Source organism: Mesorhizobium sp. BHscii (assembly GCF_053848065.1).
This window is the reverse complement of record NZ_JBSPKW010000020.1, coordinates 1-57671: the sequence shown is the minus strand read 5'-3', so window position 1 is coordinate 57671 and position 57671 is coordinate 1. Positions and strand designations below refer to the sequence as shown.

The 57671-nt window shown below is 63.4% G+C and carries 51 protein-coding genes and 2 pseudogenes (1 of these 53 running past the window's edge); 28 read left to right on the top strand and 25 right to left on the bottom strand.

Annotation, left to right across the window (positions count from 1 at the left end):
* The 12 genes from ACWTU7_RS24045 to ACWTU7_RS23990 form a co-directional block, all read left to right on the top strand.
* A protein-coding gene (locus ACWTU7_RS24045) for a carbohydrate ABC transporter permease (protein ID WP_455840604.1) crosses the window boundary here: on the top strand, positions 1-875 show its 3' portion. The gene continues 85 nt to the left of window position 1, outside the view; the window shows 875 of its 960 coding nt (coding positions 86-960); its start codon lies off the left edge, out of view; it ends in the stop codon at positions 873-875.
* Positions 872-1963, top strand: a complete 1092-nt coding sequence (locus tag ACWTU7_RS24040) for an ABC transporter ATP-binding protein (RefSeq protein WP_455840605.1) — start codon at positions 872-874, stop codon at positions 1961-1963. The genes ACWTU7_RS24045 and ACWTU7_RS24040 overlap by 4 nt, the downstream gene beginning before the upstream one ends.
* Positions 1964-1967: 4 nt before the next feature.
* A complete protein-coding gene (locus ACWTU7_RS24035; protein ID WP_455840606.1) occupies positions 1968-3059 on the top strand; it encodes an ABC transporter ATP-binding protein in 1092 nt (363 codons plus the stop codon).
* Between the two features lie 35 nt (positions 3060-3094).
* On the top strand, positions 3095-4192 hold the full coding sequence (locus ACWTU7_RS24030; RefSeq protein WP_455840607.1) for a Gfo/Idh/MocA family protein: 1098 nt from the start codon (positions 3095-3097) through the stop codon (positions 4190-4192).
* Positions 4193-4218: 26 nt separating this feature from the next.
* Entirely contained in the window at positions 4219-5133 is a 915-nt protein-coding gene (locus tag ACWTU7_RS24025; RefSeq protein WP_455840608.1) for a sugar phosphate isomerase/epimerase family protein, read from the top strand.
* Between the two features lie 36 nt (positions 5134-5169).
* Positions 5170-6108, top strand: a complete 939-nt coding sequence (locus ACWTU7_RS24020; RefSeq protein ID WP_287087912.1) for a sugar ABC transporter substrate-binding protein — start codon at positions 5170-5172, stop codon at positions 6106-6108.
* A gap of 61 nt (positions 6109-6169) precedes the next feature.
* Positions 6170-7174 carry an ABC transporter permease gene (locus tag ACWTU7_RS24015; protein WP_240992770.1) on the top strand — a complete coding sequence of 335 codons (1005 nt, stop codon included), beginning with the start codon at positions 6170-6172 and terminating at the stop codon, positions 7172-7174.
* Complete coding sequence (locus ACWTU7_RS24010; protein ID WP_166488118.1) at positions 7171-7953, top strand: ATP-binding cassette domain-containing protein; 783 nt, start codon at positions 7171-7173, stop codon at positions 7951-7953. The genes ACWTU7_RS24015 and ACWTU7_RS24010 overlap by 4 nt, the downstream gene beginning before the upstream one ends.
* 16 nt (positions 7954-7969) lie before the next feature.
* Positions 7970-9154, top strand: coding sequence for an aldose 1-epimerase family protein (locus ACWTU7_RS24005; RefSeq protein WP_455840609.1), 1185 nt, complete (start codon positions 7970-7972; stop codon positions 9152-9154).
* 88 nt (positions 9155-9242) lie between these two features.
* The gene (locus tag ACWTU7_RS24000; protein ID WP_455840610.1) at positions 9243-10331 is read left to right on the top strand and encodes a fatty acid desaturase family protein; all 1089 of its coding nucleotides are present in this window, start codon (positions 9243-9245) and stop codon (positions 10329-10331) included.
* Between the two features lie 44 nt (positions 10332-10375).
* Positions 10376-10687, top strand: a complete 312-nt coding sequence (locus ACWTU7_RS23995; protein WP_287335829.1) for a MocE family 2Fe-2S type ferredoxin — start codon at positions 10376-10378, stop codon at positions 10685-10687.
* Between the two features lie 137 nt (positions 10688-10824).
* Positions 10825-11625, top strand: coding sequence for a 3-methyl-2-oxobutanoate hydroxymethyltransferase (locus ACWTU7_RS23990; protein WP_455840611.1), 801 nt, complete (start codon positions 10825-10827; stop codon positions 11623-11625).
* 59 nt (positions 11626-11684) lie between these two features.
* On the opposite strand, the gene ACWTU7_RS23985 is transcribed toward ACWTU7_RS23990, so the two are convergent.
* Both ACWTU7_RS23985 and ACWTU7_RS23980 read right to left on the bottom strand, forming a co-directional pair.
* Entirely contained in the window at positions 11685-13166 is a 1482-nt protein-coding gene (locus tag ACWTU7_RS23985) for an HAL/PAL/TAL family ammonia-lyase (protein ID WP_455840612.1), read from the bottom strand.
* Positions 13163-14164 (bottom strand): ornithine cyclodeaminase family protein, encoded by a 1002-nt coding sequence (locus ACWTU7_RS23980; RefSeq protein WP_455840613.1) that lies wholly within the window; start codon positions 14162-14164, stop codon positions 13163-13165. Before ACWTU7_RS23980 ends, ACWTU7_RS23985 begins: the two co-directional genes overlap by 4 nt.
* A gap of 247 nt (positions 14165-14411) precedes the next feature.
* Between ACWTU7_RS23980 and ACWTU7_RS23975 the strand changes: the two are divergent.
* Positions 14412-15050 (top strand): annotated as a pseudogene (locus tag ACWTU7_RS23975) (MFS transporter); the annotation flags it as partial.
* A 102-nt stretch (positions 15051-15152) separates the two neighbouring features.
* Here ACWTU7_RS23975 and ACWTU7_RS23970 read toward each other — a convergent pair.
* A complete protein-coding gene (locus tag ACWTU7_RS23970) occupies positions 15153-16010 on the bottom strand; it encodes a hypothetical protein (RefSeq protein WP_455840614.1) in 858 nt (285 codons plus the stop codon).
* Positions 16011-16114: 104 nt separating this feature from the next.
* Here ACWTU7_RS23970 and ACWTU7_RS23965 point away from each other — a divergent pair, with 104 nt between their 5' ends.
* Positions 16115-16360, top strand: a complete 246-nt coding sequence (locus tag ACWTU7_RS23965; protein ID WP_455846548.1) for a CFI-box-CTERM domain-containing protein — start codon at positions 16115-16117, stop codon at positions 16358-16360.
* A 7-nt stretch (positions 16361-16367) separates the two neighbouring features.
* On the opposite strand, the gene ACWTU7_RS23960 is transcribed toward ACWTU7_RS23965, so the two are convergent.
* The 12 genes from ACWTU7_RS23960 to ACWTU7_RS23905 all read right to left on the bottom strand — a co-directional run bounded on the left by ACWTU7_RS23960 (position 16368) and on the right by ACWTU7_RS23905 (position 26343).
* Positions 16368-17255: an amidohydrolase family protein gene (locus ACWTU7_RS23960; RefSeq protein WP_455840645.1), complete on the bottom strand. Its 888-nt coding sequence runs from the start codon at positions 17253-17255 to the stop codon at positions 16368-16370.
* Positions 17255-18331 (bottom strand): vWA domain-containing protein, encoded by a 1077-nt coding sequence (locus tag ACWTU7_RS23955; protein ID WP_455840646.1) that lies wholly within the window; start codon positions 18329-18331, stop codon positions 17255-17257. The genes ACWTU7_RS23960 and ACWTU7_RS23955 overlap by 1 nt, the downstream gene beginning before the upstream one ends.
* Before the next feature lie 53 nt (positions 18332-18384).
* Positions 18385-19266 carry an AAA family ATPase gene (locus ACWTU7_RS23950; RefSeq protein ID WP_455840615.1) on the bottom strand — a complete coding sequence of 294 codons (882 nt, stop codon included), beginning with the start codon at positions 19264-19266 and terminating at the stop codon, positions 18385-18387.
* Positions 19267-19275: 9 nt separating this feature from the next.
* A complete protein-coding gene (locus ACWTU7_RS23945) occupies positions 19276-20280 on the bottom strand; it encodes a xanthine dehydrogenase family protein molybdopterin-binding subunit (protein ID WP_455840616.1) in 1005 nt (334 codons plus the stop codon).
* Between the two features lies 1 nt (position 20281).
* Entirely contained in the window at positions 20282-21649 is a 1368-nt protein-coding gene (locus ACWTU7_RS23940) for a xanthine dehydrogenase family protein molybdopterin-binding subunit (protein WP_455840617.1), read from the bottom strand.
* A 14-nt stretch (positions 21650-21663) separates the two neighbouring features.
* On the bottom strand, positions 21664-22146 hold the full coding sequence (locus ACWTU7_RS23935; protein WP_455840618.1) for a (2Fe-2S)-binding protein: 483 nt from the start codon (positions 22144-22146) through the stop codon (positions 21664-21666).
* Positions 22147-22196: 50 nt separating this feature from the next.
* Complete coding sequence (locus ACWTU7_RS23930) at positions 22197-22988, bottom strand: FAD binding domain-containing protein (protein WP_455840619.1); 792 nt, start codon at positions 22986-22988, stop codon at positions 22197-22199.
* A 16-nt stretch (positions 22989-23004) separates the two neighbouring features.
* Positions 23005-23448: an SRPBCC family protein gene (locus ACWTU7_RS23925; protein WP_455840620.1), complete on the bottom strand. Its 444-nt coding sequence runs from the start codon at positions 23446-23448 to the stop codon at positions 23005-23007.
* A 115-nt stretch (positions 23449-23563) separates the two neighbouring features.
* Positions 23564-24259, bottom strand: coding sequence for a helix-turn-helix domain-containing protein (locus ACWTU7_RS23920; protein WP_455840621.1), 696 nt, complete (start codon positions 24257-24259; stop codon positions 23564-23566).
* Positions 24256-24390: a hypothetical protein gene (locus ACWTU7_RS23915; RefSeq protein WP_455840622.1), complete on the bottom strand. Its 135-nt coding sequence runs from the start codon at positions 24388-24390 to the stop codon at positions 24256-24258. The genes ACWTU7_RS23920 and ACWTU7_RS23915 overlap by 4 nt, the downstream gene beginning before the upstream one ends.
* Before the next feature lie 173 nt (positions 24391-24563).
* Positions 24564-25562, bottom strand: a complete 999-nt coding sequence (locus ACWTU7_RS23910) for an ABC transporter permease (RefSeq protein WP_029351638.1) — start codon at positions 25560-25562, stop codon at positions 24564-24566.
* A gap of 40 nt (positions 25563-25602) precedes the next feature.
* The gene (locus tag ACWTU7_RS23905) at positions 25603-26343 is read right to left on the bottom strand and encodes an ATP-binding cassette domain-containing protein (protein WP_029351636.1); all 741 of its coding nucleotides are present in this window, start codon (positions 26341-26343) and stop codon (positions 25603-25605) included.
* Positions 26344-26767: 424 nt separating this feature from the next.
* Here ACWTU7_RS23905 and ACWTU7_RS23900 point away from each other — a divergent pair, with 424 nt between their 5' ends.
* Entirely contained in the window at positions 26768-27757 is a 990-nt protein-coding gene (locus ACWTU7_RS23900) for a sugar-binding protein (protein ID WP_065006737.1), read from the top strand.
* Between the two features lie 134 nt (positions 27758-27891).
* Entirely contained in the window at positions 27892-28683 is a 792-nt protein-coding gene (locus ACWTU7_RS23895) for a FadR/GntR family transcriptional regulator (protein WP_455840623.1), read from the top strand.
* Positions 28684-28692: 9 nt separating this feature from the next.
* On the opposite strand, the gene ACWTU7_RS23890 is transcribed toward ACWTU7_RS23895, so the two are convergent.
* On the bottom strand, positions 28693-28980 hold the full coding sequence (locus ACWTU7_RS23890) for a DUF3175 domain-containing protein (RefSeq protein ID WP_029351626.1): 288 nt from the start codon (positions 28978-28980) through the stop codon (positions 28693-28695).
* Between the two features lie 177 nt (positions 28981-29157).
* Here ACWTU7_RS23890 and ACWTU7_RS23885 point away from each other — a divergent pair, with 177 nt between their 5' ends.
* From ACWTU7_RS23885 to ACWTU7_RS23840, 10 genes are all read left to right on the top strand, one after another.
* Entirely contained in the window at positions 29158-30390 is a 1233-nt protein-coding gene (locus ACWTU7_RS23885; protein WP_455840624.1) for an MFS transporter, read from the top strand.
* A 153-nt stretch (positions 30391-30543) separates the two neighbouring features.
* Complete coding sequence (locus ACWTU7_RS23880) at positions 30544-30867, top strand: ArsR/SmtB family transcription factor (protein WP_029351622.1); 324 nt, start codon at positions 30544-30546, stop codon at positions 30865-30867.
* Complete coding sequence (locus ACWTU7_RS23875) at positions 30864-31274, top strand: SRPBCC family protein (protein ID WP_065006745.1); 411 nt, start codon at positions 30864-30866, stop codon at positions 31272-31274. Before ACWTU7_RS23880 ends, ACWTU7_RS23875 begins: the two co-directional genes overlap by 4 nt.
* A gap of 121 nt (positions 31275-31395) precedes the next feature.
* The gene (locus tag ACWTU7_RS23870) at positions 31396-31617 is read left to right on the top strand and encodes a hypothetical protein (protein ID WP_029351618.1); all 222 of its coding nucleotides are present in this window, start codon (positions 31396-31398) and stop codon (positions 31615-31617) included.
* A gap of 234 nt (positions 31618-31851) precedes the next feature.
* Positions 31852-32880 carry an HTH-type transcriptional regulator GntR gene (gene gntR, locus ACWTU7_RS23865; RefSeq protein WP_455840625.1) on the top strand — a complete coding sequence of 343 codons (1029 nt, stop codon included), beginning with the start codon at positions 31852-31854 and terminating at the stop codon, positions 32878-32880.
* A 296-nt stretch (positions 32881-33176) separates the two neighbouring features.
* A complete protein-coding gene (locus ACWTU7_RS23860; protein WP_455840626.1) occupies positions 33177-34301 on the top strand; it encodes a sugar ABC transporter substrate-binding protein in 1125 nt (374 codons plus the stop codon).
* Between the two features lie 70 nt (positions 34302-34371).
* Entirely contained in the window at positions 34372-35919 is a 1548-nt protein-coding gene (locus tag ACWTU7_RS23855; protein ID WP_455840627.1) for a sugar ABC transporter ATP-binding protein, read from the top strand.
* Positions 35916-36896 (top strand): ABC transporter permease, encoded by a 981-nt coding sequence (locus tag ACWTU7_RS23850; RefSeq protein ID WP_455840628.1) that lies wholly within the window; start codon positions 35916-35918, stop codon positions 36894-36896. Before ACWTU7_RS23855 ends, ACWTU7_RS23850 begins: the two co-directional genes overlap by 4 nt.
* On the top strand, positions 36893-37879 hold the full coding sequence (locus tag ACWTU7_RS23845; protein WP_455840629.1) for an ABC transporter permease: 987 nt from the start codon (positions 36893-36895) through the stop codon (positions 37877-37879). Before ACWTU7_RS23850 ends, ACWTU7_RS23845 begins: the two co-directional genes overlap by 4 nt.
* Positions 37880-37887: 8 nt before the next feature.
* Positions 37888-38436 (top strand): gluconokinase, encoded by a 549-nt coding sequence (locus ACWTU7_RS23840; RefSeq protein ID WP_455840630.1) that lies wholly within the window; start codon positions 37888-37890, stop codon positions 38434-38436.
* A 39-nt stretch (positions 38437-38475) separates the two neighbouring features.
* On the opposite strand, the gene ACWTU7_RS23835 is transcribed toward ACWTU7_RS23840, so the two are convergent.
* From ACWTU7_RS23835 to ACWTU7_RS23795, 9 genes are all read right to left on the bottom strand, one after another.
* Positions 38476-38925: an RrF2 family transcriptional regulator gene (locus ACWTU7_RS23835; protein ID WP_029351604.1), complete on the bottom strand. Its 450-nt coding sequence runs from the start codon at positions 38923-38925 to the stop codon at positions 38476-38478.
* Between the two features lie 251 nt (positions 38926-39176).
* Positions 39177-40163: a sulfate ABC transporter substrate-binding protein gene (locus ACWTU7_RS23830; RefSeq protein ID WP_455840632.1), complete on the bottom strand. Its 987-nt coding sequence runs from the start codon at positions 40161-40163 to the stop codon at positions 39177-39179.
* Between the two features lie 200 nt (positions 40164-40363).
* Complete coding sequence (locus ACWTU7_RS23825; RefSeq protein WP_455840633.1) at positions 40364-41404, bottom strand: sulfate/molybdate ABC transporter ATP-binding protein; 1041 nt, start codon at positions 41402-41404, stop codon at positions 40364-40366.
* 80 nt (positions 41405-41484) lie between these two features.
* The gene (gene cysW / locus ACWTU7_RS23820) at positions 41485-42369 is read right to left on the bottom strand and encodes a sulfate ABC transporter permease subunit CysW (RefSeq protein WP_029351598.1); all 885 of its coding nucleotides are present in this window, start codon (positions 42367-42369) and stop codon (positions 41485-41487) included.
* Positions 42362-43213: a sulfate ABC transporter permease subunit CysT gene (gene cysT / locus ACWTU7_RS23815; RefSeq protein ID WP_455840634.1), complete on the bottom strand. Its 852-nt coding sequence runs from the start codon at positions 43211-43213 to the stop codon at positions 42362-42364. The genes cysW and cysT overlap by 8 nt, the downstream gene beginning before the upstream one ends.
* A gap of 32 nt (positions 43214-43245) precedes the next feature.
* Positions 43246-44274, bottom strand: a complete 1029-nt coding sequence (locus tag ACWTU7_RS23810) for a sulfate ABC transporter substrate-binding protein (RefSeq protein ID WP_455840635.1) — start codon at positions 44272-44274, stop codon at positions 43246-43248.
* Between the two features lie 235 nt (positions 44275-44509).
* Positions 44510-45238, bottom strand: a complete 729-nt coding sequence (locus ACWTU7_RS23805; RefSeq protein ID WP_455840647.1) for a M15 family metallopeptidase — start codon at positions 45236-45238, stop codon at positions 44510-44512.
* Position 45239: 1 nt separating this feature from the next.
* Positions 45240-47345, bottom strand: a complete 2106-nt coding sequence (pbpC, locus tag ACWTU7_RS23800; protein WP_455840636.1) for a penicillin-binding protein 1C — start codon at positions 47343-47345, stop codon at positions 45240-45242.
* A 195-nt stretch (positions 47346-47540) separates the two neighbouring features.
* Complete coding sequence (locus ACWTU7_RS23795) at positions 47541-53021, bottom strand: alpha-2-macroglobulin family protein (RefSeq protein ID WP_455840637.1); 5481 nt, start codon at positions 53019-53021, stop codon at positions 47541-47543.
* 277 nt (positions 53022-53298) lie between these two features.
* Here ACWTU7_RS23795 and ACWTU7_RS23790 point away from each other — a divergent pair, with 277 nt between their 5' ends.
* Both ACWTU7_RS23790 and ACWTU7_RS23785 read left to right on the top strand, forming a co-directional pair.
* Entirely contained in the window at positions 53299-55227 is a 1929-nt protein-coding gene (locus ACWTU7_RS23790) for an autotransporter assembly complex protein TamA (protein WP_455840638.1), read from the top strand.
* Positions 55227-57671, top strand: a pseudogene (locus ACWTU7_RS23785) (translocation/assembly module TamB domain-containing protein); the annotation flags it as partial. The gene ACWTU7_RS23790 and the pseudogene ACWTU7_RS23785, both read left to right, overlap by 1 nt.

Genomic DNA, 57671 nt, shown 5'->3' with positions numbered 1-57671 from the left:
TCGGCTTCCGGCTGACGCTGCCGGCGCAGATCCTGGTGCTGTTCATCGCCGTCTTCCCGCTGCTCATGCAGCTCTATATTAGCCTGACCGACTGGTCGCCGCTTTCCGGCCTCGGCTGGTGGAACGCCTGGTCGCTGTGGAACAATTTCGCCAACTACACCGACCTTTCCGCCGACGCGCGCTTCTGGAGCGCGCTAAAGCGCACGGCCATCGTCATGATCATCTGCGTGCCTGCGGAATTCCTGCTCGGCCTCGCGCTCGCCACGCTGTTTGCCGACGAGTTTCCGGGCAGGCGGGTATTCTATTCGATCCTGCTGATGCCGATGATGGTGGTGCCGGCGGTGGCCGGCTACATGTTCTTCATGCTGTTCCAGTCGGGCGGCCCGGTCAACGACATCCTGTCGGCGCTATCAGGCTTTCCCGTCACGATCGCCTGGCTTTCGGACCCGACGCTGGCGCTCATCGCCGTCATGGTCGCCGACATCTGGCAGTGGACACCACTGATGTTCCTCATCCTGCTTGCCGGCCTGGTCGGCGTGCCCGAGGATCAGATCAAGGCGGCGACGCTGCTCGGCGCCAATCCCTGGCAGCGCTTCGTCACCATCGTGCTGCCGAAGATGAAGACGATCATCATCATCGCGCTGGCGATCCGGGTGATCGAGAACTTCAAGATATTCGACACGCTCTACATCATGACCGGCGGCGGTCCCGGCGTCGCAACCGAGACGATCTCCGTCTACATCTACAAGCTCACCACCCAGGACCTGATCTGGGGCTATGTCGCGGCGATCGCGCTGGCCATCCTGATTGTGCTGTCCATCGCAGCGGTATTTGCCATGAAGCGCATGGCGCGGGCGCGGGAGGTGCTGGCATGAGCGCCATCCATCTGCAGAATCTGGTCAAGAAGTTCGGCGACTTCACCGCGCTGAAGACGATGGATTTGGCCATCGCCGACGGCGAGTTCATGGCGCTGCTCGGGCCGTCAGGCTGCGGCAAGTCGACGACCATGAACATGATCGCCGGCATGGAGGAGCCGACCAGCGGGAAGATCCTGTTCGGCGAGCGCGACATGACCGGCGTGCCGATGGGACGGCGCGGCGTCGGCTTCGTCTTCCAGAACTACGCGATCTTCACCCATATGAGCGTGCGGCAGAACCTCGCCTACGGCCCGAAAATGCGCGGCGCGCCAAAGGCCGAGATCGACCGTCGCGTCGGAGCCATTGCCGAGATGCTGCAATTGACGCCGCTGCTCGACCGCAAGGCCGACAGGCTGTCGGTCAACATATTGCAGCGCGTGGCGATCGGCCGTTCGGCGATCATGGAGCCGGCGATCTTCCTGCTCGACGAGCCGCTGTCCAATGTCGATGCGGCCTTCCGGGCGGTGATGCGGACCGAACTGAAGCAGTTGCAGCGGCAGTTCCGGCAGACCATGGTCTATGTCACCCACGACCAGCTCGAAGCGATGACCATGGCCGACCGCATCGCGGTGATGGACCACGGCGTGCTGCAGCAGGTCGGCACGCCGCTCGAGGTCTACAACGATCCGGCCAATGTCTTCGTCGCCCGCTTCATCGGTGCGCCGGGGATGAACCTGCTCAGAGGCAGGCCGGCGGAAAGCGACCGTGGGCTGGTCGTCGATCTCGGGCCGCTCGGTGTTACGCCGCCGCTGCCGGTCGAAATTACCGCCGCTGTGCGGGGCGTGCGGGGTAAGGTGCTCTACGGCTTCCGACCGGAGCAGGTAACATTGGCCGAAAGCGGCCGCGGCCTGTCGATGCCGGTGAATTTCGTCGAGCGGATCGGCGCGCGTACCATTATCCATCTCGGCGACGGCGAGGCTGCGGTGAAGGCGGTGCTCGACAATGATGTGGGACTGTCGGTCGGGCAAACAGCTGTGATCGCACCGGCCGCGCAGTCGGTACGCGTCTTCGACGCCGCCACCGGCCTTGCCATGAAAGCGGGCTGAGACCATGGCCGATATCGTTTTCCGCAATGTGACGAAACGCTATGGCGCCACGATCGCCGTCGACGATGCCTCGTTCACGGTCAACGACAATGAGTTCTTCTGCTTCTTCGGTCCGCCGCTGTCGGGCAAGTCGACGATGCTGCGTCTGGTGCTCGGCTTGGAAACGCCTGACTCAGGCGAGATCCTGATCGGCGGCAGTCCGGTCAATACAATGTCGCCAGCCGAGCGCAACGTCGCCATGGTGTTCCAGAACCTGGCGCTGTTTCCGCATATGAGCGCGCGCGACAATGTCCGCTTCCCCTTGGTCGAACGCCGGGTCGCCGAGGCCGAAATCGAAAAGCGTGTCGCCGACGTCGCGGCCAAGCTGCATATCGGCCACATCCTGCACAAGCCGCCGGCGCAGCTTTCCGGTGGCGAGCGGCAGCGCGTTGCGATCGCCCGCGCGCTGGTGCGCGATCCCAATGCCTATCTGATGGACGATCCGATTTCGGCGCTCGACGCCAGGCTGCGCGAGGAGACGCGCGTCGAGTTGAAGCGCATCCAGCGCGAGCTCGGCAAGACGTTGATCTATGTCACCCACGACCAGGAAGAGGCGATGTCGGTCGCCGACCGCATCGCCATCCTGGAGAACGGCAGGATCAGACAGATCGGCGCGCCGGCCGAGATCTATGACCGGCCGGCGAGCACTTATGTGGCGCGGCTGCTCGGTTCGCCGATGATGAATATCTTGAAGTCGCTGCGCGGCGAGGGCGGCGTCGAGGCGGCTGAAGGCGCGATCCGTATCGCGGACAAGGCTGCTCCGGCCGATGCCGTCGAAATCGGGCTCAGGCCGGAAGACATCAAGGTGCGGCCCTGGTCGGATGGGGAAATATCGGAGGGTGGAGTCTCAGACGGGCGCGCGGGCCGCCCGGCGCGAGTGTTCGAGGTCGAGCCGCTCGGCGGCTATACCGTGGTGACACTCGCTGCCGGGCAGGCGCGCCTCAGGGCACTGCTGCGCGGCCAGCCGGATATCAGGCCGGACGCGATGGTGGCGATATCCTGCGAGCCCGGCCGCGTGCATTATTTCGGGCAAAGCGGGGCAGCGCTGGGACGATGACAGCGGCCGCAAGAAACGAGCTTCGGGAGAAAGACATGACGAGCAGAGACTTCGAGCCGGACGTTAAAGTCCGCACCAGGGAGTACAAAATCGGCTGTGTCGGCGCCGGCATGATCATGGCCGAATGCCATCTTGCCGCCTACAAGGACGCCGGCTTTCCGGTGGTGGCGATCGCCTCGCGGACCAAGGCCAGTGCCGAGAAGGTCGCCAAGCGCTGGGAGATCCCGACCGTCCACGACACGCCGGAACAATTGATCGAGGACGAAAACGTCGAGATCATCGACCTTGCCTTTCCGCCGGACCAGCAGCCGGCGCTGATCCGCCATGCGCTGAAGCAGAAGCACATCAAGGCGGTCCTGGCGCAGAAGCCGCTGGCGCTGTCGCTCAAGGATGCGATCGAGTTGCGCGACGAGGCGGCCAAGGCCGGCAAGATCCTCTCGGTCAACCAGAACATGCGATACGATCAGTCGATGCGCGTGCTGAAGCAGATCATGGACAGCGGCGCGCTCGGCGACATCGTCTTCGCCCAGATCGACATGCATGCGATCCCCCACTGGCAGACCTTCCTCAAGGACTACGACCGGCTGACGCTTGCCAATATGAGCGTCCACCATCTCGACGTGCTGCGTTTTCTGTTCGGCGATCCCGACGAGATCACGACGCTGACCCGCAAAGATCCGCGCACGCGCTTCGACCATTCGGACGGCATCACCGTTTCGACGCTGCGGTTCCCGTCCGGCGTGCTCGCCGTTTCGCTTGAGGATGTCTGGTCCGGTCCGCGCCAGGAGGGCTACAAGGACGACCAGCACATCAACTGGCGCGTCGACGGCACAAAGGGCGTCGCCAAGGGCACGATCGGCTGGCCGACGGGCGCTGCCTCGACGCTGACCTATGCTTCGACCGAGACCACCGGGGGCGAATGGATGACGCCCAACTGGGACACGATGTGGTTCCCGCATGCCTTCATCGGCGTGATGGAGCAGCTCCAGCACGCGGTGAAGACCGGCACGCCGCCGGCGCTGTCCGTCGCCGACAACGTCAAGACCATGGCGCTGATCGAAGCCGGCTATCGCTCGATCGACGAGGGCCGCACGGTCAAGCTTTCCGAAATCTCGACAAACTCAATCAACTGAATCGCTTACAGGGAGGACTTCACATCATGATGCAGGCAGGTATTTTCACGGGCTATTTCCCGTACAGCCTCAAGGAAACCGCGCAGAAGATCCGCGCGCTCGATTTCAACACGGTGCAGCTCGACCTCCATTTTAAGGATGTTGACCTGTCGGCCGGGCAGATCACCAAGGAAAAGGCCCGGACTGTTCGCGACACCTTCCGCGACAACAATCTGCCGGTGTGCTGCGTGTCAGGCTACACCAACATCATCCATCCGGACATAGGCGAGCGTGATAGGCGTGTCGGCTATCTCAAGGAGATCATCCGCAATGCGCGCAATTTCGGCTCGCCTTACGTTATCTCGGAAACCGGCACCTACAACAGCGAGTCCGATTGGGTGCATCATCCCAAGAACAAGACCGAGGAAGGGTTCGAGGAATGCCGCAAGGTCATCGCCGACCTTGCCCAGACCGCATACGACCACGGCGCGGTCTTCCTGCTCGAAACCTATGTCAACAATGTCGTCGGCTCGGTCGAGGAGACGGTGAAGATGTTCGCGCAGGTCGACCATCCCGGTCTCGGCCTTTTGATGGACCCGACCAACTATTTCGAGACGCACAACATCGACAGGATGGACCAGATTCTGAACCAGGTATTCGACACGCTGACCGACAAGATCAGAATAGCCCATGCCAAGGACGTCAAGCGCTCGGGCGGTGACAAGTCGGAGAAGCACGCCGACATCGGCGACGAGGACGCGCTGGAGAGCCACACTTTCCGCGGTGTTGGCGAGATCGAGCTGCCGGCGCCAGGCCTCGGTTCGCTGAACTACGACCTCTATCTCAGGCGGCTGGCCGAAAAGCACCCGAACATCCCGGTTATCATCGAGCATCTTTCGGAAGATGACGTGCCGCGCGCCAAGAAATTCCTCGACGGCAAATTCCGCGCCAACGGACTGTGACGGCACGGTTCGGCTACCAAAAAGGGAGGAAGAGAAATGTTGAAATTCGTGTCGAAAATCGCCGTTGCCGCGACCGTGCTCGCCGGCGTGACCATGGGCTCGGCGCTGGCGCAGGATGCTCAAAAGACGTTCTACCTGCTGTCGCATGGCGGCCCATCGGATGCCTTCTGGCTCGACTGGAATGCCGGCGCCACCAAGGCCTGCGACCAGCTCAAGGTGACCTGCAATATCTCCTTCAGCGGCGGCGACATGGCGGCGCAGAAGGAAGCGTTCAACTCGGCGCTCGCCGCCAAGCCCGACGGCATCGCCACCACCTCGGCGCAGCCAGGCCTGTGGACCGAGGAGGTCAAGGCGGCCAAGGCCGCCGGAATCCCGATCGTGTTCTTCAACACCGACGATCCGGCGACCGGACGGCAGGCCTATGTCGGCGCTGACCTCAAGGAGGCCGGCGCCATCTGGGCAAAATACCTGGTCGACCACAAGATGGTGAAGCAGGGCGACAAGGTGTTCCTGCCGGTCGAAGTGCCGGGAGCCAGCTACCAGCAACTCGAGACCGAAGGCATCGCCAGCGTGTTCGATCCGCTCGGCATCAAATACGACGTCGTCGATTGCGGCACCGATCCGGCCGGTATCATCGCCAAGATGACCGACTATATGGTGGCCAACAATCCGCCGGCGATCATCGCGCTCGGCGATTCCGTGGCGGCCAGCATCAAGCGGGTGTTCGACGGCGCTGGCGTGCCGGCTGGCAAAATCCCGGTCGTCGGCTGGGGCAATTCGAAGGAAACAGCCGAATCCGTCAAGGCCGGCTTCGTCAACGCAGCGGCCTGGCAGTTCCCTTCGGCACAGGGCTTCATGCCGGTTGCTTTGCTCGGGCTCGCCGCCTCGGGTGAGCCGATCGGCTACGACATCCACACGTTCAGCCTCTACGACGCCTCGAGCGTCGAACCGATCCTGAAACTCTACAACAAGTGATGGAAACTGACGTCCGCCGCGCAGGCGGCGGGCGTCACCCTGAGATATGGTCCAAGCAGTCATGACAATCGCCGCAGAAGAGGAAATGCCGCGCTCCAAACGCAGGTCGAGCCTGATCCGCTCGCCGCAATTCTCTTCGCTCGTCATCCTGATTGTCCTGCTGGCGGTGTTCGCCGTTGCCGATGCCAACTTCCTGTCGCCGCTCAACATCTCCAACATGATGGCGTTCCTGCCCGAACTCGGCATCATCGCGCTCGGCATGACGCTGCTTCTCACTGCGGGCGAGTTCGACCTTTCGGTCGGAGCCGTGTTCGGGTTGGCACCGGTCGTGGTCATGCTTCTGGTGCAGAACGGCGGGTTTGACATCGGCATCGCCCTGCTTGTCGGCCTGCTGCTCTGCATAGCGATCGGTGCGGTCAACGGGCTGATCGTCACCAAGATCGGCATCTCCTCCTTCCTGGTCACGCTGTCGATGCTGCTCGTGGTGCGCGGAGCTGCGCTCTACATCACGCAAGGCTTTCCGCTGAAATCCTGGGACCAGCCAGGCTTTTTCGTGACGCTGCTGGCCGGCAGCTTCAATATCGGAACGTTCCGTTTCTATACATCCTTGTGGTGGTTCATCGGCCTGTCGCTGCTGGCGATCTACGTCCTGCACTACGCCAAGCTCGGCAACTGGATAAGCGCCATCGGCTCGAACCGTAACGCTGCCGTGGCGCGCGGCGTGCCGGCCGATGCGGTCAAGGTCTGGCTGTTCATCCTGACGTCCGCGCTGGCCGGTCTCGCCGGCATGATCAGCGCCTTCCGCATCTCTGCCGCCTCGCCGGTGGCCGGCACCGGTTATGAACTTGAAGTGATCGCCATGGTGGTGGTCGGCGGCACGGCGCTGACCGGCGGGCGCGGCACGATCCTGGGCACGATCGTCGGCGCGCTGATGCTGCGCAGCATCCGCAACGGCATCGTGCTGATCGGCGTGCCGGGGCTCGCCTACAACATCTTCGTCGGCGTCATCATCCTTGCCATGCTCATCCTGCATGCTTTGCTGCAGAAGAACGCCGCCAGGAGCTGACAATGGAAGTGCTTCGGTTGCAGAATCTGCAAAAGTCCTTCGGCAGCGTCCGCGCCCTGAAGAGCGCATCGTTCGCACTCAATGAAGGTGAAGTGGTGGCCTTGCTCGGCGACAACGGCGCCGGCAAATCCACCCTCATCAAGGCGATCTCCGGCGTGTTTCCCGTCGACCGCGGCGACATCTATGTGCGCGGCCAGAAAGTCTCGATCCGCTCGACGCGCGACGCGATGGATCTCGGCATCGAGACCATCCACCAGGACACGTCGCTGGCGCCGGACCTGAGCATCGCGCGCAATCTCTTTCTCGGTCGCGAGCCGGTCAATCTGAAATGGCTGGGCGTGTTCGCGCCGCTCGATCTCGCCAAGCTGCGCGACGCCGCCGCGGCGCTGCTGAAGCGCGTCGGCATTTCGAAAAAGCTCGACGCCGATGCGCTGGTCAGCACGCTTTCGGGCGGCGAGCGCCAGTCGATCGCCATTTCGCGGGCGATGCAGTTCGCCGCCAAGGTCATCATCCTCGACGAGCCGACCAATAATCTCGGCGTCGAGGAAACACACGGCGTGCTGCGCTTCGTCAAGGAGGTGCGCGCGGCCGGCCATTCGGTGCTTTTGATCACCCACAACATCCATCACGTCTTTCAGGTCGCCGACCGCATCATCGTCATGCGCCGCGGCGAGATCGTCGCCGAGCAGACGGTCGCCGATACCGATCTGTTGACGGTGGAAAGCATCATTACCGGCGCCGATATGTCGGCCCTGCTCAAGGAGACGAGAGCGAAGTGAAGGAACTGGCCGTCACATGGTAGAGCTTTACGGCAAGACGCTGTCGCGCCGGCAGGTTTCGGAACGGTCCGGCATGCTGTCGCAATTCGCCGGCGTGCGGCTGATGACACTTGGCGACGGCGTGGAGCGCGGCATCCGCATGCTCGAATTCCGCACCGGCTCCGGCCTGCGTTTCACCGCGCTGGTCGATCGGGCGCTCGATATCGCCGATTGCGACTTCAAGGGCCAGGCGATCGGCTGGCATTCGCCGAGCGGCTTTCGCCATCCCGGTCTGCATGAGTACGAAGGCGAGGAGGGGCTGGCCTGGGCGCGTTCCTTCTCGGGCCTGCTGCTGACCTGCGGTCTCGACCATATATTGTTCATGAACGAGGTTCCCGCCGACAGCTACAATTATCCGCCGAAGAAAACGGTGCGCCATTCGCTGCATGGCCGCATCAGCACCATTCCGGCGCGCCTGACCGGTTACGGCGAGACCTGGGACGGCGACCGCTGCGTGCTGTGGGCCGAAGGCATCGTCCAGCAATCGACTGTGTTCGGCGAGGATTTGCATCTGCTGCGGCGGATCGAAGCCGATGTCGGCGGCAACGAGATCCGGCTTTCGGACCGGGTCGTCAATCACGGGTTCAGCCGGACGCCGCATATGTATTTCTACCACATCAATGTCAGCCATCCGGTGCTCGACGAGGGATCCCGCTATCTGGCGCCGATCCGTGACGTTGTGTGGGCCGGGCATGCCGGCGAGCGCTACGAGGCGCAGAAGGTCGGCTACCGCACAGTGCCGGCGCCGCAATTAGGTTTCAAAGAGCAGGTCTGGCAGCACGAGCTTGGCGCTAACGGCGCCGGGGAAGTGCCGGTGGCGGTGGTCAACGACCGGCTTGGCCTTGGGCTGGAAGTCGTGACCCGCAAGGATCAGTTGCCTTGTGCCTATGAGTGGCAGAATTTCCAGGCAGGGCACTATGCGCTGGGCATCGAGCCGTCGACGCATCATGTGCTCGGCAATCTGGCGGCCCGAGAACGCGGCGAGATGATCTGGCTGGAGCATGGCGAGAGCCGCTCATACAATGCGGTGTTCCGGGTTCTCGATGGCACCGGCGACATCGCTGCCGCTGAAAGCCGGATCGCAGCGATCGCCCGGCAGCCGCAACAGGATTATCCGGTGCCGTCGGGCAATTTTCCGGTGCTCGGAGGCAGGTCGCGATGATGGCGAAGAGGATGCGAAACACCAGTTGGGAGGCTGAGTCCGGTCGGAGCGGGGAGGGCTCTCGGGCCATCAGGATTTGGAGGTCACAATGGCTGGCACAGTGAAGCGCGACTACAGCCTGGTCGGCGAGAGCACACGCAGGGCGATCGAGACGGGGCTGGCTTCGGCCGAGTGGTATCACACCGACGTCTCCCGCAAGGCGATCAAGGAGTTGATGCAACGGTCGGATGGCCCGGCGATCCGCGACACGATCATCTGGATCGTCGCCATCCTGGGTTCAGCTGCCGGCGGCATTTATTTCTGGGGCACCTGGTGGTGCGTGCCGTTCTTCTTCGTCTATGGCGTGCTCTACGGCTCCTCCAGCGACTCGCGCTGGCACGAATGTGGTCATGGCACTGCCTTCCGAACGCGCTGGATGAATGATGTGGTCTACCAGATCGCCAGCTTCATGCTGATGCGCAATCCGGTGACCTGGCGCTGGAGCCATGCCCGCCACCACACCGACACCATCATTGTCGGACGCGATGCCGAGATCGCCGTGATGCGCCCGCCGGACCTGCTGCGCACCGCACTCGCTTTCACCGGTATCCTCGATTTTCGCTACTCGCTTCCGGCGCTGGTACGCCAAGCGTTCGGCAAACTGACGCCCGACGAGAAAAGCTACGTTCCCGAGATGGAACAGCACAAGGCCGTCATCGCCGCGCGCTGGCATATCGCGATCTACATCGCGACCATCGCGGTCGCTCTTTACACGTGGTCATGGCTGCCGCTGGTGCTGATCGGGGTGCCGCGCCTGTACGGCACCTGGCACATGGTGCTGACCGGCCTGCTGCAGCACATCGGCCTGGCCGACAATGTGGTCGACCACCGGCTCAACACCCGTACCGTCTACATGAACCCGATCAGCCGGTTCATCTACTGGAACATGAACTACCATGTGGAGCATCACATGTTCCCGATGGTGCCCTATCACGCGCTGCCCAGGCTGCACGAATTGATCAAGCACGATTTGCCTGAGCCGAACCCGTCGATGTGGCATGCCTATCGCGAGGTCTGGCCGGTCCTGCTCAGGCAGCTCAAGTACGAGGACTATTTCCTCAAGCGCGAACTGCCGCCGACGGCGCGGCCCTATCGTGGCGAGTTCCACGAGGTGAACATGTCGGCGGCCGCGGAATAGGCACTGGGCACTGCCGCAATACAGAAATTTCAGGAGAAACAGAGATGGCCGATTGGGTCGAAGCGTGCGCCGTGGACGATGTCGAAGAAGAGGATGTCATCCGCTTCGACCATAGCGGCCGCACCTTCGCGATCTACCGTTCCCCTGATGACGAATTCTTCGCCACCGACGGGTTTTGTACGCATGAGAAGGCCCATCTGGCCGACGGGCTTGTCATGGACGACATCATCGAATGCCCCAAGCACAATGGCCGCTTCAATTACAAAACCGGCCAGGCCAAGGGGGCTCCCGTCTGTGTCAATCTGCAGACCTATCCGGTCAAGGTCGAGGCTGGCAAAGTGATGATCCAGATATAGCGTATGATCCCGAACCGGAGGTCCGCGTCAGCGAAAAGGGGGACCGGCTTTTGCTGCGCTGACCTTCGGTTCGGAAAAGATCATGCAAATTGAAGCCTGACCGACCTTCAATACACGCAACAAGGGGACCAAAATCGATGAGCCGTAAAAGACCCACGATCGCCGATCTGCGCGCCATGAAGGGCAAGCGGCAATTGACCATGCTGCGCGTGTTGACGATGGACGAGGCCGAGGCAGCCGAAAGAGCCGGGGTCGACATCGTCTCGGTGCCGCCGGAGCTGGTGCTCAACCCGCAATACCGCGATGCCGCACCCAGCCTGTTCACCATGCCGGGCGACAATTTCTACGAGATCGGCACAGCCGACGACTTCGTCCGCTGGGCGTTCCGGCTCTACAAGGCGAGCGCCGACGCGGTCTATTGCAGCGCCGGCTTTGCAACTGTCAAACGGCTGGCCGATGACAATATCCCGGTGATCGGCCATGTCGGACTGATCCCGTCGCGCGCCACCTGGACCGGCGGCTTCAAGGCTGTCGGCAAGACCGCCGACAGCGCCATGCAGATTTTCGAGGCAGTCAAGCAGTACGAGGCCGCAGGCGCGGTCGGCGCCGAGATCGAAGTGGTGCCGGTCGAGGTGGCCAATGCGATTTCGGAGCGGACCTCGCTGATCATGCTGTCGATGGGGGCGGGCACCGGCTGCGACGCGCAATATTTGTTCGCCGACGATATCCTTGGCCAGAACCGTGGCCACATGCCGCGCCACTCCAAAGTCTACCGCAATTTCGCCGCCGAATATGACCGCCTGCAGGCGGAACGCATCGCCGCATTTTCCGAATATGTCGCCGACGTGAACAGCCTGGCCTATCCCGAAGACAAGCACGTGGTGCATATGGACCCGGACCAACTCGGTCTGTTCATGGAGAAGATCGACGCCGGATGAAACGCGTCGGCTAGGACCTGCTCGACAATATCGTCAGCCGGCATATGCGACGGCCGGCGCTATGGCAGCCATGTTCCGGTAGCCAGCGCAGCGTAAAGCGCCTCCGCGTCAATACCGAGCGCCCTGTCTTCCCTAAGCGGCGCGACGAGGGCACGCACGGCTGCGTGAATTCCCGCTGTGCCCGGCGCCAGCGTCAGCCCGTCGCGCAGGTCGACGGCCTGCGCGGCGGCCATCAGCTCGAAGGCGATCAGCCGCCGCCACAGCACGATCATGTCGGCGCATTTCGAAACGGCCAGCGGTGCTTGCGTCGCATGGTCCTCAACGCCCTCCGAGACCTGCAGGAAGTCGAGCATCACCGGGTTGGCCTTGTGGCGGATGGCGGCGAGAATAGCACTTACTGTCTTTTGCAGCGGCACGAAGCCGGCCGAAGCGCCGCCGACCGGCGACAGATATTTGGGCAGGCCGTTGCGGCCTGAGCCGGTAAGCTGGATGAAGCGGGCAGCACAGGCGGCCGCACATTGAGCGATGGCAAGACTGAGCGTCTCGAAGGCAAGCGACAGCGACGGGGTGTGAAAATTGCCGGTCGACAGCACCGTGTCGTCGTCGCCCAGCACCAGCGGGTTGTCGGCGGCGGCGTTGAGCTCGATCTCGACAGCTTGCCTGGCCTGATCGATTGCCTGCAACAGCGCGCCATGGATCGACGGCATGCAACGGATCGACAGCGGGTCTTGCAAGGTCGCCGGCGTCGGCGCCTTGTCGCGTGCCAGCAGGCCGCGCAAGCCTTGCGCGGCCTGCTGCTGGCCAGCGGCCGGTCGCGCCGCCTGCAGGCGCCGATCGAGGATCGTCTGGTTGGCGCCGATGCCTTCAATGGTCAGCGCGCCCGCCTGCTGTTGTTGTGCGAAGGCGGACAACGCGTCAGCCGCTGCCAGCGCACCGCTGCCGGCGGACACCGCCGAGGCGCTTATCAGCGACAGCCCGTCCTTGGGGGCGAGGCTGACGGGGGCGAGGCGGGCCATCGCAAGCGCCTTGGCCCCCGGCATGCGCCGGCCCTGAAAGTCGGCTTCGCCGTCGCCGGTCAGCATGCGACCGAGCGTTGCCATCAGCACCAGGTCGCTGTCGCCGATCGAGCCCAGCGACGGCATCACCGGATGCACGCCGGCATTGAGCACGCCGATGAGTGCGAGGAAAACCTCTGATGAAATGCCCGAGCCGCCGGCCGAAAACATCGCGGTGCGGGCAAGCATCGTCGCCCGCACGATGTCTTGTGGCAGCGCGTCACCCACGGCGCCGCTGCGTCCTTCCAGCAACTGATGCTGGAAGGCGCTGGCGTCGCCGCTGACCGACGTGCCGAGATTGGCGCCGAGACCGGTATTGAGTCCATAGATCGGCTGGCCAGAAGCGGCGGCGCGGTCGAGCACTTTTCGCGCTCTGTCCAGCCTCTCCATGACCGCGGGGGCTACCTCAACCTTACGTCCGGCGCGGGCAACCGCCGCGACGTCCTCGATGCTGACGCCCGTTCCGGTGAGGACAAGCGCGCTCATGCGAAACGCAGCCGCTGGCCGATGCCTTGCGCCTGCGCCTTGGCCAGCATCGCCTTACCCAGCGCGATATCTGAGAGCGACAGGCCGCGATGCCAGAACAGGATCGTCTCGTCGTCGCTCTGGCGCCCCGGCTTGAGGCCGGCGGCGATCTGGCCAAGTTCGGCGTGCAGCGTCTGCTCGCTCAGGCGTCCGGTCTCGACATGGGCGCGCAGTGAGCCGAATTTGCCCCCCTTGCATTGGCCCCAGTCGTCGACGACGATCTTTGCCATGATGTCGGTCAACGACAGCTCCACCGCGCTCATCGTGCCGTAGGGCATCACCAGCCCGCCGGGCTTGATCCATGCGGTCTTCAGCAGCGGCTGCGGTTCCGGCAGCCGCGAGGCCTCGACGACGATGTCGGCGCCCTCGACGCAGGCGCGCCAGTCGGCGACCGCCATGACCTTCTTGCCGAGATCGGCGGACAGCTTGGCGGCAAAGCCGTCGCGGCTTTCCGGCCGACGCGAATGCACGCGGATCTCTTCGAAGTCGAAGAGATGGTCGAGCAGGCGCACGTTCCAGTAGGCGGTGCCCCGCGCGCCAATATGGCCGAGGATCTTCGACGTCTTTTTTGCCAGATGTTTTGCGCCAATGGCGGTGACGGCACCGGTGCGCATGTCGGTGATGACGGTGGCGTCGAGGATGGCGCGCGGCGTGCCGGTGCGCGGATCGAACAGGTTGAGGATGCCGAATTCCGATGGCAGGCCGTGCAGGTAATTGTCGACATAATCGCCGACGATCTTGACGCCCGCCGCATCGAGCGGCGCGACGTAGCCGCGCAGGACATTGAAATGGCCGTTGAAGGACGGGTCCGGCTCGAGATGGACGCGCGGCTCGATCACCGTCTGGCCGTTGCCCTGCGCCACCAGCCCGCCCTCGACCGCATCGATGATTTCCGCATCGACCATATCAAGGGCTTCGATGTCGAGGGCGTTGAGATAACCGATGTAGATGGGCTTCATGCGCACACAGTCCTGATCAGAAGAGGCGAGAAGTTCAAAAGCTGGTCGGTGGCGAGATTCAGTCATCGCATAGCAGGTCGCGATATGACACGAAAGTTTGTTGGTCCATATCTGGACGGCGCCGCCCAAATGCTGTTCAAACCGGTGCGTCATCGATTTGCCGGACAAGTTGCCTGGTTCCCAGTGGCGCGGGAAAAACTTTCGTACAGTTCTGCGCATGACCGCCATGCCCGAAAACAAAGCCTTCCTCACGGCATTCAAGGTGCAGACTTTCGCCCTCTCGACGCTGTCGGCCGGCACCATTTTCCGGGTCGCCATCAACGCCACGCCATTCCTGTTGCCGCTGCTGTTCCAGGTCGGCTTCGGCCTGAGACCCGTCGATGCCGGCATGCTGATCCTCGCCTATTTCCTCGGCAATCTCGGGATGAAGACGGTGACGACGCCGACACTGAGGCGCTTTGGTTTCCGTTCGGTCCTGGTCGTCAACGGCGTGATCGCATGGCTGTCGATCATGGCCTGCGCAGCGATATCGCCGCAGACCCCACAAGCGCTGGTGGTGGTGCTGACGCTGATTGCCGGACTGACGCATTCGATGCAGTTCACCGCACTCAACACGCTGGCCTTCGCCGATATCGATTCGGCGCAGCGCAGCTCGGCGGCGACGCTGTCCAGCATGCTGCAGCAAGTAGCGATGCTGTTCGGCGTGGCGGTCGCGGCGGCGCTGATCAACCTATCGGAAATCGCGAGAGGCGGGCCGGCGCTCGACCTGGTCGACTTCCGCCTCGCCTTTCTGGCGATCGGCACAATCGGGCTCGCGGCCTCGTTCCGCTTCCTGGCGCTGCCGCCATCTGCGGGCGCCGAGGTCTCAGGCGATCTTCCGCGGAACCGAAATCGAAAATCCTGCGTCAGAAAATGCCACCCGCTTCGCAGGTCGGTGCCAGCGAAGGAACTAAATATTATGGAACTGGAATGCCTGCTGAAGCAGGTATCACGTTGCATAGTTCAAACATTTGTCGGCGTTTATGTCGCTCTGATTATAGGTAAAATTTCTGCCATCGAACTCTCTACAGAAGCCAGTCCTTCTCTCTTCTCCAAATGCGTCTGAATAGATAATTTCGCCGTATACAAAAAGCCGCAAACCGTTCTTTCCATGGCTAGGCAGAAGTTCACTTAGTTTTGGCCGGTTGTCCATCTGGGGAACATAGTGATTCCTGGGCCATCCTTCGTCTTGGGCCATGACGGAGTCGTCTGGATACGATCTTCTCGTTTTGCAATCATATGGGGAGGGTGGTTTTTGCGCCAGAACGTATTCAATGGCGAGACTTTTGACCAAAGCTGGAGTTCGTCCGTAATTTCTGAAATTAACCCCGTCAACGGCAATGACCTCGCCACTTTTGTTAACTCGCTTGATTGTTCGGAAGAGTCGGACATGCGGGCGCTCGGCAGCAACCAAGGCCCGAGTATTGTCAGAGGCCGCCTCGGCAGTCTTGTTGGTAGCTAGGAGCGTCGCCCGCAAGAGCCAAACGGCCCAACCGCTGATTAGCGCGGCTATCATGCCGGTGACGGCCATCAGCCATTGGGCAAGTCCATCCCCCCAAAAAACGCCGTTGTTTGTTGGCTCGTCGTGCTTAGCGGAGCCGAGAATATGTTCTTCTGTGGTCGAACTAGTTGGGGAAGCCGAGTTCGCGTCTACTGGGATCTGTTTGGCGGCCTGAGTTTGAACAACTTGCTCTTCTGGTGATTTATCGTCTCCGTTTTCTGTCGCGAATGAAGAATGTTGGGGTGGATCAGCGGCGGCAATTTGCAAAACTAGAATCAAGAACAGTGCGACAAGAATCACCCGCATACCGTCCCCCGTGATGCAGTGTATTACCGTTGACTATCACGCCACTGCCCGTATCATTCAAGCCTGAAAGTCTGGGGATATCGATCTTACGAGGAGGGGATGGGGTGAAAGACGTAGAGACTGTCAAGTTTTGCTTTGTGGCAACCGCTCTAAATGGGGAGTACCGAGGCGAAACGTTACAGAAGTTTCTGCGGTTTAGAGACGTCAGATTGCTTTCCAATCCGCTCGGAAGGTTTATTACCCGTATTTATTACTTTTTCAGCCCAGCGGCGGCAAGGCTGCTCGTCGGCAGCCCCATTCTTAGAAGCGGATCGAGACGGCTGTTCACTGTCATCGGCAAATTTCTTTAGTGTCCGCTCACACGGGCCGGTATATCTTGTCCGCAGTGTTCCAAAAGATGTCCGCCTCGGCGGCCGCGCCGTGCTTCGCCACTGCCGCACGGTGCGCCTTGATCAGTTCCGCGTGGCTGGTCCACAGTTTCTCGATCGGGAAGTTCGAACCGAACATCAGCCGGTCGCTGCCGAGGATGTCGATAGCATTGTCGAAGATATAGGCGATCAGCGCCGGGTCGTTGCGATGGATGAAGGTGCCGAGGCCGGACAACTTGGCATAGAGGTTGGGCGCCGCCGAAAGCGTGCGCAGACCGGTTTTCCAGGCTTCCGTGGTTTCCGGCGACATATCGGTCAGCATGCCGGCATGGGTGAGGATGAAATTGGTCTCAGGATTCTCGCCGACAAGTGTCAGCCCGTCCTTCATCTGGGCGGGGAAAAGCTGCAGATCGAAGGACAGGCCGTAGCCTTTCAGCCGCGCCACATTGGCCCGCACTTTCGGGTCGATCACCTGATCGGCCGAGGCGGCGAAGCGGAAGGCGGGCGTTTCATGCCAGTGCAGCTGCATTCGCACGCCGCGCAGCAGGGGGTACTTGATCAGCCGGTCGATCTGGGGCCTGATATCGTCCGCCGTCATGTCGGCATAGCCGACGATGGCATGCGGCCAGCCGGTCTCGTCGGCTGTCTTCTGCAGGAAGGCGACCTCGGTCTCGAAATCTTCCTTGGCCCAGTTGGTCTGGACATAGACCGCCTTCTCGACGCCTGAGCCTTGCTGATCGGCCAGGAATTCCTCGATCGGATAGTCGCGGCGGATCGGTTCATAGGGTCCGAAGATGCGCGGCACCATCGGGCCGACCAGCCATGGCTGATCCTTTTGGCGCCAGATGTGGAAGTGTGCGTCGATCGCCTTCTGCATCATGAGACCCTTTTCCAGATGGCTGCGGCCGCTGGGGCAGGGCGGGCGAGCGACAGGATGAAATCGGTGAGACCGGCGATGGACGAACCATCGATCAGATCGTCGAGCACCGGCAGGATGGCGCGAAGCGCTGCCGTTGCCGGCTGGAAACGCGGATCGCCGGCCAGCGGCGTCCCCAGCGAAAGACGGAAGGCGCGTGCGCTCAGCCGGCGTATCGCCATTTCCAGTTCGGCGTGATCGCCGCGCTCCAGCGCGTCGGACAGGATGACCACCGCCGCCCCGCGCGCGAAAGCGGAAAAGCGCGGCACAGACAGGAAGGCGAGCAGCGTCGGTCCCATGCGGGTGCCGCCGTCCCAGTCGTCGACCAGTGCTGCCACGTGGGCCAGAGCCTGGTCTCGGTCGCGAATGCGCAGCGCCGCTGTGATGCGGGTCAGCCGCGTGCCGAAGGTGAAAATTTCAGCCCGGCCCGCACCTTGCACCGCCGCATGCGCCAGCTTGAGATAATCCGATGTGTAGAGCTTCATCGAGCCTGACACATCGATCAGGATCAGCAGCTTGCGCGGCACGGTCTGCCGGCGGCGCAGCAGCGGCGACGGTATGTCGCCATCGGCACTGACGATTTCGCGCAGCGAACGGCGCAGATCGAGCTTGCCGCGCGCGTGCGTGCGCACGGTGCGGAAGGAGCGGCGGACGGGCAAGGCTGCAGCGAGCTTCCGGCGGAAGGAGGCAAGCCCGTCGCCGTCGCGCCGGAAGTCGCGGGCGCTCAACTGTTCGGCGCCGGACGATAGCTCGCCGCCTTCCTCCTGGCGCGCCACCTCATTCTCCTCGTCGCTGGCGCCGCCGTCATCCTTGATGCGGGTTTCCTCGTCGGCCTCGCCCTCGACGAGGGCAGCCATGTTGCCGTAGAAATGGCTTTGGAAATGCGCCTCGAATTCGTCGCGGCGGTCCGGCGGCGGCGCCAGCGTGGCAAGCGCCGCTTCGTGGATATCAATCATCGAGCGCGGTCCAAGCAGCGTCACGGCTTGCATGAAGCCGGAGATTTGCTCTGGAGCGATCAAAAAGCCGAAGCGGCGCAGCAGCCGGCCGAAGCCGAGCAAGGGTGCTGCCGCCCGGGGCAAGGCCGCGGCGCTCACGCCAGTGCCTCCTCGACGATCCGGCCAAGCTCGGGGGCGATATAGGACAGGTCTTCCTCGTCCTTAATCAGCACGCCGATGGCGCGGCGAAAAGCTTCCGGCCACGGGCTGCCGCCTTTTTCGAGGATTGTCGCGGCGTTGGCCCATTCGACCGCCTCGGCGATGCCGGGCGGCTTGGCCAACGGACGGGCGCGGACGTCGCGCACGGCAAAAGCCACGGCGCGTGCGGTCGCCTCGGCGACATCGCCGGCGCGCAGCATGATGATGGCGGCCTCGCGCTCGGCGTCGGGATAGGTGATCCAGTGGTAGACGCAGCGGCGCCGCAGCGCTTCCGCCAATTCGCGGGTGCGGTTCGAGGTCAGCATGACGATCGGCTGCGCCGTCGCGCGGATGGTGCCTCTCTCAGGAATGCTGATCTGGAAATCGGAAAGAAACTCCAGCAGCAGCGCTTCGAACTCATGATCGGAACGGTCGATCTCGTCGACCAGCAGCACGCGCTTTTCCGGCGCCTTCAGCACCTGCAGCAGCGGCCGCGCGATCAGGAAACGGTCGTCATAGATGTCGACCTCATGCTCGCCGGCATGGCGGATGGCGAGCAGCTGGCGCTGGTAGTTCCATTCGTAGAGCGCATGCGCGGCGTCGATGCCTTCATAGCATTGCAGCCGCACGAGGTCGCGCCCGAGCACTTCAGCTATCGCCTTGGCCGCTTCCGTCTTGCCGACGCCCGGCGAGCCTTCGAGCAGCAGCGGCTTGCCCAGCCGGATCGCCAGGAAGACGGCAGTCGCCAGGCTTTCATCGGCCAGATAGCGCGAGGCGGCGAGGTGCGACGCCACCGCCTCCGGCGAGGTCGCGACAGTCTCGGCGCTTCTCTTGGGCATTTCCAACACTCAGTTCGGGGCTTTCGCCTTCAACGCGCGCAGGATGCGCTCCGGCGTGATCGGCAGCGTGTCGATGCGCACGCCGACGGCGTCGAAGACGGCATTGGCGACGGCCGGGATCTGCGGGTTGGCGCACATTTCGCCTGGTCCCTTGGCGCCGTACGGGCCGTCGGCCGAGGGTCGTTCCAGCACGATGATCTCGGTTTGCGCAAGATCGCCAGGACCCGGCATCAGATACTGGTTGAAGTCGGTGCCGCCATGATCGCGATTGGGATAATAGGGTTCAGTCGTCTCGTAGAGCGCGTGGCTGATGCCCATCCATGAGCCGCCGATGAGCTGCTGCTCAACCATTTTCGGGTTCAGCGCGCGGCCGATCTCAAAAATGTTCTTGACCGTCAGCACGGTGACCTCGCCGGTCTCGTCATCGACCTCGACCTCAGCCACCGTGCAGGCGTGGGCGTAGCAGGTCGACGGCTTCATCGCGCCGGTTTCTTTCTCGGGATAGGAGCGGGGGATCAAAAACATGCCGCGACCGGAAATCGAGCGGCCGCGCTTGAAGTGAGCCGACAGCGCGACATCGAAGATCGAAATCGATTTTTGCGGCGCGCCCTTGACCAGGATGTTGCCTTGGCCGTCGGTCTCGAGGTCCGACGCATTCACTTCCAGTTCCTCGGCCGCCACTTCCAGCATCACCTGGCGGGCTTCCCTGGCCGCCTGGGTGACGGCGTTGCCGGCGCGGTGGGTGCCGCGCGAGGCGAAGGTGCCCATGCAGTGCGGGCCGGTATCGGTGTCGGCGGTGTCGACGACGACGCGGTCGGTCGGCACGCCGATCGTCTCGGCGCAGATCTGCGCCATGATCTGCTTCATGCCCTGGCCGAGATCGACGCTCGACAGCGTCACCATGAAATTGCCGGTCGGCGTCGAATGCACCAGCGCCTGGGTCGGGTCACCGCCGAGGTTCATGCCGGTCGGATAGTTGATTGCGGCGACGCCGCGTCCACGCCTGATCGCCATCTCAAGCTCCCTTCGCGTAGGACGACATCGCCATGAACTTCTCCGCCACCGGCCAGTTGGCGGTGCGCGACGCTTCCTGCATGCACTCGATCAGCGCAGCGCCTTCGGTCGGCTGGCGGTGCGCCTTCATGTCGCCGTCGCGGTAGGCATTGATGAAGCGGAATTCAAGCGGGTCCATGCCGATCAACCGGGCGAGCTTGTCCATCTGCACCTCCAGCGCGAAATCGCCGATGGTGACGCCGAAGCCGCGCATGGCGGAGGAAGGCGTGCGGTTGGTGTAGACGCAGTAGGTGTCGATCCAGACATTCGGGATCGTGTAAGGGCCGGGGTAGTGGCCAGCGCCCTTCTGCGCGCCATAGGGCGAATGGCGTGAGTAGGCGCCGGCATCGGTGTAGCCGGTGACTTTGCGGGCGACGATGCGGCCATCCTTCATGACGCCATCCTTGATGACGACCTTTTCGGCGGCGCGCGGCGAGGAGATCTGCATCTCCTCCTCTCGGCTGTAGATGAAGGAGACCGGACGCCCGGTCAATTTGGCGCCGAGGATGGCGATCGGCTCGACGATGACGTCGACCTTGCCGCCAAAACCGCCGCCGACGGTGCCGCCGACGAAATGCAGCTTGTTGCCAGGCATCTGCAGGATGATCGAGGCGTTGTCGAGGGTGAAGAACATCGCCTGCGTGTTGGTGTAGCAGGTGAAGCGGTCATTGCCCTCCGGCGCGACGATACAGCCGGTCGTCTCGGTCGGTGCGTGTTCGATCGGCGAGGATTGGTAGGTCTGTTCGAGCACGTGATCGGCCCCGGCGAAGCCGGCCTCGACATCGCCGAACCGCACCTTGCGGCATTCGCCGCTGTCATAGAGATAATAGTTCCGGCCGTGATATTCGTTCACTATCGGCGCGCCGGGCTTCAGCGCTTCCTCCATGTCGAAGACGGCCGGCAGCACTTCGTAATCGATCTTGACCTTGGCCGCCGCTTCCTGGGCGGCACGCTCGGTCTCGGCGAGCACCGCCACCACCGCCTCGCCCTTCCAGCGAACCTTGCCATCGGCCAGCACCGTCTCGTCCTCCGGCCCGATCTGGATCAGGATCAGGATGGTGTAGACATTGTGCGGCACATCCTTGGCGGTCAGCACCTTGACGACGCCTGGATGTTTCTCGGCCTCCGAAGTGTCGATGCCGCGGATGCGGGCGTGATGATGCGGGCTGCGCACCATCTTCAAATGCAGCATGCCGGGAAAATTGCGGTCGGCGAAATAGGCGGTTTTGCCGGTGACATGGCCGGGTGAATCGGAGCGCGGCCGTGGTTGGCCGATCTCGTGCAGATCATCCTTGCGCTGCTCGGCGAAGTAGTTCTTGCGGAGTTCCATCTTTTTGACCCCCCTCAAGCCGCGTTCTGCGAATTGGATCGCGCGGCGGTCAGCACCGCCTGGATGATCGGCTCGTAGCCGGTGCAGCGGCAGATATTGCCCGACAGCGCCTCGACCACCTCGTCGCGGCTGGGGTTCGGCGTGTGGTCGAGCAGCACCTTGGCGGCCATGATCATGCCCGGCGTGCAGAAGCCGCATTGGGTGGCGAAGGAGTCGAGGAAGGCCCGCTGCAGCGGATGCAGAACGCCGCCTTCCGAAAGCCCCGATGTCGTGGTGATGGCCGCACCGTTGCAGGTTTCGGCCAGCGTCAGGCAGGAGAGCCGGAGCTCACCGTCGATGATCACCGAGCAGGCGCCGCATGTGCCTTGATGGCAGCCGCCTTTCGGTGAGGTGTCGCCGATCTTGTCGCGCAGTGCGTTGAGCAGCGTCGTACCGCTGTCGATGAATTCGGCCTTCTCCGCGCCGTTGAGCGTGAGCTGAACCGGGACCTTTGTCATGTTTCCTCCTTGCGCGCCTGCTCGTGGGCAAGCGCGCTCCCCTGGATATTTCAGCCGAGTAGCAGCCGGCCGAGATGGACCGGCAGGACTTCGTTGCGATACCAGGCACTGGCGATCGGATCGGTAACAGGCGAGGTGCCGTCGCCGGCCGCAGCAAGCGCCGGCGCGATGCCATCGCTGGTGAGCGTCCTGCCGAGCAGCGCTTTCTCCGCCGCCGTCGCACGCATCGGCCGGTCGGCCATGCAGCCAAGCGCTATCCGTGCCGAAGACACGGTTCCGTCCGGTGCCTGTTCCAGCACGGCGGCGATGCTCAGCACCGAGACGCCCTTCGGCTTGATCCTCGACACTTTCAGGAAGCGAAAGCCTTCAGCCGGAAACGTAAATCCAACTGCGGTGATGATGGCGTGGTTGCTTTCGCGTTTTGCCAGGAAGGTTTCGATCGGTAGCTCGCCGTCGTCGATATTGACGGCTGCGTCCAGTGCCAGCAGCGCCACGGTGAAGTCGCCATAGGGCGCCGGGGCGAAGAGATTGCCGCCGACGGTCGCCATGTTGCGGATCGCCGGGCCGCCGACGGCGCGCGCCGCGTGGGCAAGCGACGCGAGATCCGGATGACGGGCGATCGCCGCCATCGTCACCGAAGCGCCAATGCGGACCTTGCCGCCGGAAACGGTGATGGCCGACAGCGCCGGCTCGGTCGACCTGATGAGGCTGGAGACCGATACATCGCCTTCATTGGCGGCGCGCACGACCAGCGTGCCGCCGCCGAGATAGCGGGTACCGGCGGCTTTCAGCGCCGCATTGGCGTCCTTGACCGTCGAGAAAGTCTGCAGGGCGAGCGCCATGGAAGGCTCCTTTTGCTCAACTTTGGCCGGCGAAATGACTTTTCAAAGCGTTAAAACCGCCCTGGAAGACGTTGGCGCCCATGCCCTCGGCCAGTTTGTCGGCTTCTTCCGGGGGCGCGTCGAAGCTGGCGGTCCATTCGGCATAGGTGCGGTCGCCATCGGTCACCCGCCGCAGCTGCAGCGTCGCCTTGTGGTTGGTCAGCGGCTGCGGTGTCTCCAGGATGGAGTAGCTGACGAGGAAATTGCAGTCGGAGAAGTCGAGCAGCTTTTCGCGAATGCGGGCGCCGCTGGCGAGCTGAAAGTTGCGCACGCAGCCGATCGTGCCGGGATCCTTGCCGTCCTCGATATGGCTTTCGACCATACGCGGATGCCAGCTCGGCAGGCCGTTGAAGTCGCGTATGCGCGCCCAAACCTTTTCGACCGGCGCGTCGATGACGCTGGAGATGGTAACTTTCGCCATATGGTCGTTCCCTTGCAAGCATTTATGTCGCGAGGGTAGGGCGGCGGGCCCGGCGGCGCTTATCAATGCGTCTTGACCGCCTATCAAATAGTCTGAAAAACGGCTGCCAGGCGGCTCAGGAAATGGCCCGCGCCGCCTCGCGATAGAGTGTCGGCGGAACGCCGACATGATCGCGGAAGAAGCGCGAGAAATTGCCCTGGGTGGTGAAGCCAAGATTGCAGGCGACCGAGATCAGCGGCTCCTGCGACCATTGCAACTGCCGCACGGCTTCCTCCATGCGCAACGTGTTCCAGTAGACGTTGGGCGTCAGATTGGTCTGCTCCTTGAACAGCGCGAAGAAATGCGGCCGCGACAGGCCGACGCTGCGTGCCACATCGTCGAAGCAGATACGCTCGCAGACATTGGCCTTCATCAGCTGGATCGCCTTGCGGACACGGAAATCCTGCATGGTGTGGACGCGGGCGCGTGCTACTTGCGGTGCCGAGGCGTCGGCGGCGTCGAGCACGCTGTCGATGAAGCGCTCGATCTCGTATTTGGCGATGTCGTCGATGCTCTCATTGTCGCTGAGATGGTCGAGAAGGTTGGCTGCCGCCTTGTGCAGCCAGGGCTCCAGCGTGATCGCCGGTGCTGAAAATAGCGGCGCGGACGACGGCAGGTCGCGACGCCGGCGCGCCCAGTCCGGATCGATGTAGAAGGCGAGGAACAGGCCGGGCCGGCCGTCGCTGGACAAAGCGTGGCTGTGCGGCTGGAAGGAATTGATGCCGGCGGCGGTGCCGGGCCCAAGCCGCACCGTTTCGCGACCGATGGTCATCTCGCCGGCCGTGCCTTCCAGCCAATGATGATATGCGCCTCGACATGGGCATGGGTGACGAAGTCGCTGGCGACGTTCAGGACAGAAACATGTCCGAACCGGCCCCAGTAGAGCCTGATCGCTTCCGTCATGGGTATATCCTCCCGCAGGCGACTGGCCTCCCTTCGCCTGCAATGGGGATAGTGCGGCTCAGTCCGGGCCTGCGTCAAGGCACATGCGCACGCCTGGGACCGACATGGGCCGTACCGGCCGATTATCAGACTGAGCGATAGCAAGGGAACGAATAGCGTCCGTCACCTGCGGTCTATTCGTTGCGCCTGAAATTGCGGATCCGGTCGAACAGGACCGCCAGCAGAATGGCGCCGCCGATGAACACGCCTTGCCAGAAGGCATTGATGCCGAGCAGGCCGAGACTGTTGCGGATCACTTCGATCAGCGCCGCGCCAACGACGGCGCCAAAGGCCGTGCCCATGCCGCCGGCCAGGTTGGCGCCACCGATGACGGTCGCGGCGATGACCTGAAGCTCCATGCCGTTGCCGAGATTGGTGGTGACGGCGCCAAGCCAGCCGGTCTGGATGATGCCGGCGATACCGGCCGCCAGCGCCGAGATCATATAGACCGCGACCTTGATCTGGCGCACCGGAACGCCGGTCAGCGTCGCCGCATGCTCATTGCCGCCGATGGCGAAGATGTGCCGGCCGAATTTCGTCCAGCGCAGGACGAAGCCGGTGATCAGTGCCAGCACGATCGTGTAGAGCACCGGATTGGCGATGCCGAACACAAAGGCGCCGCCGCCCAGCGCCAGAAGCTTGTCGTGATCCGGCCCGAACTGGAAGACGACGGTGTTGTTGGAGGCGACCATGGCAAGGCTGCGCGCAATCGACAGCATGCCGAGCGTCACCACGAACGGCGGAAAGCCGAGATAGGCGATCAATATACCGTTGAAGGCGCCGATGATCAGCGCTGTCGCGATTGCAGCGGCAATGCCGATCTCGATGCCGTAGCCGGCATGCATGGTCACCGCCAGCACCATCGAACAGAGGCAAAGCACCGAACCGACCGAAAGGTCGATGCCGCCGGTGATGATGACGAAGGTCATGCCCAGAGCGACGATGGCGACGAAGGTGACGTTACGGGTGATGTTGTAGAGGTTCTTCGTCGTGGCGAACGAATCCGTGGCGACAGACAGGAACAGGCAGGCGAGGATGACCGCGATCACCACCCAGAAGGTCTGGCTGGCAAACACCCTGGTCAGCAAAGTATGCTGCTTCTGCGCGATCGTCTGGTCAAGAGTTACTGCCATCGTCGACCTTTATCTGCTTGCGTGGTGAAACCCGCTGACATCAAACCTGTTCGATGGCGCCGGTGATGAGCCCGGTGACTTCCTCGGGCGAACTCGACGCGATCGTCTTGTCGGCAACCTTGCGGCCGCGCCGCATGACGATGACGCGGTCGGCAACGTCAAAGACGTCGGGCATGCGGTGACTGATCAGCACGACCGCAATGCCCTGGTCGCGCAAATGGCGGATCAGGTTCAGCACCTCGGCGACCTGTCGGACCGAAATCGCCGCCGTCGGCTCGTCCATCAGCACGATCTTAGCCTGCGAAAGCATGGTGCGGGCAATCGCCACCGCTTGCCGCTGGCCGCCCGACATCTGCTTGACCAAGTCGCGCGGGCGGGTTTCGGATTTCAGCACGGCAAAGATCTGGCCGGCGCGCTTGTACATCGCGGCGTAGTCGAGGATGCGAAACGGCCCGACACCGCGGCGCAGCTCGCGGCCGAGATAGACGTTGGCGGCGGCCGTCAGATTGTTGCACAGCGCCAGATCCTGATGGACGATCTCGATGCCGTGCTGGCGCGCCTCCACCGGCTTGTGCAGGATCAGCTCCTTGCCGTCCATCTGCATCGTGCCGTGGCTCGGGCGGAAATTGCCGGCGATCATCTTGACCAGCGTCGACTTGCCGGCGCCGTTATCGCCCATCAGGCCGACCACCTGTCCGGCCTCGATCGACAGCGAAACGTCGTTGACGGCCTGGATGGCGCCGAAATGTTTCGAGATGTTGGCGAGTTCGAGAACCGACACCAGACTGCTTCCTCCCCGTGCTTCCGGCCAGCGGTTCTGCCGCGGCCTCGCTCTTCCCAGCCCCTCCCGGGAACAGCGCTTTCGCCCATTTACGCACATGCCCCCTTGCCGTCAACAGCGGCTTCTTTCGAAAAATCCGTTTTGTAGGACAAATAGCAATTGACGTTGGTCGCAAGCCGATATTAGCTAAGCGTCGGAGGAGATTATGCCGATCTCCTGTTCCGGCGCGCCGGCGGAATCGGCGGAGTTTATCGGTCGAGATCGGGCAGCGTCCGTACCGCGCTGGTCTGCGGCCGCATCTGGAAATACTTATCGGCCCGGCTTGGCGACACGAGCGCTCGCGAAACGAACCTCTGTCATCGCGCATCCGGGCCGGTCTGTGTGGCGGGCACGCCGTGTCCGTCTGTTTCAAGGGAGGACTGAAATGAGGAAATCACTATTGCTCGCTGCCGTCGCCATGCTGGCGTTGGGCGCCGGACCGGCTATGGCCAAGAAACAGCTCGTCATCGTGGTGAAGGGGCTCGACAATCCGTTCTTCGAGGCCATCAACCAGGGTTGCCAGAAATGGAACTCGGAAAACGCCAACTCGGAATATGAATGCTTCTACACAGGTCCGGCGTCGACCTCGGACGAGGCCGGCGAAGCCCAGATCGTTCAGGACATGCTGAGCAAGCCAGACACGGTGGCGATGGCCATTTCGCCGTCCAACGCGCCGCTGATCGCGCAGACGATCAAAAGCGCCAATCCGTCGATCCCGATCATGACGCTCGACGCCGACCTCAGCAAGGAAGATGCGGCGCTACGCAAGACCTATCTCGGCACCGACAACTACCTGATGGGCTACAAGATCGGCGAGTATATCAAGAAGGCCAAGCCGGATGGCGGCAAGATCTGCACCATCCAAGGCAATCCGGCGGCCGACAACATCCTGCGCCGCGCTCAGGGCATGCGCGACGCGCTTACAGGCCAGAAGGATCTCCCGGCGCTCGCCGGCGAGGGCGGCTGGACCGAGGTCGCCGGCTGCCCGGTGTTCACCAATGACGACGGCGCCAAGGGCGTGCAGGCGATGACCGATATCCTCGCCGCCAATCCCGATCTCGACGCTTTTGGCATCATGGGCGGCTGGCCGCTGTTCGGTGCGCCGCAGCCCTATCGCGACCTGTTCAAGCCGATGGCCGACAAGATCGCCAAGAACGAGTTCGTCATCGGCGCTGCCGATACGATCGGTGAGGAAGTGGCGATCGCCAAGGAGGGTCTGGTGACCGCGCTGGTCGGCCAGCGGCCGTTCGAGATGGGCTACAAGGCGCCCTCGGTGATGATTGACCTGATCGAAGGCAAGCCGGTCGCCGATCCGGTCTTCACCGGTCTCGACGAGTGCACCAAGGATACGGCCGACACCTGCATCCAGAAGTAGGTTCGCAGTTTCGGGGCGTCCGATCGACGGGCGCCCCGTCACACCGGTTCACGAAAACCTACGAGGTGAGATTGCTGGGGCGAACCGCTCCTGCTTTGCCGCGCCTTGAGTTCAGCATGTGCCGGGGAACATGGATGTCGGACGCAAGATCGAAAAAGCGACTTACCACGGTTAATGCACGGGCCAAGGTCAAGGCACAGGCTGCCCGTCCGCCCGGCGCGCGCCGTACCGATGCGGCGCTGATCCCCGGATCGAGCGTGCATGCGTCACTAGCCAACGAGATCGGTCTCAGGATCGTGCGCGGCGACTATCCGCCGGGAACCATCCTGCCCAACGAGGCCAAATGGTCCGAGACTTTCGACGTCAGCCGCTCGGCGGTGCGCGAAGCGATCAAGATGCTGATGGCCAAAAGCCTTTTGGCGTCGCGTCCGAAGATCGGCAGCTGGGTCGAGCCGAAGGAGCGCTGGAACCTGCTCGACCGCGACGTGCTGGCCTGGTACGCGACCTCGCCCGACCGCGAGGTGTTCCTGAAAACGGTGCAGGAGTTCCGCCACATTATCGAGCCGGAAGCCAGCGCCTTTGCCGCGATCCGGCGTAGCGACGAGCAGATGGCCGAGATCAGCCAGGCCTGCCGGGAGATGGGCCAAGCGACGACGCTGCAGGAGCGCACCCGCGCGGACACGCGTTTTCATCTGGCCATCCTGCGCGCCTCGGGCAACGACCTTCTGGTGCCGCTCGGTGTGCTGATCGAATCGGCCTTCGATCATCTGTTCGCCTATACGACGCGGGAACTGGACGATTTGCAGCACGCGCAGAAGCTGCACGAGGCGATCGAAAAGAACATTCGCCTGCAGCGGCCGGATGCGGCGCGCAACGCGGTGCGCAAGCTGTTGGCCAATACAGATAGCGTCATCAAGTCGAGGTAGGCCGGCCCTCTAATCTTCTCTGGGGCGCCCAAACACCGCGCGCAGTTCGTCCTTGGCGTCCTCCAGGACTTTCTTCTGCTTGGCCGGCAGGTTCTTGCCGGCACGGTTGATGTAGAAATTCAGCATCGACATGGCGGATTGGAACGGCTCGGCCTTGCGCCGGTCACTATGTTCGGCCGATCGCTTCAGCGAGGCCGCGATCTTTTTAGGGTCGTGGGATTCGAAGACGTGCTCCTCGAGGTCCAGCGCATCGCTGTGCTCCGTCACCTCGGCCGACCATTTCCTTTTCGCGGTCATGACAAACTCCTTCCATTGGTGCGTTGATGGAAAACTCCGGGACGGCGGCCACTGTTCCACTTCAACTCAAATCCCTGGAGCCACGGATTTGCGTGATGTGGCGCTGCACGGCGCCGCCAATGTGCCGATAGTGGTGTCGAACCGGTCGATTTTGCAGAATCGCGGACAGGAAACGCCTTGACCACAACCTTCTCCAGCCAGCCAAGCAGCCCCGGCATCGACAGCGCCTATGCCTGGATGCGGCTCGGCATCTCGATGCTGCTGGCGACGATCGGCGGCGTCGGCATGTGGGCGGTCGTCGTGGTGCTGCCGGCGGTGCAGGCCGAATTCGGCGTCGATCGCGCCGCCGCGTCGATGCCCTATACCGCGACCATGGTCGGCTTCGCCGTCGGTAATGTTGTGGTCGGCCGCGCCATCGACCGCGTGGGCTACTGGATACCGGCGCTCATTGCCTCGGTGGCGCTCGGCACTGGTTTCCTGCTGGCGTCGCTGACCACTTCGATCCTGCAGTTTACTCTTGCCCAGGGGCTTTTGATCGGCGTCGGCACGTCGGCGATCTTCGGGCCGCTGATCGCCGACATCTCGCACTGGTTCAACCGCCGGCGCGGCGTCGCGGTGACGGCTGCCGCCGCCGGCAGCTATCTCGCCGGGGCGGTCTGGCCGATGGCGATGCCCTATGTCATGCAGAGCGAAGGCTGGCGCTTCACCTATGGCGCGATAGGCGTCGTCTGCGTCGCGACTATGGTGCCGCTGATCCTGCTGCTCAGGCGCGGCGCGCCACGTGCCGCCGCTCCCGGGTCGCCCGGCAGCCGGCCCGTCCAGCCGATATCGCTGTCGCCGGCAGCCCTGCAGATGCTGCTCGTCGTCGCCGGCCTGGGCTGCTGCGTGGCGATGTCGATGCCGCAGGTCCATATCGTCGCCTATTGCATGGACCTCGGCTATGGCATGGCGCGTGGCGCCGACATGCTGTCGATCATGATGGTGGCGGGCGTCATCAGCCGGCTGGCATCCGGTTTTCTTGCCGATCGCATCGGCGGCGTGAAAACCCTGCTGATCGGCTCGGTACTGCAAGGCTTGTCGCTATTGTTTTACATCCCCTTCGACGGGCTCGCCTCGCTTTACGTCGTCTCGCTGGTTTTCGGTCTGTCGCAGGGCGGCATCGTGCCTTGCTATGCCATTATCGTGCGCGAATACATGCCGGCCAGAGAGGCCGGCCAGCGCGTCGGCATCGTAATCATGGCGACGATCTTCGGCATGGCGATCGGCGGCTGGATGTCGGGCTGGATCTACGATCTGACCGGCTCCTACGCCGCCGCATTCCTCAACGGCGTTGCCTGGAACCTGCTGAACATAGCGGCCATGGTGCTGCTGCTGTGGAAAGCGCGGCGCAGCGCCGCGGCAATGGGCTGAGCACTGACCCTTTGAATTTCGGCTCACGACCCCCAGCGGAAGTTCGCTGACTAATGGCTGACAGTCCGCTATCACCGGGCCACGTTCCTGCTTGACTTACACATATCTCGGCGGTTATTGATTGATCAAATAGCCAGCGAGTTATCGATTGCCATGTCACAGCCCCATGAGATCCTTTTCAGAACGCTTGCCGATCCGACGCGACGGGCCATCTTCGAGCGGCTGTGTCGCGACGGAGACCAGACCGTCGCGGCTCTGACCGCTCGGGCTGGGGTCTCGCAACCGGCAGTGTCAAAGCACCTTGGGGTTCTGAAGCAGGCCGGGTTGGTGCGCGACCGGCACGAAGGCCGCAACACGCACTATAGCGCGGAGCTCGGCGCCTTGGCGCCGCTGATCGACTGGACGAACCAAATGGCTGGGTTCTGGCAAAGCCGGTTCGACAACCTCGAAGATTTGCTCAAAAGGATGGACCAATGACCAATACTGAGACCGAAACGCGCGCCGTCGTTGTCGAACGGGAGGTAGCTTTTCCGCCGGAAAAGATCTGGCGCGCCCTCACGCAATCACACCTGATCGAGGAGTGGCTGATGAAGAACGATTTCAAGCCAGACGAGGGGCACCGTTTCAATCTTAGCGCGGACTGGGGGGCGGTCGACTGTCAGGTCCAGGCAGTCGAGCCCAACAAGACGCTGTCTTACACGTGGGATACCAAGGATCTCCGGAGTGTCGTCACGTGGACGCTCACCCCCACGAGCACGGGGACCCATCTGCGCATGGAGCAGTTGGGCTTCCGGCCGGATCAGCAGCAGTATTACCAGGGTGCCAAATATGGGTGGCAGCGGTTCTTTGCGAACCTGGAGCAGGTCCTGGCGCGGATAGAGTAAGGCGTGCCGGCGCCAACGGGCAATGGCCAACAAGACGTCATCAAATCAAACAAGCTTGCAAGAAGGCTGGCGCCAAGCGGGTCGCCCGATCCGCTTCAGCTCGTCTTCAGAGGAGGTGCTCATGAACTGGAACACGTGGATTCGGCAACTCCACCGCTGGCTGTCGATCATTTTTACGGCGGTCGTCGCTGCCATTTTCATCACCTTGGGCGCAGGTGTCGAGCCCGCCTACTGGGTATACCTCATGCCGCTGATCCCGCTCGCCTTGCTCATGCTCAGCGGTCTCTACTTGTTCGCATTGCCGTACGCCACGAGGTGGCGCAGCGGACGACGCACGGCGTAGAAGCCTGAGCACGGTGGACGACAAGACGCCCGCTCACCACCCACAGCCGAAATTCAAACTGTGGCGCTACCCGAGTTCGGGTAGCTGTCCTGGCCGGTTAGCTTGACAATGGGGTAAGGCTGCGCGACGCCAGACGGGTGCGGCAAGTCGGGTTGGCATGGCGATAGTGGCAAAGACGCTGAACAGCATTTCGTGGCCGCGCTTTGGCGAAGGCGCCGCGTTCGGGACAAGGCTGTGACCAAGCCGCGCTCGCGCCGCGGCGGCGGCCGTCCGACGATCGCCGATGTCGCGCGTAAGGCCGGTGTCGGCGCCATCACGGTTTCCCGCGCCTTGCGCGAGCCGGGGCGTGTTTCGGAAGATCTGCGCCGCCAGATCCAGGCGGCTGTCGATGAGCTCGGCTATCTGCCCGACCCGAATGCGCGGGCGCTGGCTTCGGCGCGCGCCGAGGTCTTTGGCGTGCTGGTGCCGTCGCTCACCAACAGCGTCTTTGCCGAAGTGCTGCGCGGCATCTATGACAGCCTGTCCGACAGTTCCTACCGTATCCAGCTCGGCAATACCCATTATTCCGGCCTCGAGGAGGAACGGCTGCTGCAGGTGTTCGGCCCGCAGCGTCCGGCGGCGCTGATCGTGGCGGGCATCGACCAGACGCCAACGTCGCGAAGACTGCTCGAGACGGCCGGCTGCCCGGTGGTACAGGTCATGGAGACCGGGCCCGATCCGGTTGACATGATGGTCGGCTTCTCGCATTTCGACGGCGGCAAGGCGGCGACGGAGCACATGATCGAAATGGACTATCGCCGCATCGGCTTCATCGGCGCGCGCATGGACCCGCGCTCGCAGCGTCGTTTGGCAGGCTATCGCGCGGCGATGGAGGCGGCCGGTCTGTTCGACCCGCGGCTGATCACCACCACGCCGGTGCCGTCCAGCGTGACGCTCGGCCGCGAACTGTTTCGTGACGCACTGGCCAAGGTGCCGATGCTCGACGGGGTTTTCTGCAACAACGACGACATCGCGCTCGGCGTACTGTTCGAGTGCCACCGCGCCTCGATCGCCGTGCCGAAGACGATCGGCATCACAGGCTTCAACGATCTCGACATGATGGAAGTGGCTTTTCCATCGGTCACCAGCATCCGGACGCCTCGCTACGAGATCGGCCGGCGCTCGGTCGCTATGGCGCTCGCGGCGATTGCAGGCAAGCGGCCGCAAGAGTCGGTCGTCGATCTTGGCTTCGAGCTTAAGCGCCGCGAGAGCACTGCCCGCTGAAAGCACTTAGCAGGCATTGCGAAATGCCCTTTACAACAAGTAATGGTAGCGCTACCATCTGCCTCTAGGCGGAAGTCGCGGCAAAGCCCGAAGTCTGTTTATTATATATAAGCGACAGCTCACACTTGTTTATTATGTATAATATGATAGTTTTTACTTCGGTTTACCAACCGGCAAGGGAGGAGATCGGGTCGGCATTCGGCCGCCTGGAAGGCGCGACGAGCAAGGCGGGAGGTGCCGGGCCAGACGCGCCAGACGCGTAAGAACAATCAGAACTGCAACTGGGAGGAATATCGATGATCAAGTCACTCGTTGGTGGCATCATTGCCGCCACCGCATTGGTTATGCTGAGTTCGTCGGCGCTCGCCGAAGCCGAAATCGTCAAGGGCCCCTCTGCCGAGCCGGAATGCTTCGCGCCATGGGCGGCCGACACGCAGTTCTTCAAGTTCCCCAAGAAAGAAGGCCCGTACCGCATCGCGCTCGCCAATGGCTACATCGCCAACACCTGGCGCATCCAGATGGTGCAGACGGCAAAAGCCTATGCGGCGCAGCCGGAGGTCGCGGCGAAACTGAAGGAATTCAAGGTCGTCTCGACCGGCGAAGACGTGCCGGCGCAGATTTCGGCGATCAACAACTTCATCGATTCCGGCTATGACGCGATCGTCGTCAACGCGCAGAATCCGACGGCGTTCGGACCGGTCATCAAGCGCGCCAAGGAAGCCGGCGTCGTGCTGGTCGCCTTCGACAACACTCTCGACACCAAGGACGCCATCAACGTCAATGTCGATCAGAAAGGCCTTGGCGAGTTGTGGGCCAACTGGCTGATCAAGCATATTCCCAATGGTGGCAAGATCCTCGAAGTGCGCGGCGTTGCCGGCACGTCGGTCGACACCGACCGCCACAGCGGCATCCATGAAGTTCTCAACGCTTCGGGTAAGAAGTGGGAGGTCACCGAAGTCATCGGCAAATGGGACGATGGCGTGGCCCAAAAGGCGTCGGCCGACGCGATCGCCACCAACGGCCCCTTCGACGGCGTCACCGGGCAGGGCGGCGACACCGGCATCGTCCAGGCGATGATCGACGCCAAGCATCCGTTCGTGCCGTTCGGCGGCGAAACGGAGAACGGCTTCCGCAAATTCTGCGCCAAGTTTGCCGCAGACGGGCTGAAATGTTCGTCGGCCGGAACCGGCCCCGCACAGGTGGCGGTCGCCATCAAGACGGCAATCGCAGCGCTCGAAGGCCAGGTCGTCCCGCAAGCGGTGAAGCTGCCGCTGGCGATCGTCGAGCATCCGAACTTCAAAGAAGGCGAGGACTATTTCCCCGACCAGTCCGACAATTTCTTCGTCGGCAACTCTTTCCCGACCTGCGGCATCAATTTCACGGCGCAGGAAATCATGGGCCAGAGCAAGGAAAACCAATAGACTGATCGCTCGGCGCCGCGGGATAATGCCGCGGCGCCGGTCCCGAAGAACAAGCGCCTTGGGAGGGCCGATGGACGGTGCGGTTCCGCTCTTCCGCATGGAGGGCATATCCAAGCGCTATGGCGGTGTGCGGGCGCTGGAAAAGGCCGAGCTTTCGGTAACACTAGGCAGCATTCACGCAATCCTCGGCGAAAACGGCGCCGGCAAATCGACGCTGATTAAGGTCATGGCCGGCGTCGTCGCGCCTGACGAAGGCCGCATGATGCTGGACGGAAGCGATGTGAGCTTCGCTTCGCCGGCCGCGGCCAACCAGGCCGGCATCGTCTGCATTTTCCAGGAACTGTCGCTCGTCCCCGAACTCAGCGTTGCCGACAACATCGTCATTTCCGATCCGCCGAAACGCTTCGGCATGATCGACCGCAAGGCGCAGCGACGCATCGCGGAAGAAGCCCTTGCGCGCGCGGGCGCTGCCGACATCCACCCGCTGGCGCTGGTCAAGGATCTTCCGCTTTCAAGAAGGCAGATGGTCGAGATCGCCAAAGCACTTGCCAGGAAGCCGCGCATCCTGATCCTCGACGAGGCGACCTCGGCGCTGACTGCGGCCGACGTCGCCAAAATTTTCGGCGTGCTGAAGCGGCTGCGCTCGGAAGGGCTGGCGCTGCTCTACATCTCGCATCGCATGAACGAGATCGCTGAGCTTGCCGACCAGTGCACGGTCTTCCGCAACGGCCGCAATGTCGCCAGCTACGCAGCAGGCACCAAGAGCGACAATGAAGTCGTCGAGCTGATGATCGGCCGCGAATACAGCCATATTTTCCCACCGAGGCCGATGCGCGCGCCGGCCACCGCCGCTCCCGTGCTGGAGGCGCGCAAGCTTTCCTGGACCGACCGGCTGGACAATATCTCGCTGTCGGTCGGCGCAGGCGAGGTCGTCGGCCTCGGCGGTCTCGACGGCCAGGGCCAGCGCGAATTGCTGCTCGCCTTCTTCGGCGTGCTGCGCGGCCTCAGCGGGCAGATATTGATCGACGGCAAACCGGTGGCGATCGCCAGCCCGGCCAAGGCGCGCGGTGACCGGATCGGCATGGCGCTGATCCCGGAAGACCGCAAGACGGAAGGCCTGATGCTGCCGATGACGGTGCGCGAAAACCTCTCCTTCGCCGCACTCGACCGGCTGTCCAGGGCCGGCATCATCGACCGTGCCGCCGAGCAGCGGCTGATCGACGACATGGTAGCTCTGCTGGCGATCAAGACGGCAGGCCTCGACATTCCGGTCGGCGCACTGTCCGGCGGCAACCAGCAGAAGGTCGTCATCGCCAAATGGCTGATGCGGCAGCCACGCATCATCCTGCTCAACGACCCGACGCGGGGCATCGATGTCGGCACGAAGCAGGAACTGTATCAGCTGATGCGCAAGCTTGCCGACCAAGGCGCGGCGATCCTGTTTTACTCGACCGACTATGACGAGCTGATCGGCTGCTGCGACCGGGTGCTGGTGCTCTATGACGGAGCAGTAAAGCGCGAGCTGGTCGGCGCCGAGATCACCGAGCGGGCGCTGATCGCCAGCGCGCTCAACATCCATGGCGAAGAGATGCCTGTTGGCCAAGGAGCGGACGCGTGAAAGACTGGCGCTACTGGCTTGCCGAACAACGCGGAACGCTGCTGGCGTTCGGCATCTTCATCGTGATGTTTACGATCTACACCTCGAACCATCCGGCGGGCTTTACCGCCAATGTCGTGCAGACGGCTTCCAACAAGGGCGTGCTGCTCGCCTTCGTCGCCATGGCGCAGACGCTGGTGGTGATCACCGCCGGCATCGACCTTTCCGTCGGCATGATCTTTCTGCTGACCAACTGCCTGGCCTCATGGCTGGTCATCGGCACCGGCATCGAAACCACGTTCGGCGTCGTCGCGGTGCTCGGCACCGGGCTGCTGTGCGGGGCGATCAACGGCGCCATCGTCATCTACGGAAGGCTGCAGCCGATCGTCACCACCATCGCCACCGGCGCGGTCTATTTCGGCATCGCGCTGCTGCTTCGGCCGTTCCCGGGCGGCTCGGTCAACGAGGATCTCGCCGACGCGCTGACCGGGCGGCTGTTCGGCGTGGTGCCGGCGAGCCTGGTGGCGCTGCTGGCCGTCGTGCTCGTGGTCTGGGTGCCGTTCAGCCGATCGGTGCTCGGCCGCGCGGCCTATGCCGCGGGATCGTCGGAGACGGCGGCCTACATGTCCGGCGTGCCGATCCGCCGCGGCAAGTTCGCCGCCTATGCGCTCGCCGGCCTGCTGGCCGCGATCGGCGGGCTGTTCTTGACCTTCTTCACCTATACGGGCGAGGCGGCCTATGCCAGCGGCAATGCCTATACGCTGTTCTCGATCGCCGCCGTGGTGCTTGGCGGCGTCTCATTGTTCGGCGGCAAGGGCAGCGCCATTGGCGCGATCTTCGGCGCGCTCGCCTTCCGTACCATCGGCGACCTGCTCTTCGTCTTCGATTTCGATCCGCTCTGGCAGCCGCTGTTCCAGGGCGTCATCCTGCTGATCGCCGTCAGCCTCGGCGCCTTCGCCCTGTTCAGGGTCCGTAACCGGCTGGAGTGGTTCCTGTGAGCGAAACGACCATGGGCCGCATCGCCGGCCGCATGCCGAAATTCATCCGCCGCGCTGATCCCGCGGTGCTGACCGCCTTTGCTTGCATCGTGCTGCTGCTGTTTGTCGGCAGCCTCTATTCGCGCAGCTTCCTGTCGCCGGAATATCTGCTGCAGCAGCTCAAGGTGGCCTCGTTTCTCGGCGTCATCGCCACTGGCATGATGCTAGTCATCCTGCTCGGCCAGATCGACCTGTCGGTGCCATGGTCGGTGGCGGCGGGCGCAATGATGGCATGTGCGGCCGCCGCCTACGGCCCGGTCGGCGCGGCGCTGGCGATCCCGTTCGGCATCTTCTGCGGTGTCGCGATCGGCGTCGTCAACGGCATCGGCGTCGCTTATCTGCGCATTCCCTCGATGATCATCACGCTCGCCACCAATGCCGTCGCGCAAGGGCTGATGGTGGTTTATACGGGTGGGTTCTCGCCGCAGGATTCGGCGACCCGGGCGATGCGCTATCTGGCGACCGGCTTCGCCATTCCGGGCGTGCCCAACGCGGTCGTCATCTGGGCGCTGATCGGTGCTGCGATGGTTTTCGTGCTGACCCGCACCGGCTTCGGCCGTACCGTCTACGGTATCGGCAACCGCGAGCGCGCCGCCTACCTCTCCGGCATCGACACGCGGCGCGTCGTGCTGATCGCCTTCGCCGTGTCCGGCGGGCTCTCCGCCTTCGGCGGCGTGCTTCTGGCCGGCTATGCCTCCAAGGCGGCGCAGTCTATGGGCGACGCCTATCTCCTGCCGTCGATCGCAGCGGTCGTGCTTGGCGGCACCTCGATCCTCGGCGGCCGCGGCTCGTATCTCGGCACGGTCGCGGGCGTCATCCTGATCACGCTTTTGCAATCCATTCTTTCGGTCATGCAGATGCCGGAGGCGGGGCGGCAGATCATCTACGGCGTCGTCATCGTCGCCATGCTCCTGCTTTACGGCCGCGCGCCGGCCAGCCGCTGATCCGCATCGTGGACGAAAAGGCAGCACAAACGCAGGGGCATCGCGTTCGACCCGCACCGGCCGTCGTAGTGATGGGCGTCGCCGGTTGTGGCAAATCGGCCGTCGGCGAAGCGTTGGCCGCAGCGTTGGGCGCCATCTTCGTCGAGGGCGACCGGCTGCATCCGCCGGAAAACGTCGCGCGCATGGCAAGCGGCGAGCCGCTGACCGACGCATTGCGCGAAGGCTGGCTCGACGCGATCGGCCGGCGCATTGCGGGATCGGTCGGCGATGGCCAGGGCGTGGTGGCCGCCTGTTCGGCGCTAAAGCGCAGCTACCGCGAGCGTCTGCGCGGCTTTTGCCAGGACATCGTTTTCCTCTATCTGGAAATCGATCCCGCGACCGCGAAGCAGCGTGTCGGCTCCCGCCAGGGCCATTTCATGCCGGCAAGCCTGGTCAACAGTCAGTTTGCCACGCTAGAAGCTCCGGCAGCCGACGAGAACGCATTGACGCTCGATGCGACGCGCCCGATCGCCGACATTGTCGGCGACGTCGTGAGCCTGTTCGAGGCGAATTCCTGAGCGGGTCGCCGGCGCGGATTCCGCTTTAGCGGCGGCTGATCAGATCTGCGATGTCAGCTCGACTGGAAAATCGTCATTGTCGGCATCGCGCATCGCGGCGAGGCTGCGATTGTCCAGCACCTCGGCGATCGCCTGGCGCACCTCCAGCATCATGTTCCGGACCTGGCATGTCGCTTCGTCGCAATCCTCGCAGCGCTGATATTGGGTGCGGCTGGCGCAAGGGATTGGCGCCAGCGGCCCGTCGAGGACACGCACGACATGGCCGATCTTGATCTCGGAGGCTGGCCGGGCGAGGCGATAGCCGCCTTCCTTGCCCTTGCGGCTCTGGACGAAGCCGGCATTGCGCAATTCGCCCAGAATGGCATCCAGGAATTTCTTCGGGATGTTGTTGGCGACGGCAATGTCGTTGACGAATGCGAGCTGACCGACCGGCAAGCCTGACAGATGCACGAGGGCCTTGAGGCCGTATTTGCCTTTTTTGGTAAGCATGCCCGATTCAGTTCATGAAAACCCCAACCGCCCGCATCTGGCGGTTGTTTGTGTGTAAATCATGACGTTTGGTCGCACGATGCAGTTTCGCGAAAACAAGCCGTCTGATGGCACAGTAGGCACAAACACGTTGATTCTTCGTGACGTTTTGGATGGTGCGCCCGGAAATGCGCGAAATCACCTTTCCGGACCGCGAAAACGAAGAAAGCCGGCAAAAGCCGGCTTTCGCTTCAAGTTCGAAGATGGCTTGCTCAGCGGCTGCCATAAGTCTGGTCGAGCAACCCGCCCGGGGCGAAATGCTCGGCCTGGATCTTGGCCCAGCCGCCGAAGACGTCCTCCACCGTCAGCAGGCGGACATCGGGAAACTCAGCCTTGTATTTGGCGGCGACCGCCGCGTCGCGAGCCCTCAGTCCGTTGCGGGCGGCGATGTCCTGGCCCTGCGGCGTGTAGAGGAAGTCGAGATAAGTCCTGGCGAGGTCACGCGTGCCATGCTCGTCGGCGACCGTGTCGACAATCGCCACCGGAAACTCCGCCAGCAGGCTGACCGAAGGCGTCACCTGCTCGAACTTGTCATCGCCATACTCCCTGCGGACGCCGCGCGTTTCCGACTCGAAGGTGATCAGCACGTCGCCGATCTCGCGCTGCACGAAGGTGGTGGTCGCGGCGCGCCCGCCGGAGTCGAAGATCGGGACATTGTTGAACAGTTTGGTGACGAATTCCTTCACCTTGGTATCGTCGCCCTTGAAGGCTTCCTTTGCGTAGGCGGTGGCCGCAAGATAGGTGTAGCGCGCGTTACCCGACGTTTTCGGATTGGGGAAGATCACCTGCACGTCGTCGCGCACGAGATCGTCCCAATCCTTGATGTTCTTCGGATTGCCGGCGCGCACCAGGAAGGACGGCAGCGAATAGAAAGGCGAGGCGTTGTCGGGGAAGTCCTTCTGCCAGTCGGCGGAGATAAGACCCTTCGAGACCAGGAAGTCGATGTCGATGACCTGGTTGAAGGTGACGACATCGGCGCCGAGGCCCTCGGCGATGGCACGTGCCTGCGCCGACGTCCCGGCATGCGACTGATCTATGGTCACGCCGGGGTGCTCGGCGACGAAGGCCTTGTTCACCTGCGCAAACAGTTCGCGGCCGACATCATAGGACGCGTTCAGCAATTTGTCGGCCGACCACGCTTGGGAGGATGCCAGGAACAGGCCGGCCAATGTGGCGACGCCAAGCAAAAATCGCTTCATGAAAACACGCTCCTGAAATGCCGTTTATCGCAGAAGGATAATCGGGCGATGCCCGACGCGACGAGGCATGCAACCCGGATCTATGCTGTTGCTGTGAGAAAAAGCATTGCCGAAACGGCCCGTTGATAGGATTTTCTTCCAAGCAGATGCATTTCGGCGTGTTCTCAGCACGCCGAGGTAGCCCGCTTAGATACAGCCTTCTACACAGCCGGAAAAAGCTTCCAGCGCCGCGGCCTGAACGCCACCCGGCTTTTCTGCGCCGCCGGATGGTCGACGGGCAGCTCGACCTCGACCCGCTGACGCTCGCCGCCAATTTCGAGCTCCACCCGTCTGGTGCCGGCGACGCGGCGGCTGGCGGCGACCGTGCCGGCGATGCAGCCGTTGCATTCGTCTACCAGTTCGACATCGTGCGGGCGGAAGAACAGCGTCGCTTCGCCTTGCGTTGCCTGCGGCGCGGACAGCCCGATCGGGCGATCGGCGATCCAGACCTGGCCGTCCTCGACCTTGACGGGAAGCGAGCTCGATTCGCCGATGAAGCCGTAGACGAAGGGTGAATTCGGCGTGTCGTAGATTTCATCGGCGGTGCCGACCTGCTCGATGCTGCCCTGGCTCATCACCACGACGCGGTCGGCAAGCTCAAGCGCTTCTTCCTGGTCATGGGTGACAAAGACCGTGGTGTAGCCGGTAGCGTCGTGGATGTCGCGCAGCCAGCGGCGCAGCTCGCGGCGGACCTGGGCGTCGAGCGCTCCGAACGGCTCGTCGAGCAAAAGCACGGCCGGTTCGATCGCCATGGCGCGGGCAAGCGCCACGCGTTGGCGCTGGCCGCCCGAAAGCTGCGCCGGATAGCGCTTTTCCAAGCCGGAAAGCTGGACGAGGTCGAGAAGCTCGGAGGCACGGCGGCGGATTTCCTGCGCCGACGGACGTGTCGGCCCGTGCCGGACCTTGAGGCCGAAGCCGATATTGTCGGCGACCGTCATATGGCGAAACAACGCATAATGCTGGAAGACAAAGCCGACATTGCGCTCCTGGATCGACTTTTGCGACGCATCCTCCTCGCCGAAGAAGATCGTTCCTTTCGTCGGCCGCTCCAGCCCGGCGATCAGCCTGAGCAGCGTCGTCTTGCCGGAGCCGGAGGGTCCGAGCAACGCGATCAGCTCGCCGGACTTGATGTCGAGCGAAACATCGTGGAGGGCCGGAAACCGCTCAAACTCCTTGCGCACGTTGGCAACGCGAACTTCCATCAACCGTCCCTTTTTTGTCGATGCATGTCGTTATCCCGAAACTGCTACGCACTTTGGGCGACATCAAACTCTTATTTCATCTAGTGTCCGCGCGTCGCGGCGAGCTCGGCGCCGTAGCGCATTTCGAGAAGTGTTTTCAAGACCAGCGTGACGAGCGCCAGGCCCGCAAGTAGTGAAGCGACGGCGAAGGCGGCTGCGGCATTGTACTCGTTATAAAGGATTTCGACATGCAGCGGCATGGTGTTGGTCAATCCGCGTATGTGGCCCGACACGACGGAGACCGCGCCGAACTCGCCCATGGCGCGGGCATTGCACAACAAGACGCCGTAGAGCAGCCCCCATTTGACGTTGGGCAGCGTCACGTACCAGAACGCCTGCCAGCCATTGGCGCCGAGCGACAGCGCTGCCTCCTCGTCGCCATTGCCCTGTTCCTGCATCAAGGGAATCAGTTCGCGGGCGACGAAGGGGAAGGTGACGAAGATGGTGGCGAGCACGATGCCCGGCACGGCAAACAGGATGACGATGCCATGCGCCTTCAGCCAGGCGCCGAGCAGGCCCTGTGCTCCGAACAAAAGCACATAGACCAGGCCGGAAATGACCGGCGAGACCGAAAACGGCAGGTCGATGAGCGTGGTGAGGAAGGCTTTGCCCTTGAACTCGAACTTGGCGATCGCCCAAGCGGCGGAGATGCCGAAGACGACGTTGAGTGGCACCGAGATCGCCGCCACCAGCAGTGTCAGGTGGATCGCCGAGCGCGTGTCTGGGTTGGTCAGCGCCTCCGTATAAGCACTGAGACCTTTTGCGAAGGCTTCGTTGAAGACGACGATCAGCGGCAAGAGCAGGAAAATGCCGAGGAAGGCAAAGGTCACGATCATCAGCACGGCTTTCGCCGGGCGGCTTTCGGTCACTGCCGCCGACTGGCTTTCGTGGTGCGGTGCGTAGGATTTGATCTCCGGATCAGCCATAGCGCTTGCGGCTCCACGTCTGCACCAGATTGATGACCAGCAGCATCACGAACGACAAAGCGAGCATGATCGCCGCGATCGCGGTCGCCGCCGCATAATTGTATTCCTCCAGCCGGATGACGATCAGAAGCGGCGCGATCTCGGATTTGTAGGGCAGATTGCCGGCGATGAAGATGACGGAGCCGTACTCGCCAACACCGCGTGCGAAAGCCAGCGCGAAACCGGTGACGATGGCCGGCGCCAGGCCCGGAAACAGAACCCGGGCGATGGTCTGGAAGCGATTGGCGCCGAGCGTCGCGGCCACTTCCTCCACCTCCTTGTCGATCTCCTCCATGATCGGCTGAACGGTGCGCACGACAAAAGGCAGCCCGATGAAGATCAGCGCTATGACGATGCCGAGCGGCGTGTAGGCGACCTTGATGCCGAGCGGTGCCAGCAGGCTCCCGAGCCAGCCATTCGGCGCGTAGAGCGTGGTCAGCGCGATACCGGCCACCGCCGTCGGCAAGGCGAAGGGCAGGTCGACCATGGCATCGACGATGCGGCGGCCAGGAAAGTTGTAGCGCACCAGTACCCAGGCGACGATCGTGCCGAAGACGACATTGACCGCGGCGGCAATGAAGGCGGTGCCGAAGCTGATTTCAAGCGCATTGATGGTGCGGCGGTCGGTGGCGATCGCCCAGAAATCGGCCCAGCCGAGCGCGGCCGATCGCCAGACCAGCCCCGAAAGGGGAATGAGGATGATGAGCGTGAGGTAGGCAAGAGAGAAGCCGAACGTCAATCCGAAACCCGGAATGACGCTCGGCTGTCTGAACCGCCACCCCGCCTTTGCGGGTGCTGTGGTCATGTCGTCCTGATCTAGAGTCTAGCTTACTGGGTCTACTGGGCCGGCTTATAGATCTGGTCGAATATACCACCATCGCCGAAATGGTAAGGCTGCGCCTTCTTCCAACCGCCAAAAAGTGGATCGTCGATGGTGATCAGCTTGATCTCCGGCAGTTTGGCGAGGTCCTCCACCGGCACCAGGTCGGGCTTCGACGGGCGATAATGGTTTTTGGCGATCAGCGTCTGGCCTTCCTTGGAGTAGAGGTAGCTCAGATAGGCTTCGGCGACTTTTCGCGTGCCCTTGGCATCGACATTGGCGTCGACCACAGCGACCGGCGGCTCGGCCAGGATCGAGGTCGGCGGGTAGACTATGTCGAAATTGTCGGCGCCGAACTCGTCGAGCGCCAGATAGGCCTCGTTTTCCCAGGCCAGCAGCACGTCGCCCAAGCCTTTTTGCGCGAAGGTTACGGTCGCGCCGCGCGCACCGGTGTCGAGCACCGGAACATGGGCGTAGAGATTGCCGACGAATTCCTTGGTCTTGGCTTCGTCGCCGCCATCCTTGGCGTTGGCATAGGCCCAGGCGGCGAGATAGTTCCAGCGTGCGCCGCCCGAGGTCTTGGGGTTTGGCGTGATCACTTGGACGTCGTCCTTGACCAGATCGTCCCAGTCGTGGATGCCCTTCGGGTTGCCCTTGCGGACGAGGAAGACGATGGTCGAGGTGTAGGGCGCCGAATTGTTCTCGAACTTGGTCCGCCAGTCGGGATTGATCTTCTTCGATTTCGAGACGATGGCGTTGATGTCGCCTTCGAGCGCCAGCGTCACCACGTCGGCGTCGAGGCCGTCGATCACGGCGCGGGCCTGTGCGCCCGACCCGCCATGCGATTGCTGGACGGTTACCGTTTCACCGGTCTCGGCCTTCCAGTGGGCGACAAAGGCCTCGTCGAATTGCTTGTATAACTCACGCGTCGGATCATAGGACACGTTGAGGATGGTGGTATCGGCAAACGCGAAACCGAGTGTTCCGAATTGGACCGATGCAGCGACCAGGGCGCCGAGCAGTTTCCTGAAATGAGGATTGGTCATTTACGCCTCCGTTGAGATCGCTTCAAATCTACTGAATTGGTAGAAATTAGATGCACTCAATGTTGCTTTTTTTGTCCGTTCGAAGCAATTTTCCGCCGATCTTTGGCCTTATGAAGAAATTCTTTCCTCTCGACGGCGGGGTGGCGAATCCGGGCTCATGAAGCGATCTATCTGGAGAAAGGTGGCGCCTCGGCAATGGCTCGATGTGGTCTGGACGCGATATGCTTCGCAGCGATCAGTGATTTAGTCGGCGGTGAGGGAAAATCGAAGCGCCGCTTTGGAAACGGCTCGTTTCCAGCGTAAAATGCCACCATTCGCGGGCATAATTCCTGAAGCCGCCGGCGTGCATGGCCTCGACAAGCCTCTTGCGATTTGCGGTTGCTTCCCCGGCGAGCGGACGGTGCGCCGTTTCGCTCATCGGATCGAAACAGTCGAAGCCGGTGCCGAAATCGAGCGTGTCGGCATCGGGCGCGCCACAGGCCTGTTTCGGAGCGGTGTTGCGGTCGACTCGCGCGATGGCGACATCGACGGTCGAGCCGCGCGAATGCGTCGACAGTTCACCGACATAGCCTTTGGCGATGAGGTCCTTTCGCTTGACCGCCGGATACCATTGCGGGTCGGGTGGTCCGCCTTCCCTCGTCCATTCGCCCATGTCGGAGACGGCGCGCGCAGGGCGGTAGCAGTCAAAGACGACCAGCGTCAGGCCTTTGGCGGCAATCGCTTTCTGGACGCCGGAGAGCGCTTCCGCCGCTCGCCGGGTGAGGATGCATACTGGCGCATCGTAGCCGGCCGCCTTGCGGCGCAGGAAATTGTCTGTGCGGGCATAGCGGACGTCCTGCCGGATGGTGGGATCGATGTCGGCCAGCCGAACGAAGCCGGCGGGGAGGTCCGCGGAAAGGACAGGGGCGGTATCGGCGGCCGACAGCAGGGCGCAAAACGCAATGCGCTGAATCGCTTGGCGCATCTTATTCAACGAACACTTTCACGCTGGCCGCGCGCCCGACCGCGTCGATCACGGTCAGGGTCGAATAGCCGGCGCCGTCCGGCTGCCAGGTCGCGCTGCGCCGCCGGTCGATGCCGACCAGCGGCTTGCCATTGGCCAGCCAGCGGAACGGGGCGCGGCCGCCTTGCAGCTTCAGCACCAGCGGCGAGGCCCTGGCGGCGGTGGTGCCGAGATCGACGCGGGCGCCGTCGGGCGGAAAGATGATCGTCGGCGCAGGCTCGGTCGGCGTCGCCTGGACCAGCCCGTCGGCGCCAGAACCGAAACGCTCCAATGTCACCGGCAGATCGTCGCGCCTGGGTCTGGTGACGCCGGCCGGCCGGCCTGGCAGCGGCACGGGAGCCAGGCCGGAGCGGACGAAGCCCTCGAACAGGATCGGTGCGGCCGAGACATAGCCGGACAGGCCAGGCACCGGGCCGGCATCGGGACGGCCGACCCAGACGCCCAGCACGTACCGCCCGTCGAAGCCGACCGACCAGGCATCGCGGTAGCCGTAGGAGGTGCCGGTCTTGTAGGCGATGCCGCGCCGGGCGGCACCCTCGGGCGGCTTGACGCCCGACAATATGTCGGTGATCTGCCAGTTCGCCTGATGGTCAAGGATGGTAGCTGTGGAGCGTTCGGCATTCGCCGGCTCGGTGCCGTCATGCAGCGTGTGGGCCTTGCCGCCATTGGCAAGCCCGGCATAGAGCTGGACGAGGTCGCGCAGCGTCACGCCGACGCCGCCAAGGCCGATGGCGAGGCCCGGCGCCTTGTTGACGGGCAGAATCGGCGTGACGCCGGCCTGCCGGAAGCGCGCGAGCAGCCGCGCCGGCCCGACCGCGTCGAGCACACTGATCGCCGGCACGTTGAGAGACAGTTGCAGCGCCTGCCGGATGCTGACGTCGCCTTGGTAGCCCATGTCGAAATTCTTCGGCCGGTAGCCGGAAAAATCCGTCGGACTGTCGTCGATCAGCGTTTCCTGCGCGACCAATCCCTGTTCGAAGGCGAGCCCGTAGATGAACGGTTTCAACGTCGAACCGGGCGAGCGGACGATTCTGGTCATGTCGATCCAGCCGGAGCGGCTGGCGTCGAAATAGTTGGCAGACCCGACTTCGCCGAGGATCTCGCCGGTGCGGGCGTCGGCCAGCACCATGGCGACGGACAGGCGGGGGCCGAGCCTGGTTGCGGCATCCCTGGCCACCTGTTCCAGCCCTTCCTGGACGCTTTTGCGGATCGTCAGTTGTAGCTTCTGGCCGGGGCCGGCCTTGGAAAGCGCCGCGTAGGCGGCGTGAGCGGCGAGCGCCGGCAGCGTGCGGCGGACGCCTGAAACGTCGTCGAGCGCGGCACGTGCGGCCTCGCGCCCGCCGAGCAGGCCCGATGAAACCATGCGCGCCAGCACCCGGTCGCGGGCGGCATGAGCGATTGCGAGATTGCGGTCGGGCCGGCGCTTTTCCGGCAATTGCGGCAGGGCAACAAGCAGGGCCGCCTCCGAGACCGTCAGCCGCTTCGGCTCCTTGCCGAAATAAGCCAGCGAGGCGGCGCGCACGCCTTCGAGGTTGCCGCCATAGGGCGCCAGCGTCAAATAGCGTTCGAGGATCTCACGCTTGGTAAGCCGCCGCTCGATCTGTAGGGCGCGCAGCATCTGCTTGATCTTCGAGGCTAGGCTGCGGCTGTCGCGCGGCTCTGCCAGCCGGGCGAGTTGCATCGACAGCGTCGAGCCGCCGGAGACGATACGGCCACTGTTTAAGAACTGGCCGGCGGCGCGGGCCAGCGCCAGCACGTCGACGCCTCCATGGTCCCAGAAGCGCTTGTCCTCGTAAATCACCAGCATGTCGACGAGCTGCTTGTCGACGTGGTCGAGGCGAGTGGCGAGCCGCCAATAGCCGTCCGGCGTGGCGAAGGCGCGCAACAGCTGGCCGTCGCGGTCCTGCACTTCGGTCGACACGGTGAGTTCGGCCGGCAGCGGCGGCGGAAAGGCGCGGTCGAGCTGCCAAAGCCCGCCCGCGGCGATTGCTGCAAAGCCGGCGAGGGAGGCGGCGGCGATGGCCGAACGGCGCAGGATTGTTCGGTAAAGCACGGCGCTGCCCCTCATCCGCCTGCCGGCACCTTCTCCCCGTATAGGGACGGGGAGAAGGGGGCTGTCACGACCCTTGGCGCCTTTTCTGCGACGTTCGAGGTTGGCGAAAACTTCGGCGCAAGCTTCTTTCTCCCCGTCTCTGTACGGGGAGAAATGCCCGGCAGGGCAATGAGGGGCAGCGCCATCGCCATATTCGCCACCATCGGCGCCTTACGGCGCCTTGACCTCCATCATCCCGGTCGCGGTGCGGGCCGAATATTGCGGCCGGTACATGTCCTCGACCGTTGCAGCCGGATGGGCATAGGTGCCCGGCGTCACCGCGCGCACGACATAGGCGAGCGTAATGTTGCGGTCGCCGTCGCCATCGTTCGGATTGAAGGCCGCGACGAAACGGTCGTCGCGGAATTCGAGATGGGCGGCGTCGGTCTGAGCCAGCCACGAGAAGTTCGACAACTGGGCGCTGGAAACCAGGCCCGGATTGTCGATTTCGAAGCCGGCCGGCAGCAGATCGGTGATCACGAGCCGCGACGGCCAATTGTTCTGCTCGTAGATATTGAGCACGACGACATAGCGTTCGTTCTGGGTCGCCTCCGTGACATTGGCTTCGGTGCCGTCGAGCTTGTAGTAGGTGCGGCCGATGGTGAAGCCGTTGCCGCCGGCCGGCAGCGGCTGGATCGGCGAGGCCACCGTCGTGACGACCGCCTGCAGCGGGTTGCTGCCGGTGTTGGCGACGGTCAGCGGGCTGTCGGCAATGTCGCTGCCGGCGATCTGGTCCGAATAGGCGCCGGCATGCGGCGCGCCATTTATGGTCAGCGCGATCGAATCGTTGCCGGCCCTCAGTGCGCGGGCCGCCAGCAGCATCCAGGATTCGTCCTGCGTGCTGGTCCATCTGACGGCGGCGCGTTCCTGCGTCACCCGCTTGATCAGCGCCGGCACGATCGTCGGCACCGGCTTCGATTCGGCGGCAAGCGCCAGCATCGCCGCGCCGTCGCGCAGCGGCGAGCCATAATCGGACCTATAGTAGTCGTATGCCGAGCTTGAATTGGCCAGTTGCAGGGCGGCCTGGAAGGTGGCTTCCGAGCGCTGCGTGTCGCCATAGAGCGCCAGGCCCGCCGCCAATTGGGCAACGGCCATCGGGCTGGCAAAGGCTTCGATCTGGGTGTCGGCATAGTAGCGCAGATCGCCGATCGAGGCCTTCTTGTTGCGGGCCAGTACATAGAGCGCATAGGCGATCTGGCTGCCGCGATCCTTGACGTCCTGGTCGTAGCCGATCGCGTTTTGCAGATTGCTCAGCGCCTGGTTCATCGCCTGGGTCGGCACGTCGTATTTCTGCTCGCGCGCCCGGGTCAGGAAGTCGGTGACATAGGCGTCGAGCCACAGGTCGCCGGAGGCCGGGCCCCACAGGCCGAAGCTGCCGGCCGAGGCTTGGTAGCTCAGCACCTTGTAGATGGCGTCCTGGATGCGGCCGTGCAGGTCGGCGTCGCTGGCCATGCCGACGCCCGAGGCCATCTCGTTGACATAGAGAAGCGGCATGGCGCGGCTGGTGGTCTGCTCGGCGCAGCCATAGGGGTAGCGGTCGAGCGTCATCAGGAGCGACGGCACGTCGAAGGCCGCCGCCTGCGAAACGCCGACGCTAACAGAAGCGCCGTCGAGCACGCTTGCCGCCAGGAGCTCCTTGTCGATGCGCAGCGACCCGCCATTGCCCTTGAGGTCGACCACCATGCGGGTGGTCACCGGCAATTGCGCCGGGCGCACCGGAACATACAGCGTCTGCTCGACAGCGGTGCCGTCGGCATGGGCGAGCTTGATGGTGATCGAGGCGTTGCCCGGCGTTTCAGCGATCAGAGGCACGGTTAACGTCTGCCGCTTACCCTTGGCGAGCGTCAGCTTTTCGGGCAGGGCGGCACTGCCGGTCGAAAGATTGGCGGTGGTGTTTATCGACAGTGCATAGTCGCCCTCCGGGCCGTCGGCGTCGGTGACGTCGAGCCGCATGACGGCCGAATCTTCAGGCGCCAGGAAGCGCGGCAGGCCGGCGGTGATCACCACCGGATCGCGCACGATCACGTCGGACTGGGCATGGCCGACCCCGTCCTTAGTCCAGGCGACGGCCATGACGCGCACGGTGCCGTTGAATTGCGGGATGTCGAAGTCGATCCGCGCCTTGCCGTCGGCGTCGAGCGGGACCGGACCGGAGAAGAAAGCGACCAGCTTTTCGGTCGGCGGGCTGCCTTGCGATTGTATGTTGGCGCCGTCGCCGCCGGTGCGAAGCTTGCCTGATGTGCCCAGCGAGCCGTCGATCAGACGGCCGTAGAGGTCGCGTACCTCAAGGCCGAGCATGCGCTGGCCGAAGAACCAGGTCTCAGGATCCGGCACCTTGTAATTGGTCAGGTTGAGGATGCCGACATCGACGGCCGCGACCATGACATAGGCGTTGGCACCCGGCTGCACGCCGGCCACGGAGACCGGGATCGACAGCTGCTGGCGCGGCATGGTCTTGTCCGGCGGCGTCAGGGTGACGGCGAGCTTCTTGGAGCCCGGATCGACCTTCAGCCATTTGACGCCGATGGCGCGCGCCGGCATCCGTGTTTCCTGCGCATCGCCCGGCCTGAACAGCGTTGCCGTGACATAGGCGCCGGCGCCCCAGTCGTCGCCGACCGGGATGTCGATGGTGCTGCCATCTGCCGGCACGCTGGCGGTGACGGTTTTCAAGAGCTTGTCGGCGCCAATGGTGACGAGCAGCTCGCCGGCAAAATGCGGCGATACTTTGAGTTTGGCCACTTCGCCCGCCGCGTAGTTGTCCTTGTCGAGGGCGATTTCGAGGCCGTCAGGCGTTTCGGTGGTGGTGGAGCTGACATACCAGCCGGCGTCGAATTCGTAGCTGGTCGCCGGGCCTTCCGGGTCCGATGTCTCGATCTCGAGCCGATAGCGGCCCCAGTCGACCGGCAGCGAGACGGTGGCCTCGCCGTCGGCGGTCAGGTCGACCTGGCCGTTGGCCACCGACTTGGTGAAGGTGACCGGCTCATAGTTCCAGGAATTGCTTGAGCGGTACCATTGGTAATTGCGTTCGACCTTGACCAGCGACCATTGCGCGCCCTGCAGCGCCTCGCGCCTGCCGTCGGGGTCGACCGCAATCAGGCTGAACTTCGCCGTGCCGCCTTGCGGCACCTCGTCACCGTCGAAATCCGGGCGGATGCCGATCATGTGGCCCTGCGGCCGGATGCCGATGCTGAGCGAGCGCTCGACGGCGCGGCCGCCGGTCTCGCGCATCCTGACTGTAACCTTGGCATCGACGAGCTTGGTGGTCGAGGGCAACTGGTCGACGGAAACCGGGAAGGTCGCCTTGCCGTCCTCGCCGACCACCGGCAGATCGGTGAACGGCGTGACTGACGGTTCCGCCGACTGCTCGTCGGCGAGGCCGAAGGAATAGCCCTTGAAGCGGTCCCAGTCACGGGTGGTCGACAGCGTCAGTTCGCCTTCGAGCGCCAGCCCGGCGGCCGGCGCGCCATAAAGGAAGCGGCCGTCGACGGTGACGTTGGCAGTTTCGCCCTGCGCGATCTCCTGCTTGTCGGAGGACAGATCAAACTCGATGCGATCTGGCACGAAATCCTCGACCAGGAACATCTGGCTGGCGACCGCCGCCTGCTTGGGGTCGGTGTGGATCGCCACCGTCCAGGTGCCGCGCATGGCATTGGGTTCGAGCGGCAGGTCGACGGCATGGCCGCCGGCCGATGCGCCGTCGCTGACGATGCGGCGGTTCTCGACGCCGTCGGGACGGGTGAAGATGAAGGTCAGCGGCAGGTTCTCGACGGCCTTGGCGGCGCCGTCGCGGGCAAGCGCCGCGACGTGGACGTCCTCGCCGGCGCGGTAGATGCCGCGTTCGGTCCAGGCATAGACGTCGAGTGCGCCCGGCGCTGGACGCCCGGTGACGCCACGATCGGAAAGATCGAAGCCGGCGCGGCCCATGTCGAGGAACACGAAGTCGCTGTCACCTTGCTTGGCTGTCAGCACGGCCGGGACCATGCCGCCGTCGCCGCGCGTCAGTCCGGGGTTGAAGACGGCGCGGCCTTCCGCGTCCGTGGTCGCGGTGCCGAGGATTTCGTTGTTCCTGGCGAGCAGCGTCAGTTCAGCACCTGATATCGGCTTGGCGGTTCCGAGCGAACGGGCAAAGACGTTCAGCCCATCCTGTCCGGTATAGGTCGACAGGCCGATATCGGAGACGACGAACCATTGCGTAGCGCGCGAATCATAGTCGTTGTCATTCTCGTCGACCGGTTGCGCGGTCAGCACATAGACGCCGGGCTTGCGCTGCGGCAGTGCTTCGTCGACCGGGAAGGAGGTGGTGACTTCCTTGTTCAGGTCGTTGGCGATGTCGAGCTGGCCTTGCCAGACCGGCTCGCCCATCTGATCGGAAACGTTGGAGATGTCATAGCCGTCAAGCTGGCGCAGGAACTGGTAGCCGGACAGAAGCTGGGTCAGCGAGCGGTCGCCGATGCGATAGAGCTTCATTTCGGCGGCGTTCATATTGACGGTGACGACCGGAATACCGCGGCGCGCGCCGGCAGGCAGCACGAAGCTGTCGCCGGTGAAACGGGCGGACGGCGCGCGGTCCTGCACATAGATGGACAGCACCACCGGTGCGGTGATCACCTCGCCGATGGCGGCCGGCAGGCCGGGGCGGAAGGTCACGTCGTAGTGCTGGCCGTGCTCGAGCCCTTCGACGCAGATCTGCTTGTCCTTGGCCTCGACGCCCTTGGGAGCGGCGTTGTCGACGGTGACGAATTGCGAATAGTCGACGCCGGTCTTGACCAGATCCTCGGAAAACTGCGCGCAGATGCGCGGCGCACTGGTGTCGGCTTCGACCGTGTGATCGATGACGCGAAAGCCCTTGCGCGCTTTCAAGTCTTCATAGTCGGCCTTGACCGCCGGAGAATTGACCAGCGCGAGGCTCGCTTCGTAAGCCTGCAGGGCGGGCCGGGCGAGGTCGCGGCGATCGAGCGCGGCGCCGAGCAGCGCCAGAACGTCGGCGCGCGTCTTGGTGGTGCGCAGCAATTTGTAGGCGTTGAAGCCGGCGGAGGTGGCGTTCGCAGGCAGCGTAGACGCCTCCGCGCTGTTGGCGGTCGGCTGCACGGCGAGCGTTTCCTGCGCCAGTTCGAACCAGAGTTGGCCATCATCGGGCAATACGGAAATCAAAGCCTCGTATTTCTGCATGGCCGAGCGGTGGTCGCCGGTCAGCGACGCCTGTTCGGCCGCCTCCCTCAGTGCCGTCAGCCCTTCGGTGGGCTTGGTGTAGGCCGGGCCTGTGAGCCTGTTGCGGTATTGCTGGGCCTGGTCGGCCATCCAGGTGGGGAAGAAGGCGAGATCCGGCGGCGCGCCGATATCGAGGTCGCCATCGATGTTAACGACCTTGCCGGCGACGGCGCCTTTGAACGGTTTCAGCGTGTTGTAGTCGGATTTGAGAAAACACCATTTGGCTTTGGGGTTGTAGGTGAAGGCGCGGCAGGCCGGATCGCCGAGGCATGTCGTCTTGCACTGGTCGAGGCTGACATTCTGGTCGGATCTGAGATCGAAGCCGAAATAATCGGAATTGTCTGACGTCACCACCCGGCGCGCTTCGGCCGCTTGCGCGACACCGCTCCAGGTGAAAAAGAGAAGGAAAAGAATCGACAGACCACGAGCCGCGCGCATTGCCATAAACCCCTCCAGACACTGCTTTACGTTACGTCCAGACATGTTCAAGCTCAGTCATGCTTGTCAACACGAGGACGCAGCAGGTTCCGCCTGCCAACGGTTTCCTTTCCGGCTGATGACCGGTAATACCTCCATAGGACAGGGATCACGCATTCTTGCGGCGACGCAGAAGGTGTGAATTCCAAGCCCTGTCCATTTCAGACAATTGGATTGTGGCTCCTTTACGAGCAATTCAGAACTTCATTCCAATTTTAGCTTTGGCCGCTAGTGTAGAGTTGTAATGTCGGCGTATGAAAGGCAGATGTCGGGAGGAACCGCGCCACGGCGTGTGCTTTCGCACGCCCTGCTTTTCGCCTTGCTCTGCTCGACTGCATTGGTTGCCGCGAGCGGAAATGCGGCCGCTTTCGAGATCTTCGGCATCAAGCTGTGGGGATCGTCAGAGGATGAAGACGCCGACATCGTCGATCCGCTGCGCTATGCGGTGACCATTGAGGCGCCCGACGCCGACGAGGACCTCGCCGAGAAGCTCGAAAACGCCTCGGCGCTGAAGGACGACGAAGAACGTCCAGTCTCTGGTTCGCTGGGCCTGCTGGCCAAGGCGCGTGGCGACCGCGACCAGCTTGTCGCCGCACTTTACGCGGACGCCCGCTACGAGGGCGTCGTCACCATCACCATCGAAGGCAAGCCGCTCGACGATTTGCCGCCCGACGCCGAATTTTCGGGTCCGCAGCCGATCCCGGTGGTGATCAACATTGCGACCGGGCCGAAATTCACGCTTGGCGACATCAGCCTGGACGGCGATGCGGCGGGGCTGGCGGGCGCCGATTTCGGCCTGATCGCCGGCGGCGATGCCGGTTCCGGTGCCGTTCTCAAGGCCGAGGCGTCGATCGTGCGGGCGCTCAAAGAGGAAGGCAGGCCGCTGGCCAAGGTGACGGAGCGCGAGATCGTCGCTGACCACGCCACCTCGACGCTCGACGTAACGCTGACCGTGGCGGCCGGGCCGGTTGCCGGCTACGGCGACACCACCGTCGAAGGCACCGAGAAGGTCGACCGCGATTTCACCGAATACATGACCGGCCTCAAGCGCGGCCGCCAATATTCGCCGGAAGAGGTCGACGAGGCGCGCGACCGGCTGCTCGGGCTGGAAGTCTTCAACAGCGTGACGCTGAAGGAGGCCGACAGTCTCGACGCCGACGGCAACATCCCGATCGGCGTCGAAGTCAGCGAGCGCAAGCCGCGCTATTTCGGCCTTGGCGGCACCTTCTCCAACACCGAGGGGCTCGGCCTCGAAGGCTATTGGGGTCACCGCAATCTGTTCGGCCGTGCCGAAAAACTGCGCATCGAGGGCGAAATCAGCGGCATCGGCAGCAATGAGCTGACCGAGCTCAACTATAATGCCGGCATCATGTTCGAAAAGCCGGGCGTCGTCGGGCCGGCGTCTAAATTCTTCGCCGGGGCCAACACCGTGCTGGAGCATCCCGACGCCTACGACCGTTTCTCGGTCAAGGGCAACACCGGCTTGTCTTATGAACTCGACAGGCAGCAGACGGTTTCCGCGGAAGTCGCGCTCGACTATTCGAAGATCACCGACTCTTTCGGCAAGCACACCTATCTGATCGCCAGCATTCCGCTGCGATATGTCTTCGATAATCGCGACAACCGGCTGAACCCGACGACCGGATTCAGGGCTCTGGCCTATGCCGAGCCGAGCTACGACATTTTGAACGGCGCGGCCTTCGTCAAGCTGAGAGGGGAAGGATCGGCATATCAGTCGCTCGATGCGGCCTCGAAGTTCGTCTTGGCCGAACGCGTCGCCATCGGCTCGATCATCGGTGCCGGGCTTCAGGATGTTCCGGCCGACCGGCGCTTCTATTCCGGCGGCGGCGGCTCGGTGCGCGGTTATGCCTATCAGGGCATCGGTCCGAAGGACGCCGACGGAGAGCCGATCGGCGGGCTGTCCTTCTTCGAGACCTCGGTCGAGATGCGCATCGCCATCACCGACACGATCGGCGTCGTGCCGTTCGTCGATGTCGGCACCGTCTCGACCAATCAATTCCCGGATTTTTCTGGCATGAAGGTCGGCACCGGCGTCGGCCTGCGCTATATTACGCCGTTCGGACCGCTGCGCATCGATGCGGCGGTGCCGCTCAACCGGGGTCCCGATGACCCGCATTTCGGCATCTATGCCGGCATCGGCCAGGCGTTCTGATGACAATGTTCAAGCGCATCCTTCGCATTGTCCTTTACACGCTGCTCATCCTAGTGGCGGCGGTGGTCGGTGCGCTCGTCGTGCTGACCAAGACCGAGCGCGGCCGCGACAATCTCGCCGGCATCATCTCGACCGTGGCGTCAACCGATGACCGGAAGGTCACGGTCAGCGGCATCGACGGCATCTGGTCCGGCGCGCTGACTGTCGATCATGTCGTGCTGGAGGATCGCCAGGGCGCCTGGCTGGTGGCGCGCAAGGTAGCCGTCGACTGGTCGCCGCTGGCGCTTCTGTCGAAAAACTTCAGCGCGGGCCGCATCGCCGCCGATCGCATCGAGCTGGCGCGGCTGCCGGTGGCCGGCACGCAGCCGAGCCAGGGTGGCGCCCCCACGCTGCCGGTGTCGCTCGACATCAAGCAGATCGACCTGCCAGAAATCGCGCTCGGGCAGGCCCTGGCCGGCAGCGGTATTGCAGAGCTCGCGGCCAAGGGTTCGTTCAAGGCCGACGCGGCGCCATTGGCGCTAGAAACCAGCCTCAACATCACCCGCCACGACGGTAAGCAAGGCAAGGTCGACGCCAACATCCATTTTGCGCCCGCCGACAACAAGCTCGATCTCGATCTGAAGGCATCCGAGCCGGCCGGCGGCATCATCGCCAATCTGCTCAAATTGCCGGATGCGCCGCCGATCAACGTCGTCGTCACCGGCACGGGGCCGGTCGCCAACTGGAGCGGCATCGGTACCTTCGTCGTCGACGGCCAGATCGTCACCCAGCTCACCGGTCGCCACCAGCTCACCGACAAGGGCAATTATGTCGAGGCAAAGGGCGACGGCGATTTCCAGCGCTTCTTGCCGGACAATCTGAAATCCTTGTTTGCCGGCAAGACCAGTTTCGACCTTGCCGGAACCGCGATCGTGACGGGCGGCGTCGAAGTCGAGCGCGCCAGGATCGACAGCGATGCCGTGCATGGCACGGCCGCGGGCATCATCGACCCCAATGGCGCCAGCGACCTTTCGGTGGAGCTCGCCGCCAAGGGCCCACCGATCGTACTCAGCCTCGGCACTGCGGCGCAGCCCGTGACCGTCGCGATCACCGGCGCTACGGCCCGCGCGTTCGGCGGCGGCAAGGCGCCGATAGTCGACATCGGCGCGTCTCTGGTCTCGGTGGTGGCGGGCGGCACGCGGGTGGACGATCTGGGGGCTGAAATCCATTCCGACGGCTTCGATATCCAGGACCGCAGCGGACCGGTCACCATCAAGCTTGCGGCCGGCGGCCTGAACACCGACGTGGCGACGCTGGCGCCGCTGGTGACCGGCAGGGTGACCGCTGATCTCGCGGGGTCGGTCAGCAAGGACGAAATCGTCGTCGATCAAGGCACGCTGCGCAGCGATGCGCTCAATGCCTCGGTGACGTCCAGGGTGACGCTGGCCGATTTGGCGATGACGCTCAAGATGAATGCCGATGCCGTCTCGACTGCGCTGCCGCCGCAGATCCGCTCGGTTCTGGGCAACCGCGTGACATTCTCGGCGACCGCGACCCGTGACCCGCAAGGTTCCTTTGCCGCCAATGCGCTGCAACTCACTTCAGGCTCGCTCAGCGCCAGCGGCACCGCCAGCGCGACGGGCACCGATATTCAGGCCGACATCAAGGGTACGCTCGGCGACGTTTCGGTGCTGTCGCCGATGGTTGGCGTACCGGTCGGCGGGGCCGTCGATTTCGCGCTGACGGCGAGCGGCGCGCGCACGGCGCCGGATTTCTCGGTCTCGGCCGACAGCGACAGCCTGACGGCGTCGGGCCGTGCGGTTAAGACGATCAAGCTGACTGCGACGGGCAAGGCCGACATCGCCAATCCCGCTGCCGATGTCTCACTGACCGGGTCCGTCGATGATCAGCCGCTCGATCTCAGGGCATCGTTGATCACGCGTGACGGAAAGCGTTCCCTTAACGGGCTTAGCCTGTCGCTGGCCGACAACAAGGTCTCGGGCGATCTCGCTCTCGACGACAGCTTGCTGCCACTCGGCACGCTGACACTCGAAGCGCCCGATATCGGGCCGCTGGCCGCTCTTGCCGGGCAGACGGCGGCAGGCGACGTGCAGGGCAGCATCGGCCTCTCGAGTGATGGTGGCGCGCCGACGGTCGCGATCGATCTGACGAGCGGGTCTATTTCGCGCGGCGATCTGACGGCAAAGACCACCGCCGTTAACGCGCTGGTCGCCAACTATCTCAAGGCACCGGCGATCTCCGGCACGATCAAGGCTGATACGGTCACATCGGGGGCCACCGTGATCAGCGGCATCGGTGTCGATTTGAAGCGCGAAGGCGACTGGACCGGGTTTTCCGGCGGCGCCACCGTCGCCGGCATTCCGGCCATGGTCGAAGGCAGAGTGAAGATCGCCGACGGCACGACAAGTGTCGAGATCGCTTCCGGCGAAGCGACCATTCGCGGC

Bases quoted from the DNA above. Each gene is read 5' to 3' on its own strand.
- ACWTU7_RS24040 (WP_455840605.1), top strand. From the start codon at position 872: ATGAGCGCCATCCATCTGCAGAATCTGGTCAAGAAGTTCGGCGACTTC.
- ACWTU7_RS24035 (WP_455840606.1), top strand. From the start codon at position 1,968: ATGGCCGATATCGTTTTCCGCAATGTGACGAAACGCTATGGCGCCACG.
- ACWTU7_RS24030 (WP_455840607.1), top strand. From the start codon at position 3,095: ATGACGAGCAGAGACTTCGAGCCGGACGTTAAAGTCCGCACCAGGGAG.
- ACWTU7_RS24025 (WP_455840608.1), top strand. From the start codon at position 4,219: ATGATGCAGGCAGGTATTTTCACGGGCTATTTCCCGTACAGCCTCAAG.
- ACWTU7_RS24020 (WP_287087912.1), top strand. From the start codon at position 5,170: ATGTTGAAATTCGTGTCGAAAATCGCCGTTGCCGCGACCGTGCTCGCC.
- ACWTU7_RS24015 (WP_240992770.1), top strand. From the start codon at position 6,170: ATGACAATCGCCGCAGAAGAGGAAATGCCGCGCTCCAAACGCAGGTCG.
- ACWTU7_RS24005 (WP_455840609.1), top strand. From the start codon at position 7,970: ATGGTAGAGCTTTACGGCAAGACGCTGTCGCGCCGGCAGGTTTCGGAA.
- ACWTU7_RS24000 (WP_455840610.1), top strand. From the start codon at position 9,243: ATGGCTGGCACAGTGAAGCGCGACTACAGCCTGGTCGGCGAGAGCACA.
- ACWTU7_RS23995 (WP_287335829.1), top strand. From the start codon at position 10,376: ATGGCCGATTGGGTCGAAGCGTGCGCCGTGGACGATGTCGAAGAAGAG.
- ACWTU7_RS23990 (WP_455840611.1), top strand. From the start codon at position 10,825: ATGAGCCGTAAAAGACCCACGATCGCCGATCTGCGCGCCATGAAGGGC.
- ACWTU7_RS23985 (WP_455840612.1), bottom strand. From the start codon at position 13,166: ATGAGCGCGCTTGTCCTCACCGGAACGGGCGTCAGCATCGAGGACGTC.
- ACWTU7_RS23980 (WP_455840613.1), bottom strand. From the start codon at position 14,164: ATGAAGCCCATCTACATCGGTTATCTCAACGCCCTCGACATCGAAGCC.
- ACWTU7_RS23970 (WP_455840614.1), bottom strand. From the start codon at position 16,010: ATGCGGGTGATTCTTGTCGCACTGTTCTTGATTCTAGTTTTGCAAATT.
- ACWTU7_RS23960 (WP_455840645.1), bottom strand. From the start codon at position 17,255: ATGCAGAAGGCGATCGACGCACACTTCCACATCTGGCGCCAAAAGGAT.
- ACWTU7_RS23950 (WP_455840615.1), bottom strand. From the start codon at position 19,266: ATGCCCAAGAGAAGCGCCGAGACTGTCGCGACCTCGCCGGAGGCGGTG.
- ACWTU7_RS23945 (WP_455840616.1), bottom strand. From the start codon at position 20,280: ATGGCGATCAGGCGTGGACGCGGCGTCGCCGCAATCAACTATCCGACC.
- ACWTU7_RS23940 (WP_455840617.1), bottom strand. From the start codon at position 21,649: ATGGAACTCCGCAAGAACTACTTCGCCGAGCAGCGCAAGGATGATCTG.
- ACWTU7_RS23935 (WP_455840618.1), bottom strand. From the start codon at position 22,146: ATGACAAAGGTCCCGGTTCAGCTCACGCTCAACGGCGCGGAGAAGGCC.
- ACWTU7_RS23930 (WP_455840619.1), bottom strand. From the start codon at position 22,988: ATGGCGCTCGCCCTGCAGACTTTCTCGACGGTCAAGGACGCCAATGCG.
- ACWTU7_RS23925 (WP_455840620.1), bottom strand. From the start codon at position 23,448: ATGGCGAAAGTTACCATCTCCAGCGTCATCGACGCGCCGGTCGAAAAG.
- ACWTU7_RS23920 (WP_455840621.1), bottom strand. From the start codon at position 24,259: ATGACCATCGGTCGCGAAACGGTGCGGCTTGGGCCCGGCACCGCCGCC.
- ACWTU7_RS23915 (WP_455840622.1), bottom strand. From the start codon at position 24,390: ATGACGGAAGCGATCAGGCTCTACTGGGGCCGGTTCGGACATGTTTCT.
- ACWTU7_RS23910 (WP_029351638.1), bottom strand. From the start codon at position 25,562: ATGGCAGTAACTCTTGACCAGACGATCGCGCAGAAGCAGCATACTTTG.
- ACWTU7_RS23900 (WP_065006737.1), top strand. From the start codon at position 26,768: ATGAGGAAATCACTATTGCTCGCTGCCGTCGCCATGCTGGCGTTGGGC.
- ACWTU7_RS23895 (WP_455840623.1), top strand. From the start codon at position 27,892: ATGTCGGACGCAAGATCGAAAAAGCGACTTACCACGGTTAATGCACGG.
- ACWTU7_RS23890 (WP_029351626.1), bottom strand. From the start codon at position 28,980: ATGACCGCGAAAAGGAAATGGTCGGCCGAGGTGACGGAGCACAGCGAT.
- ACWTU7_RS23880 (WP_029351622.1), top strand. From the start codon at position 30,544: ATGTCACAGCCCCATGAGATCCTTTTCAGAACGCTTGCCGATCCGACG.
- ACWTU7_RS23875 (WP_065006745.1), top strand. From the start codon at position 30,864: ATGACCAATACTGAGACCGAAACGCGCGCCGTCGTTGTCGAACGGGAG.
- ACWTU7_RS23870 (WP_029351618.1), top strand. From the start codon at position 31,396: ATGAACTGGAACACGTGGATTCGGCAACTCCACCGCTGGCTGTCGATC.
- ACWTU7_RS23860 (WP_455840626.1), top strand. From the start codon at position 33,177: ATGATCAAGTCACTCGTTGGTGGCATCATTGCCGCCACCGCATTGGTT.
- ACWTU7_RS23855 (WP_455840627.1), top strand. From the start codon at position 34,372: ATGGACGGTGCGGTTCCGCTCTTCCGCATGGAGGGCATATCCAAGCGC.
- ACWTU7_RS23835 (WP_029351604.1), bottom strand. From the start codon at position 38,925: ATGCTTACCAAAAAAGGCAAATACGGCCTCAAGGCCCTCGTGCATCTG.
- ACWTU7_RS23830 (WP_455840632.1), bottom strand. From the start codon at position 40,163: ATGAAGCGATTTTTGCTTGGCGTCGCCACATTGGCCGGCCTGTTCCTG.
- ACWTU7_RS23825 (WP_455840633.1), bottom strand. From the start codon at position 41,404: ATGGAAGTTCGCGTTGCCAACGTGCGCAAGGAGTTTGAGCGGTTTCCG.
- cysW (WP_029351598.1), bottom strand. From the start codon at position 42,369: ATGGCTGATCCGGAGATCAAATCCTACGCACCGCACCACGAAAGCCAG.
- cysT (WP_455840634.1), bottom strand. From the start codon at position 43,213: ATGACCACAGCACCCGCAAAGGCGGGGTGGCGGTTCAGACAGCCGAGC.
- ACWTU7_RS23810 (WP_455840635.1), bottom strand. From the start codon at position 44,274: ATGACCAATCCTCATTTCAGGAAACTGCTCGGCGCCCTGGTCGCTGCA.
- ACWTU7_RS23805 (WP_455840647.1), bottom strand. From the start codon at position 45,238: ATGCGCCAAGCGATTCAGCGCATTGCGTTTTGCGCCCTGCTGTCGGCC.
- pbpC (WP_455840636.1), bottom strand. From the start codon at position 47,345: ATGAGGGGCAGCGCCGTGCTTTACCGAACAATCCTGCGCCGTTCGGCC.
- ACWTU7_RS23795 (WP_455840637.1), bottom strand. From the start codon at position 53,021: ATGGCAATGCGCGCGGCTCGTGGTCTGTCGATTCTTTTCCTTCTCTTT.
- ACWTU7_RS23790 (WP_455840638.1), top strand. From the start codon at position 53,299: ATGTCGGCGTATGAAAGGCAGATGTCGGGAGGAACCGCGCCACGGCGT.